The following is a 57,671-nucleotide window of genomic DNA, read 5'->3' as shown; positions in this document are numbered from 1 at the left end:
TTTCCAGCGCTTCAAGCCCTATATACGGCGCGAACAGAATCTCGTCATGCTGATGGTCGCGCCGCAGTCGATCGACGCATTCGAAACCTTTACCAAACGCGTTGCGAGTGCGGAGATCATCTACCGCTCGGACGACAATGACTGGGCGCGTAATCCTGGTCATATCTTCGAGTACGCCTGGAACCATACGACCCTGCGCGGTCTCAAATTCGATCCGACCATCACCTATCTGCAGGTTCGCTACGGCTTTCCCGATCACCTGGAGAAGGTTGCAGAAATCAGGAAGATCTTCGGCGACGAGGTCCCGCAACATCTTGAGGCCATTCGCGGCAACGGCAAGATCCATTTCGCCGGACTGCCCATCGTGCGTTTCACCACCGAGGAACGCCTGGAAGAGATCATCCGCATTCATGAAGACCTGGGCTGCATGATCTTCAATCCGCATCGCTACACGCTCGAGGAAGGCGGCCGCCAGATGGCCGATGCGCGCCAGCTTGACTTCAAGAGGGAAGCAGACCCGAAGGGCTTGCTCAACCCGGGAAAAATGATCGCCTGGGACAAGCCCGACTGGAGCTACGAGACGATGTACGACTATTCCGGAATGCGGAAGGCCGGCTGAATGCGCACCCTGGTCCTGTTCGCACACCCCGTCCCGGAGAGCTTTTCATCGTCGCTTCACAAGACTGTCGTCGACACGCTCCAAGCGCGTGGATGGGAGATCGATGATTGCGACCTGAACGCCGAAGGCTTTTCACCGGTCCTGACGACCGAAGAGCGGCGCAACTACCATGAGGAAGACATCAACACCGGTCCGGTGGCCGAATATGTCGAACGGCTGCAGGCGGCGGAAGCGCTGGTGCTTGTCTTTCCCGTGTGGAACTTTGGCTACCCCGCCATTCTCAAGGGATTCTTCGACCGGGTATTCCTGCCCGGGATTTCCTTCAAACTTGTCGACGAGAAGGTGGCGCCCAATCTGACCAATATCCGCAAGCTTGCGGCCGTCACCACCTATGGCGGCAGCAGGATGCGCGCCTTCCTTTCCGGCGACCCGCCGCGAAAGGTCGTAACCCGACCATTGCGCTTTGTCATGCACCCGCAGGTCAAGACGCGTTATCTTGCTCTCTATGACATGAACCGCGCCGACGAAAAGAAGCGGGCCGGCTTCGTGGAGCGCGTGAAGACCGAAATGGAGCGGTTTTAGTTCGATGAACGCACTGGTGGTCTATTGCCACCCGCACGAGGGCAGTTTCACGTCCGCCGTGCGCGATGTCGTGACCGGTCATCTCCGGAAGATCGGTGCGGAATTGCGCGTGATCGACCTTTACGGGGAAGCCTTCCAGCCTGTGCTGTCCGAAAGCGAGTGGCGCAGTTATGAAGCAACAGAGGACAGAAGCGACGATATCGCGCGACACGCCGAAGCGCTCGCATGGTGCGACACGCTGATCTTTGTCTATCCGACTTGGTGGTACGGGCATCCCGCCATCCTGAAGGGCTGGATGGAGCGGATTCTGCTGCCTGGAGTAGCGTTCGAAATGCCGGACGGCGGCGACATAAAGCCTCTCCTGCGCAACGTTCGACGGCTCGCCGTCTACACGACCTGCGGCGCGTCATGGTGGCTGACATTTTTCATCGGGTCGCTGGGCCGTAAGACCATATTGCGCGGCATCGGCCTGCTTTGCCATCCACGCGCCCGCAAATCTTTCGCAGCCCACTACAGCATGGACAGTTCGACTGCGGAAAGCCGCGCGCGGCATCTTGAAAAAGTTGAAAAAGCAATTGCAAAACTGACGGCAAGCCGGGGAGACCAAGCATGAAGGATCAGCACATTTGGGCCGCCTACAAGACGACTGAATACCAGGATATCGATCCTCAGAAAACGATCGCGATCCTGCCGACGGCGGCGATCGAGCAGCATGGTCCGCACCTTCCGGTCGGCGTCGACACGATGATCAACCAGGGCATGCTGGAGACGATGAGCGAACGCGCTCCGGAAGCGCTCGACATCCGTGTTCTGCCGGTTCAGGCGGTTGGCAAGTCGAACGAGCATCTGCATGCGCCTGGAACGCTTACCCTGCCGGCGGAGCTTGTGATCGGCATGTGGACGGAGATCGGACTTTCCGTTGCGCGGGCCGGCGTGCGCAAGATGGTGATCGTCAACTCCCACGGCGGCAATCTGGACATTATCGGCATCGTCGCGCGAGAACTGCGCGTGCGCGCCGGCATGCTGGTCGCCAAGTGCCAATGGGGGGGCCTGGGCCATCCGGAAGGTATGTATTCGGACCACGAGCGCGCCTACGGTATTCACGGCGGCGACGTCGAAACGTCGCTGATGCTCCATTTCCAGCCTGACCTCGTCGATATGACGAAGGCGGAAAACTTTCGCTCGACGGCCGAAGACATAGCGCCCGATGACCGGCTGGCGCCAACAGGCCCGACCTCCTACGGATGGATCGCATCGGACCTGAGTTCCGCCGGCGTCGTCGGCGACGCGTCGGCCGCCACCGCCGAAAAAGGCAAGGCCACCGCCATACACCAGGCAGACGGCTTCATCGAATATCTCCAGGAAATCGAACGGTTCGACATCAACCGTTTTCCGCTCCCATCTGCAAACAGGCAGTGACTAAGCCACGGTAACGCCCTGTTTATCAGAACGGGACAAAATCACCATATGTGATAATCTTGCGGGACTTTCGGGAGCGCGCCCACGCAATGCTGCATCTTCTGGTCGATTTTCTTTCGGGCATCATCCGCATTCTGGCGGCGGCCTGTATCGTCGCCGGCACAGTCTACGGTTATGTGCAGGCGCCGGTCATGCAGGTGGAGCCATGGGTTGGCGGCCTGATCGGTTTCTCGGCCGGTTTCCTTGTTGCATCTCTGGGAGGCGGCCTCCTCGCCTGCCTTATCCTGATCGAAAATCATCTGCGCGTACTGGCGGACGCCCAGCGCCGCATCGACAGGGCAAAGCCAGCTCCAAGGGCGCGCCGCGTGGAGGAAAAACCGGCTGAAAAACCGGAGCCGGATCCGGAACCTGAATCTGAGCCCAAGACGACCGACTACGCCGCCTATCGCAAACAATACGCTTTCCAGCCACGGCCGCCGGACGACGCGGCGTCAGAGACGGCAAAGGCGGAATCCGGGAAAAACGGAAAAACTGACACGAAATAGGGATCGCCTGTCTGGTTGCGCATTTCATATTGCGCGGCGCAAGAGGCGACCCGGCCCTACCGCGCCTGATCCAATATTCGCTTGCATTCCAGCAATTCGTAGAGCGTTTCCTGCAGCAACGCCTTGTCATCCGCCGCAAGATCAGGTTCGCCGTCGCTCTCGCCTTCCTTGCCGCCGCCGAAGCCGAACAGTCTCTTGCCCTTCGGAACCTTGGCCTGGCCGACCAACCGGTCATCCTCGAAGCCCGTATCCTCCCGCGTCTTCGGCGTCTGTTCGGGCTCGGGCGCCTGCGTCTTGTCGAAGGCTGAAAGAGCCTCAGCCGCTGTAACCTCTCCGGCGCCGATGGAAATTGCGAAGCGAGATCCGTTCTGCTTGAGCAGTTTCTGCACGCCCTTGATTGTGAAGCCCTGATCATAGAGGAGATGGCGGATGCCCTTCAGAAGCTCCACGTCGTCCGGACGATAATAACGACGACCACCGCCGCGCTTCATGGGCTTTATCTGATTGAAACGGGTCTCCCAAAAACGGAGAACATGCTGCGGCAGATCCAGTTCGTCAGCGACTTCGCTGATGGTTCGGAAAGCGTCAGGGCTCTTGTCCATTTCACCGACCTCCTGTTGGGTCCGAGACGCCGGTCGGAGCATTGCGACAACCGGCGTGACGCCCGAAGCGCGGACCGACTCGGCTTGCGCTGATTGCACCGCTAAATTGTGGATTTTTCAAGTAAAAAGAACGTACTCGGCTGCGGGCCCTGACCCTAACCGTTCTTCTTGCGTTTCAGATGCGCATCAAGAACGCGCTGCTTGAGCACGTTGGAGGCCTTGAACGTCATGACCCGGCGCGGCGAAATCGGCACTTCCTCGCCCGTCTTCGGATTGCGGCCGATCCGCTCGTTCTTGTCCCTGATCTGGAATGTGGCGAAGGAAGAGAGCTTGACGCTTTCGCCCCTGACGATGGCGTTGCAGATCTCGTCGATTACCATTTCGACGAGAGACGCGGATTCTGTACGCGACAGTCCAACCTTTCGGAACACTGCTTCCGCAAGATCCGCCCTGGTGACCGTTTTCCCGCTCATTTATATTTCGCCGTCCCCGAATGCTTATCAAATATTTATTTTGCAGCGCTTAGACACTATTGACGTATTTTGGACCGGTCAAGCCGTGATTTTTCCGGCCAGCAACCGAAAAAGGTTGCAAAACATCAAATTACGGTGGCCGCCTACCAACGAACCAGGACGGCCCCCCAGGTGAATCCACCGCCCATCGCCTCCAGGAGCACGACGTCGCCCTGCTTGATCCGACCCGCGTCCAGCGCATCGCAAAGCGCCAGTGGAATGGACGCCGCCGACGTGTTTCCATAACTATCGACAGTTATGACGACCTTGTCGGGGTCGATGCCGAGCTTGCGCGCAGACGCGTCGATAATGCGCTTGTTGGCCTGATGCGGCACGAACCAGTCGATATCGTCGGCGTTCATGCCTGTCGCGTCGAAGACGGATTCGATCACATCGGTAATCATTCCGACAGCATGTTTGAAGACTTCACGCCCCTGCATCCGCAGATGCCCGACCGTTTGTGTCGACGACGGACCGCCGTCGACATAGAGCTTGTTCTTGTGACAACCGTCGGATCGCAGCTTGCTTGCAAGCACGCCACGATCGTCCAGCGTTCCGGTGGATTCGACCGCCTCTACAACCAAGGCTCCGGCGCCGTCCCCGAACAACACGCAGGTTGTGCGGTCTGTCCAGTCGAGAAGCCGCGAGAATGTTTCGGCGCCAATCACCAGCGCGCGTTTGGCAAGCCCCGTGCGCAGATAGGCGTCGGCCGTCGTCAAGGCGAAAACGAAGCCCGAGCACACGGCCTGCACGTCGAAGGCTGCGCCCTGCGTAATCCCGAGGCGATTCTGAATATCGACGGCTGCGGCCGGAAAGGTATTGTCAGGCGTCGACGTCGCCACAATGATCAGGTCAATGTCCTGAGGCTCGAAACCGGCGTTTTCCAGCGCGGCCCTCCCTGCGCCGGCGCCCAGCGAACAGGTCGTCTCGCCCTCGCCCGCAACATAACGCTGGCGGATGCCCGTGCGCTGGACAATCCATTCGTCCGAGGTCTCGACGAGGCTTTCCAGATCCTTGTTGGTCACTGCCTTTTCGGGAAGGCACGACCCGTAACCCCGCACCACTGTTCGGATCATTGTTACCCCTGACTCACTGCCGCCTGCACGCTGCCAATCGTTTGTTTCGCGTGGTAGAGTTTAAGATCGTTTTCGATCTTCGATATCAGATCATTTCGCGCCATATCGTGCGCAACATCGACAGCTGCTGCGAAGCCGTCTGCGTCCGTCCCGCCGTGACTCTTGATGACGATGCCGTTCAAGCCCAAAAAGACGCCGCCATTGACCCTGCGCGGGTCCATCTTCTCACGAAGCCTGTCGAAAGCGCTTTTCGCCAGAATATAGCCGAGACGGGCAAGGATTGTGCGGCCCATGGCGGCGCGCAGATATTCTGCGATCTGCCGCGCCGTGCCTTCCGCGGTCTTCAGCGCGATATTGCCCGCAAAGCCTTCTGTCACGACGACATCGACCGTTCCCTTGCCAAGATCGTCGCCTTCCACGAAACCGTGATAGTTCATGCCCGGTAGTTCGCTCGCCTTGAGGATGCGACCCGCTTCCTTGACTTCTTCCAGCCCCTTGACCTCCTCGACGCCGACGTTGAGCAGCCCCACGGACGGCCTGTCGATCTCGAAGAGCGCGCGCGCCATGGCGGCGCCCATCATGGAATAGTCGGTGAGTTGCTGGGCGTCCGCGCCCACCGTCGCGCCGACGTCGAGCACGATGCTCTCACCGCGCAAGGTTGGCCAGATGGCGGCAATTGCCGGACGTTCGATATTCGCCATGGTTCTGAGGCAAAACCTGGACATCGCCATAAGCGCGCCGGTGTTTCCCGCAGACACGCAGACATTCGCCTCGCCGTTCTTGACAGCCTCAATGCTGCGCCACATGGACGAGCGCCAGCGACCCTGACGCAACGCCTTGCTAGGCTTGTCGTCCATGCGCACCGAGATATCGCAGTGATGAAACGTGCTTGCCGCCGCAAGCTTCGGGTGTTCGGCGATCAAAGCCGTGCACTTGTCCTCCTCGCCATAGAGGAGGAATTTCAGTTCGGGATGCCGGTCCAGTGACTTCGCCAGACCCGGTATGGCTACCTCCGGCCCGAAATCACCGCCCATCACGTCCACGGAAATGGTGATCAAACTAGATTTTCCCTCTTATTCTTTTTCTGGTTGCGGCAATCCAGTTCTGACGCCATATCCGGACAGTATTGGGGTCTCGATACGCATGATCTGTTACTGAAGCTTTTCACAGGGCGCCATAAATAGACTCTTTCCAAGTTGATACAACCGGTTTGTCGTGTTTTTCCGGCATTTCCGCCGCCTGTCGCGGGAAATTACACTGAGACCAAACGCTCTACTGTTTCGTTCCGCTCCAGCCCTTCAATCCTGCAAAGGGCGAAACCTTCTCACTCTCATCGGAGGCGTCATCAGAAGGAGGCGTAAAAGCCGCGCCCTCTTTACGCGGATAAGGATTGATTGCCAACACTATAAACTCCTCGCATATGGCGGCGATGTCGATGCTGTCGCCAGTGAAAGTCTCGGGAATGTCCGGTCCCTCCGCATCGACCACCATCTCTCCGGTCTCGTCCGTGTCAACACGCGCGAGCCTCGAGCCCTCCGGCACGAACAGCGCCTCCACCTCCTCGTCTATGGTCTCATGCACCGGCTCCAGCGTCACGACGCAGTTCTGAACAAGCGACGCCTTCACCCGGCCCTTCACGCGCACGCCGTCGCGCTTCCAGCGCGACAGGTCGAAGTCGCCCTCGACCGATTCCACCGCGGGAACATTCCAGCGCCGCGCCAGCGCCTCACGCTGACGTTCATCGGCCTCGACGTGAACCGTCACCGGATTCTTGGAGATATGGCCGACATTGACCGGCCAGGAGAATGTTTCGGACTTCTTCTCAGACATTTGCGACCGTTTCCTGTTATACTGATTCAGCCGGCCGCTGCAGAATATCGCCGGACAGGATGCCAGCCTCCTCGCAACCGGAGAACTCTTCGTCGAGACGCAGCACCGCTTCCGCGAGCGCGCTCATGTCCACGCCTGGCTCCGCCGCGGCGTCGCCGGCTAGGCCAGGGTGAATATTGCGCTTCAAAGCCTCAGCCAGCGCGGCGGCGTCTCCTGCATCGAGAGCCGCGCGATAGGCTTCCGCGCGCCCATAGAACATGCGGGCGAGCTTCTTCATGCGTTTCGGCACGCTGTTGTCGCCAACGCCAAGCTCCCTGATCGAATGGTCGATCTCGGCGAAGAAGCTGTCGACGACATCCTGCGCCAGTTCCTGAACGGTCGAGGAAGCCTGACCCGTGCGGCGCAGGAAGAGAATCATCATGATGCTGATCATCTCGTACCGACCCATCACAGTATCCGGGACGTTCATGTGCATATAGTAGGACGGTTTGCGCGCCGCTCCGGTCAGTTGACCGTAGATTGAACGAACGATTTCCCGATTTTTCCGGTTTCTGCTAAAATAGCCGAATATCATGTGTTTGCCTTTGCGCGCCTTAATTTCGGCGCTGGATTGCTGCAAAGCATGAGGCGCATTCATATTGGCCTGTTGCATCGCTTGCGATCGTGGTTTACCGAAGCATTCGGGAAAAGCAACTCAGCCAGACTGTCAGATGGAGATGCTGTTGACACGGCGTGTTTTCAACCGAACGAAAGAATATTTTTACGGCACGACCGTCGCCGTCGGACTTTCGGCCATGGCCCTCTCGGGCTGCTCGATGACCGAAGAGCTGACGCATGGTTACGTTCTGGAAGAACAGACGCTGGAACTCGTCCCTCCTGGCTCCAGCAAGGAGCAGGTTCTTCTGTCGCTGGGCACTCCGACCGTCGAGGGCGACTATGGCGGCGAGGCCTACTACTATATTTCGCAGAAAAAGGTTAAACGGGCCGAATTCCTAAAGCCGCGTCTGGTGGACCAGTCCATCCTTGCGGTCTATTTCAACGAGGAAGACGAGACCGTGACACGGCTTGCCAACTATACGCTTGAAGACGGCAAAGTGTTCGACACGATCAGCCGCACGACGCCGACAGGCGGCAAGGAAGAAACCTTCCTGACGCGCGTCCTGTCTTCTGTCGGAGGCGGCGGCAAGGCGGCTGCGACAAGCGGGCTGTTCGGCGGATAAGTCTAAAAAGTTCCGGAACAGTCCGATCGGCGATCGCCGGACATCCAGGACAACAAAACCCGCGGCTCTTTCGAACCGCGGGTTTTTCTTTGGCGTGAAACTCCTGTGTTTGATCACATGCCCGAGTGGGCGAGGATCGCAAGCAGCAGCAGCGCCATGATGTTGGTGATCTTGATCGCCGGATTGACGGCCGGACCAGCGGTGTCCTTGTAGGGATCGCCGACCGTATCGCCCGTGACCGACGCCTTGTGGGCTTCACTGCCCTTTTCGTGACGAACGCCGTCTGCGTCGACGAAGCCGTCCTCGAAGGACTTCTTGGCGTTGTCCCAGGCGCCGCCGCCGGATGTCATCGAAATAGCGACGAACAGACCGTTGACGATCACGCCGAGCAGCGACGCGCCGAGCGCCGCAAAGGCCGACGCTTTCGAGCCTGAAATCAGCAACACGCCGAAATAGACCACGAGCGGCGCCAACACCGGCAGCAGCGAAGGAATGATCATTTCCTTGATCGCCGCCTTGGTCAGTATGTCGACCGCCCGCGCATAGTCGGGACGTTCGGTGCCTTCCAGGATTCCGGGCTTCTCACGAAACTGACGACGCACTTCCTGCACGACTGTGCCGCCTGCGCGACCGACCGCCGTCATGGCAATGCCGCCGAACAGATACGGGATCAGGCCGCCGAAGATCAGACCGGCCACAACATAAGGGTTGGACAGGCTGAAAGAGATTGTCCCGACATCCGCGAAATACGGAAAAGACTCCGAATTGTTTACGAAGAACTCGAGATCGTTCGAATAGGCTGCGAACAGCACCAGCGCGCCAAGTCCGGCTGAACCGATGGCATAGCCCTTTGTCACGGCTTTCGTCGTGTTGCCGACCGCGTCGAGCGCATCCGTCGATTTACGCACCTCGGACGGCAACCCGGCCATTTCCGCGATGCCGCCAGCGTTGTCGGTCACCGGCCCGAAGGCGTCGAGCGCAACGATCATGCCGGCGATGCCGAGCATGGCGGTGACCGCGATGCCAGTGCCGAAAAGCCCGCCAAGCTGATAAGTGGCGATGATGCCGGCGATGATCACGATGGCCGGAAGCGCCGTTGCTTCCAGCGAGACCGCGAGGCCCTGGATGACGTTGGTGCCGTGACCGGTGACGGAAGCCTGGGAAATCGAATTCACCGGACGCTTGTTCGTTCCGGTGTAGTATTCGGTTATCCAGACGATCAGACCGGTGACGATGAGGCCAACAATGCCGCAGACGAAAAGATCGAATCCGGTGAACGTCGCCTCGCCGACCTGGCCCCAGCCGATGGTGAGCTGGGTTGCGACAGCAAGTCCGACGATTGAAAGGGCGCCGGTCACGAACAGCCCTTTATAAAGAGCTCCCATGATCGAACCGTTCGATCCCAGACGAACGAAGAAAACGCCGACAATCGAGGTTATGATGCAGGTGCCGCAGATCGCCAGCGGATAGATCATGATGTCCGCGAGCACCGCCGAGCCGGCGAAGAAGATCGCGCCGAGCACCATGGTCGCCACGACCGAAACCGCATAGGTCTCGAAGAGGTCTGCGGCCATACCGGCACAGTCCCCGACATTGTCTCCGACATTGTCGGCGATGGTGGCTGGATTGCGGGGATCGTCTTCCGGAATTCCCGCTTCGACCTTGCCGACGAGGTCGCCGCCGACGTCGGCGCCCTTGGTGAAGATGCCGCCGCCCAGTCGCGCGAAAATCGAAATCAGGGACGCGCCGAAACCGAGCGCCACCAGTGCATCGATCACTGTGCGGTCGCCAATGGCGAATCCGGCGATGTAGGTCAGATAATAATAGTAGATCGCCACGCCCAGCAGGGCGAGACCAGCCACGAGCATGCCCGTGATGGCGCCCGACTTGAAGGCGATATCAAGACCTTCGGCAAGGCTGTTGGACGCCGCCTGCGCCGTGCGCACGTTGGCGCGGACGGAGACATGCATACCGATGAAGCCCGCTGCTCCGGACAGAACTGCGCCGATCAGAAAGCCGATCGCCGCATATCCCGACAGCAGTATCCACGCAATGATGAAGACGACGACCCCCACGATCGCTATCGTTGTATACTGACGAGCGAGATAGGCTTGCGCGCCTTCCCTGATTGCGCCAGCGATTTCCTGCATGCGCGCGTTGCCCTGATCCGCAGCCAAAACCGACCGCGTCGCCCAAATGGCGAATACGATCGAAAGCAGGCCACAGGCGATGACGGCCAATAATAGTGTCAATGCCAATTCCTCCAGTTTGCCGGCTCACACTCCCTCCGGCAGTTGAAACAAACGGCCGTATGACAATTGGTCGCGGGCCGCTCCATCGGGCGGATGTTTGGCGACAGCGCGGGCGGTCGTCAAGCTTTCAGTGGCGATTCTCTCGTGCTTTCCGACGAAAGACACATATATCAGCCCGCAATCTCGCGGTTTTTTCGATCGCTTCTAACCTGCAGGGCCAGCAGTAGCAGGCAGAGAAGCGCCGCTGGCCACAGGACCTGGCTGATTGCATGCCAGCCGAAGGAGTTCAGGACGCGGCCCGACATAAGCGAGGCGAATGCTACAGTACCGAAAAGAATGACGTCATGAACGCCTTGCACCTTGTTCTTCTCCGCAGGCCGGTATGTGGTGCTGACCATGGTCGTTGCGCCGATGAAGCCGAAGTTCCAGCCGACGCCCAGCAGGACGAGCGCGCCCCAGAAATTCCAGAGTTCGATGCCCATACCTGCGACGACGGCGCAGGCGATCAGAATCACAAGGCCGCTGGCGATGATCGGCGCATATCCGAAGCGGGCGATGAGCTTGCCAGTAAAGAAGCTTGGCGCGAACATGGCGAGCACGTGCCACTGGATGCCGAGCGCCGCCATGTCCGTTGAAAACCCGCAACCCACCATGGCGAGGGGCGCGCCGGTCATCATGAAGGACATCAGCGCATAGGAGCAGACGCCGCAGGCGAGCGCCGTCAGGAACTTTTGCTGGAGCAAGATCTGCACAAGCGGCCGCTCAGGGGTCTCCGAGCGGTGTTCCAGCAGGACCGTATTCTCCTTGATCCGAAGCATTGAGAGGATAACGACGCCAATCGCGGCGAGCCCCAATATGGAAGCATAGGCGCCGGCGAACATCACCGGAGCGAAGAAGTCGCGGGTGAAAATCACCAGTTGCGGCCCGATGACGGCGGAAATTACGCCGCCCATGAGAACCCAGGAGATCGCCTGCCCCTTGAAATTGTCCGGCGCATTGTCGGTTGCGGCAAAGCGATATTGCTGGATGAAGGAGTTGCCCATCCCGATGATCAGGAGACCGAAGGCGAACAACCAGAAACTGGACTGGAACAGCGCAATGGTCGCGACAGCTCCGCCAAGGCCGTTAAGGCAGGCCCCGCCCATGAAGCCCAGCCGACGCCCGATCAGCCGCATCAGCCACGCCGCCGGCAGAGCGCCGACCGCCACGCCGAGCGTAAAGCCGGTGACCGGAGCGGTCGCCAACGACTTGTCTTCGCCCAGCATGTAATCGCCGGCCAAACCTCCGAGCGACACGGCGATGGGCGCGCCGGCGCCGAGGAAGGCGTTCGAGGCAGCAAGAATCAGTGCATTGCGCTTTGCCAGAGCGAGATCGACGTCTGACCCCGGCACGGTTTGATTTACATTCATCAATGTGTCCCGGCCGCCGTATGTCGGTTCAGCGCGCCTTGCTCATAATCAATGGTCCGCCGCAAACGGCAAATTTACCGGGCGATGAATATATCAGCGATTGGTAATAGGCAATCGCGCTGTGGCGCGGTCTGGCTTCATTTACCCGCGCATGCGTTCGCCCTGCGGGTCGAATGGCGGTTCGGTCAGGATCCGGGCGGAGCGTCGTTTGCCGAGAATCTCGATTTCGAAAACGCCTTCTTCCTCGATATCGGCCATGGCGGCCGGCACGTAGCCCTGAGCAAGCGACATGTCGACATAGTGCCCATAGCCACCCGAGGTGACCCAGCCTACGACGCGCCATTCGCCGTCCCTTTGGGGATGGATTTTGGGCATCTCCGCGCCTGACGCATCAAATCGGGGCGCGCCATAGCCGTGCGGCGGACTGACCAGACCATGATCGACGTCGCCGACCGTGGCCCAGACGGGTTCGTCGCCCATCACATCCGTGTCGTCCGCCTGGATTGCAAAACTGACGCGTCGCGCCTTTGGGCCCTTTTCGTGTTCCTCCGCCGCCTTGCTCATTCCAATGAAATCGTTTTTGGACAGTTTCACAAAACGCTCCATCGCGCCTTCATACGGGCCGTAGATCGGCCTGAGTTCTGCGAACCATGTCGGGAAATTCTTCTCCAACCGCATCGACAACAACGCCCGCATGCCGAAATCGGCGATGCCGAATTCCGAGCCAGCGTCCTTGATCGCCAGGTAAACCGTCCGTTCATAGGCCGGCTCCATCCAGATCTCGTAGCCGAGATCGCCGGTATAGCTGATTCGGTTGACCTTGCAGGGGCAGCCTGCGACGTCCATTTCGCGATAATCCATGAACCGAAACGCTTCGTTCGAGACATCGATGTCAGCCAGTTTTTCCAGCACGGCGCGCGACTGAGGTCCGGCGATGGACAGACCGACAAGTTCCTGCCCGAAGCGCCTCAGACGCACGGTTCCGTCAGTCGGCAGATGGCGCTCGAACCAGCGCATGTGATAGATCTGCGCGGCCGTGGATCCCCAGACCATGAAACGCTCGTCGCCGGCGTTGGCGATCGTGAAATCCCCGATCAACTTGCCTTCATGATTGAGCATCGGCGTCAACACGATGCGGCCGGGCTTCGGCATCGTGTTGGTCATCAGCCTGGACAGCCATCCGCCCGCACCCGGGCCCGATACTTCGTATTTGGCGAAGTTGGCGATCTCCGTGACGCCGACGCGTTCCCTGACAGCGCGCACCTCGGCGCCGACATGGGCGAAATCGTTGGACCGATGGAACGACAGGTCGTCCTTTGCCTCCCCGGCGCTCGGCGCAAACCACAGAGGCGTCTCCAGACCCCAGCTGTTGCCCATGACGGCGTGGTTGTCCCGCACCATGATATCGTAGAGCGGCGTCGTCTGCTGCGGTCTTGCCGCCGGCAGTTCCTCGTTGGGGAACCGGATCGAGAAGCGCCGGGAATAGTTTTCCCTTACCTTGGCGTTGGTGTAGCGCAGCGACGTGAAATCTCCGAAGCGGGCGACATCCATGCCGAAAATGTCGTGCCCCGGATCGCCCTCGGTCATCCAGTTCGCCAAAGCGAGGCCGACGCCGCCACCTTGCGAGAATCCCGCCATCACCGCGCAGGCGCACCAGAAATTCGTCAGTCCCTGAACCGGTCCGACGAGCGGATTGCCATCCGGCGCGAACGTGAATGGTCCATTGACTATCTGCTTTATTCCCGCCCTTCCAAAGGCCGGGAAATGCTCGAACCCGACCTCCAGGGACGGCGTGATACGATCGAGATCCGGCTGCAGCAATTCATGCCCGAAATCCCAGGGCGTCTCCTTCGCAGACCACGGCACGCAGGCCTTCTCGTAGGTGCCGAGCAGCAGGCCTTCGCGCTCCTGCCTGGTGTAGATCTCACCCTTGAAGTCGATGACCCCGACGAGTTCACGGCCCGAAACCTCGTTGAACTCACGGACTTCCTGCATCGATTCTGTCAACAGATACATGTGTTCCATGGCGAGCAATGGCAGTTCGAGCCCGACCATGCGTCCGACCTCGCGCGCCCACAGGCCGCCCGCATTGACAACATGTTCCGCCCTGACGGTTCCCTTTTCCGTCGTCACGGTCCAGGCGCCATCCGGGCTCTGGGAGAGATCGGTCACGCGGTTGCGCAATTCTATCTTCGCGCCAAGCTTGCGCGCCGCCATGGCGTAGGCGTGCGTCGTTCCGGACGGATCGAGATGGCCTTCCACCGGATCCCACAACGCGCCGACGAAACGGCTTTCATCCATCAGCGGGAACATCGCCTTGGCCTCGGAAGGCGTGATGATCTCAGTATCCATCCCGAGCGCCCTGCCCGTCGCCTGCGTGTAGCGCAGGAAATTCAGTCGTTCCTCGCTGTCGGCCAACATCACGCCGCCAGTCAGGTGGAGCCCACAGGACTGGCCAGACAGTTCTTCCAGTTCACTGTAGAGGGAGACGGTGTAGGCCTGCAGGCGCGCGACGTTCGGATCACCGTTGAGCGTGTGAAAACCGCCGGCCGCATGCCAGGATGAGCCCGATGTCAGTTCCGACCGCTCAATCAAAAGCACGTCCTTCCAGCCGGCCTTCGCCAGATGATAAAGCACCGAACACCCGACGACCCCGCCGCCGATCACCACTGCGCTTGCATGTTCCTGCATTAATATCGCCTTTCGTTCCGCAATCAGGTGAAGCCTAGTCCATTGGCTGTAGCATCAATGGACTAGCGGCACGATACACACTAACAATCAAAGTGGACCAGTCAGATTAGGTTATGCAATGGGCCAGACATCCACGGATTTGAACGAAAGCACTCCGCGCAACGCGACGCCAGGCAGGCGCCGGCGATTTTCCGTGCCGCTGAAGGCGACCATCCTTCTGGTCTTCGTCCTGACCACAGTGCCGGTGCTCCTAGCCATCATCGAGATCGACCAGCGCACCGGCAGCAAGGTCGTACGCACTCACGCGGCCGAGATGGTGGAACGCTTCCGGAACGAGACTATTCGTGAGATCGTGACCGAATTCAACGCACTCAAGGTGTTGATTTCGACCGCAGCCGAGCTCGGCCGTCAAGCGCCTGACGTCTTCGAAGACGACCGCGCGCTCCGGTATCTCTTCAGCCTGCTTCAACACGGCGAGACGATGCTGAACGTCTACGTAGGGCTCGAGGACGGGTCCTTCCGGCAAGCGCGGCGAATCAATGATCCGAACATGGATATCCACGGCGCCCGTCCGCCCGCAGGCACGGGATATGCCTATCGTCTGCTGGAACCGAATCGCGGACCGTCGACACTCGACCGCTACATCTTCCTCGACAACGAACAGAATACCCTTGGCGAAGTCTCGGCCGAAAGCGGCTACGACCCGCGCCGTCGCGCCTGGTACAACGTGGCGGTGGACGCCGGTACGACGACGATTACGGATCCAGAACTGTTCTGGGCCTTTGGACTGGTTGGTTTCACGGTGGCCGAACTCTACGAGGTCGACGGCAAGCTCGCCGGTGTGGTCGCCGCGGATGTGACTCTCGACAGCTTTTCGTCCTATCTCGCGCAGAAGCCAGTGAGCCCGAACAGCCTGAGCTACCTGCTGGACGACCACGGGATGGTACTGGCAGCCTCGGACGGCGCCACGACCTATGGTAGCGACAACGATCAGGTGTCCCTGCCGCATGTCGCGGACGTCGAGAACCGGCTAGTCTCGCTGGCCTATTCGCAGCGGCCCGAGACGGCGGGCACGGAAGTCTACAGGTTCAGCCACGAGGGAAGTGACTTCATTGTCGGACTGTCTTCCCTGGAAGAGGATCTGGACAAGCCATGGCGGCTGATGGTGCTGACGCCGCTCAGCGATTTCACAGCCGAGTTCACGCGCAACAGCCAGCGGATGCTAATCATCGGCCTCGTGGCCATTGCCGTTCAGCTGACGATCATCTACGTGATCGCCGGCCTGATCGCCTCGCCCCTGCAGCGGCTGACTCGCAAGGTGGCGCGGATCCAGTCGCTGGAAATCAGCGCCGACCTTCCGATGCAGCGGTCACGGATACGCGAGGTGGACGTTCTGTCCCAGGCCATCGACACGCTCGATACGGTGGTCCAGGCCTTTGCCCGCTTCGTACCCGTAGGCCTGGTGCGCGAGCTGCTGAAATCGGACCGCCAGCTGGAACTGGGCGGGCAGAGCCGTTTTCTGACGATTCTCTTCTGCGATGTCGAGGCGTTCTCTACCCTCGCCGAACGGATCGCTGCGCGCGACCTGCTGGCCCGGGTTTCGGTGCTTCTGGGCGATATCACGAATAGGGTCCACGATCAGAAGGGAACGATCGACAAGTTCATGGGCGACGGCGTGATGGCCTTCTGGGGCGCCCCGGTGGCGCTTGACGACCATGCCTGGCACGGCTGTGTTGCGGCGCTGGCTATCCAGCGCGATCTCGAACGGCTGAACGCCGAATGGCGCGGCAACGATGAACCCGAGATGCGGCTTAGGGTCGGCATTCATTCCGACGTGGTGCTCGTAGGCAATATCGGCTCAAAGGATCGGATGAGCTACACCGTCCTGGGCGACGGTGTGAACATCGCGTCGCGACTGGAAGGCTGCAACAAGATCTACGGCACACTCGTCTGCATCAGCCACGACACGTTTAGCGAGGCGGGCGACCGGATTTGCGTGCGTCCCATCGACGAGGTGCAAGTGAAAGGTCGGCGCGCCACGGTCACCATTTACGAGCTGCTCGGGGCCTATGGCGCTGGCGAGATCTTCGAGCCCGATACCGAGACGCTGGAAATTGCACGGATCACCCGCACCGCCTTTGATGCGCTCGTCGGCGGCGACCGGCCCGCTGCGCTTGCCGCCTATCGCGAGGTACTGGCGATTCGGCCGGACGATCCTGTGGCAAAGCTGCACGTCAGCCGGCTGGAAGCGGGCGAGGCTCTTCCGCGAGCACAGGTAAAAATGATTGAGGCCAATGATGGCAAGTTTTCCTGAAGCTTCCGACACGGACAAATTTCGCCCGAGTGATTACTCCGCAGCGCTCGTCAACTGCCTCCTTCAACACGGAACCTGGGCGCACGGTGCGCGAGTGCTCGATGTCGGCTGCGGCAGCGGCGTTCTCCTTGCGGCGGCCGGCTCGGCCGGGGCGGTTCGTCTTTGCGGCGTCGATATCGAGGCCGACGCCGTCGCGGCGACGAGCGCGCTACTGGACAGGCTCGGCCACTCGGGTGAGCGCGAAGTCCACCTCGGCGAAATGTTCGAGCCAGTCGCGGGACTCCGCTTCGACCTTGTACTGGCCAATCTACCCCACTTTCCCATGGATGGGGCGGCGGTCGACGGACGACATATGTCGTGGAGCAACGGCGGCGCAGACGGGCGCAGACTGATAGACCGTTTCCTCGACGGCCTTGCCGCGCACCTGGAACCAGAAGGGCATGCGCTTGTAATGCACAACGATTTCATCGGTCTCGACCGTACGCGGGAGTTGGCCGGTCAGCACGGACTGGCAGTCGAGATCGCCGACAAGATCATGGTTCCGATACCGGACGCCAAGCTTGCCGTCATGTCCGATGACGTTCTGAAACGCGAGTCGGGGCTGTCGATTCGCCGCTTCGGCAACTATACCTTTGGCGCGATCTCGGTCCTGGTGATCAAACATGCGAGAGAGGAGAAGGAGCCGTCATGATCGGTGCGTTACGGGGCACACTGGCACTGCTTGTACTTGTCCTTCTAGTGGCGCTTTCACCTGCCCGCGCCGAAACACCGGACGAGGCGCTGGACGCCCTGCTTGCCAAGGTTCGGTCCGAGATGCCCGAGGCCTGCGACAAGGAGGACGCCGACACCCTGGTCCGCATTCTGTGTACGGGCACGATGCGGGTCGGGGTCCGCTGGAACTATCCGATGTTCTCGACCCTGGTCGGCGACACCGACGAGCGGATCGGCTACGACACCGCCGTGGCCGGCGCGATTGCCGCGCGGCTGGGGGTGACGCCGGAATGGGTCCATGTCCGCGCTGCCACCCGGATCTCGACCCTGGCCGAGGGCGGAGCCGATGTCGTCATCGCCACAATGGGGCATACCAAGCAGCGCGATGGGCAGACCCGATACATCCGCCCCCACTACTACAGCTCGGAAACCATCGTCGTCGGCCCGCGCGAACTGGACGTCTCCGGCTGGGACGATATCAAAGGCTGGCGCGTCTGCAGCACGATCGGCAACCACGCGAACAGCTATCTCGTCACGAAGGACGTCCGGCTGATGTTGTTCGAGAGCGCCGTCCGCCTGCCGGAGGCGCTCGAAGACGGGACCTGCAGGCTCGCCTCCCAGGACGACAGCTTTTTTGCTTCCTTTATAGCCGTACCGGAGTTCGGAGCCCGGTTCGAGCGCAAGTTCGGCTTCCACGCGGTGCCGTGGGGCATGGCGGTGGCGCAAACCGGCAGCGACGAGTTCGCCACCGCGCTGGAACTCATCAGCGCGATCATGCATCGCGATGGCGAATTCCTAGAACTCGGTATCGAGAACAGCGTCTTCACCGGATTTCTCGAAGAACAACACGACAAGTGGCAAACCCCTACCTGCGCCGATGCCTCGGCCATCGCCGATGCGGGCTGCGTCCTGCCTGCACTCGACAACACACCGCTGCCGACCCGCTTCGCGGACGAGGTGAACGCAACCGTGGAATGGATAAAAGCCAATCTCGGCCTCTCCCTGGAACTGCCGATGCTGACCAGCGTCCCGGCCTTTGAACTCTTCACCGCCGGGATCGTCAATTCGTTGATCCTGGTGATGGGCGCCCTAGGTGCGACGCTTGGTTTCTCGCTCATATTCGGGTTCTTCTCGATAATTCCCCTGCGGGTGTCGCGTTTCGTGACCTGGGGAATCGTCACAACTATTCAGTCCTCGCCCGTTATCCTGACGCTGGTGGTCGCCGGCACGGTGGCCACCACAATCTTCACCTATTCGCCCGCCGTGGCGCTCGGTTCGGCCATCGTTGCGCTCGGGCTCATGAACGGGGCCAACGCGGGCCAGGCAATCGGTGAGGCCGCAGAGAGCCTGCAGCGGGACGGCCGGTACGGATCCGGCTTTAGCGGGGCCCTATACTGGGCTGCGGTAAGGCGGTCGTTGACGCAGCTCCTGTCCTTCCTGATCAACGCCGCAAAGGGCACGCCAATCGCGAGCTTCACCGGCGCCCCGGAGCTGCTGAGCGCACTGACCGACATCACCTCCTTTTCCGCGGGCCGCGGGACCATGTACACGATGGTGCTGATATTCTACATTGCCGTTGTCTTCCTTGTCGTCTGGGCCTGCGAACGGGTCCGGACCCGGCTGAACAAGCGAGAGGAGGCGCAGGCATGACCAGTCTGACCGATCTTCTCGCAGGCAACTATCCCCGGGACCTGGCGACCGGGATGGTCGTCAATTTCCAGATTGCGGCCATCGCGCTGGGGCTGGGTCTCGCACTCGGGGCGCCCTTCGTTCTCCTGATGCTCGGAGGCAAGCTGACGCGCCGGCTGGCGAGCCCGCTGATCGGACTGATGCGAGCGGCGCCCACCTTCGTGGTGATGTTCTTCCTTCTGAACATCATTCCCCGTCCCTTCCTCTTCTTCGAGATCGAAGTGTGGATGCCCCCTTCGCTGATCGTCGCCCTGTCGCTGACGCCCTATGCCGCAGCCTATGTCGCCGACAATGGCCGCGCCGCGCTCGTCGGGTTACGGGCCGGATCGCAGACCGAGGCGCTGTTGTTCCTGCCGAACCTGATCCGGGCCTTTACCGTTCTGGTCATGTCGTCGAGCGCGGGCGTCGCCATCGGTGTGAACGAAGGCGTCGCCGTCGTCCTGCGAGAGGCCGAGCGCTTGCCGACACTGGGCGAGCAGATGCTGTGCTTCGCCCTCGGTGTCTTCGCCTTCGGCGCGGTGTTCCAGGTCGGCTTTGCCATTGTCCGCGTGATGATGCGCCACCTGTCCCGACGCAAGGACGCCGACGCGATCCATGCTGGTGAATAGCGGCTACCGCAAAAGAAAAGGCCCATGTAGTTCAGGAGACGTGCAAATGCGTTGTCGCTAAAGCGGCGTGTCATAGATCGAATGCGCCTCCTGCTTCATTGCAGTAGTGCGAGCATTCCGTCCTGCTAAACAGATCGCAGATATTCCCAACTGCCTGCCATGGCAGATCATGGAACCGGACATATTATTGTCGGTCGGGACAAGGCTTTTCTCTCGGCAAGACCGATTTTCGCGACCGCTCCGCTAATCGGAGACCTTTTTCGGGGGCCGCAACTTCTTCGCCAGACGATCGAGGACGGCGTTGACCATTTTTGGTTCGTCCTCGTCGAAGAACGCGCCGGCGACGTCCACATATTCAGTCACTATGACGGCGACAGGAACGTCGCGTCGATTGACAAGTTCATAGGTCCCGGCTCTCAGGATCGCGCGCAGCGTCGAGTCGATCCGCGACAGCGGCCAGTCTTCGAGAAGCGCCGAACGGATCATGGGATCAAGTTGTTTCTGCTGCTCGACCACGCCTGAAACGATGGCGCGAAACCATGCGGCGTCGGCCTCGCGATACTGGTCGCCGTCGATTTCCTTGCCGAGCCGGTGAAGTTCGTATTCCCTGACTACCTCGAGGACGCCGGTTCCGCCAACATCCATCTGGTATAGCGCCTGGACTGCAGAAAGACGCGCGGCGCCGCGTTTATTGGCCGGCCGAAAAGGCCGGTTTCGTCCGTCTTCGGTCACGCGCCGAGCCTTTTCTTGATATCGATCATCGTCAAAGCCGCCTTCGCTGCAAAGCCGCCCTTGTCTTTCTCACCGACGCCGTCGTGCTGGCTGGCGCGTTTCCAGGCCTGCTCCCAGTTTTCGACCGTCAGTATGCCGTTGCCGATCGCCAGCGATTCGCTGACCGCAAGATCCATCAGCGCCCGGCTTGACTCGTTCGAAACGATGTCGAAATGGTAGGTTTCGCCGCGGATGACCGTGCCTAGCGCCACGAAACCATCATACTCCTTGCCGCCCTCATCCGCTCCATCGAGAGCCATCGCGATCACGGCCGGAATTTCCAGCGCGCCCGGAACGGTGACGACATCGTAGGTCGCATTCGCTTCCTTGAGAGCAGCGGTCGCGCCTTCAAGCAGCGTGTCGGCGAGATCATCATAGAAACGCGCTTCGACGATCAGAAGATGCGGATTCGATTTCGCGCCCATGGGTTCTGTCCTTTGGAAAAGTGTGCCGCGGTAATTACAGCAACGCGGCACAGAGGCAAGCACAAACCGACCAACCGCATCATAATTGCGTCGCGGCTGAAATCAGTCGGCAGCCGCGCGGAAACCGATCAGCCGGTCGGCGTATCGCGCCATCTGGTCAATCTCCAGATTGACCCTGTCTCCGGCGCTACGCTCCGACCATGTGGTCACTCCGAGCGAATGCCGGATCAAAAGCACATCGAATATCTCCGCCTCGACGCTGTTGACGGTAAGGGACGTTCCGTCCAGCGCGACCGAGCCCTTGGGCGCTATGTATTTCGCCAGATGGCATGGCGCGCGCAGTCGAAAGCGGCGGGCCTCGCCCTCATCAACCACTGAAACAATGTCCGCCTGCCCGTCGACATGGCCCGAAACAAGATGCCCGCCGAGCTCGTCGCCCATCCGTAGAGACCGTTCGAGATTGATCCTCGAGCCCTCCCTCCAGTCGCCGATTGTGGTCAACCGCAGCGCCTCTTCCCAGGCTTCAACCTCGAACCATTTCGCATTGTCTCCCGGCCCCGGGAGCCCGGTGACCGTAAGGCAGACGCCTGAGCAGGCAATCGATGCGCCAATATCGATCGTCGCCGGATCATATTGTGTGGCGATGCGAAGCCGCACGCCTTCATCCATTTCCGAAATCTTGTCGATTCTTCCGATATCCGTGACGATCCCGGTGAACACAATCATATCCTCTCGTAAATTCGACACACATCCCGGCCGTAGAAAAGCGTATCCGCAAGCCTGAAACCATCTGGAATATCGTCAGCGTCAAGCGGCGCATCCACGCCGTGCAGTCCTATGGCGTCAGGACCGGTGTAAAGCACAATCCTGTCGACGAGACCCGCTTTCAGAAAGGACTGCGCAACCCGTGCGCCGCCCTCGACCATTACGGTGAAATACCCCCGCCCAGCCAGATCATCCAGCAATTCTTCGAGAGCGATGCCGCCATCGGCCGATTCACTCGCCATCAATTGGCATCCGGCGTCCGACAGGGCGCGGTATTGAGCAGAGTCTGGCGACGCTGTGGTGGCCACGATCACCGGCGTGGTCGCGGCTGATTGCACCAGCCTCGACGAAAGAGGCAGCCTCAGGCGACTGTCGAGCACGAGCCTGACGGGAGAACGTGACTCCAGCCCAGGCAGCCTGCATGTCAGCTCGGGATCGTCTGCAAGCGCGGTCTCGACGCCGATCAGAATGACATCGCTGACGGCGCGCAAAATATGGGTCGCCGCACGGCTCTCCTCACCGGTGATGGCAACCTGCCCCGCCCCTTTCCTTCCAATTTTCCCATCGGCGGAAAGCGCCATCTTGAGAGTCACATGCGCACGGTTCTTGTTGCGTTGCATGAGGTATCCCGCCATCGCGAAATCGGCGTCCGCCTTGTAAACGTCCGTCAACACCTCGACGCCGGCCTCCCTCAGGATCGCATAGCCCTTGCCGGAAACCCTGTGATCGGGATCGGTGGTGGCGGCCACGACTCTTTTAATGCCGGCTGCGACCAGCGCATTAGCGCAGGGCGGCGTGCTGCCGTGGTGGGCGCATGGCTCCAGCGTGACATAGGCGGTGGCGCCTTTCGCCAGTTCTCCGGCTTCTGCAAGCGCCTCGGTTTCAGCGTGCGGTCGACCGCCGATTGCGGTGACACCCCGTCCGACGATCACCGGACCCGCCTCCGTGTCGCGGACGATCAGCGTGGCGACCGACGGATTGGTGCCCGTTCGACCAAGATGCCGAAAGGAATAGCGGATAGCGGCGGCCATCATCCGACGGTCGAATTCACTTACCTTTGACGAAGATGCAGGCATGTTCATGGAATTCTTCTAACCGTCCGGATCCACTTCGCCGTCGATCTTCGCGGTCAGTTCATTGATGACGTTCTCGAAATCCTTGGGATCGCTGAAATCCCGATAGACGGAGGCGTAGCGCACAAAGGCGACATCGTCGATCGCTCGCAACGCCTCGATAACCATCAGTCCAATCTTGTCGGAAGGAATGTCGGTTTCACCTGAGCTTTCGAGGCGTCTAACGATGCCCGAAACGGCCCGCTCGACCCGGTCGCGCTCGACCGGGCGCTTTCTCAACGCAATCTCGAAGGAGCGTATCAGCTTGTCTCGGTCGAAAGGCACTCGCCTGCCGGTTTTCTTTATGACCTGCAGATCGCGTAGCTGCACGCGCTCGAAGGTGGTGAAACGACCGCCGCAATCCGGGCAAACCCTGCGCCTGCGAATGGCGGTCCCGTCTTCCGCAGGTCGCGAATCCTTGACCTGTGTGTCTTCCGAACCGCAGAAGGGACAGCGCATGGCCTAGACCGCGATCTGGTTGGATTGAACCATTTGACAGAAGTTTCTCCGCTTGCTTGACGAGCGATACGCGCGTCGTAGCGCATCCCGGCCATGCCCGGGGTTCAACGCAGTCTGGAGCCGGAACCGCCCGGTCCGTTCGCGGATTTTTCCAATCATCTTGCTCTATGCTTTGCCTGTAAGCCTGCGCGCTCGCTCGACGACCCCGCCGGCGAATCTGCGAACGTACTTAACAGAACTGCTCCATGCATGGAAATAGGCGCCGGGAAAGCTGCCCGCCGCATCGGACCAGATGCCGGCGACCGTAAACTCCCGCCGATGGCGATTAATGTCGAACAGGCGATAAAGAAGAACGCAAATCAGGGTGCAGAACAGAATTGCAAAGATCGTGTCGCTGGTGAAGTGCCGTCCGAGCATGATCCGCAGCATTGCCGCAACGCCCGCTGCCGCGACGATAAGCCAGGACAACGGTTTCCAGGTGAAGACCCTGTCGTTTTTTCCCATGAGGATGATGAGAACAGCCGCAAACGTCGCCGCCGCCGAGCCTTCGCCGGAGACAAACGAACAATTCTGCATACACTGGTCGCTTATGGAGAAGGCAGACGAGAAATTCGCGTTGCCGCCGAATTCCAGCACCTGTTGCGGTCGCGCCCTGCCCCAATACTCCTTCAGGATCCCGTTGACCAGGAGTCCCGGCCCAAGCAGGAAGGATGAGCAGACAAAGGCCCAGACGTTTCTGTGAACCTTCAGCCGTCCGGGCTCATAGAAGCTCGTGAGATACATCAGCAGACTAAAGATGATGCCGGCTGTAATAATCCAGATGAAGGCGGAGCGAAGAAAGCGAACATAGGGATTCCAGGTGAGGAAAAACCGTCCGCTGTCATTCGTAAACAGCGAGCTGATCCAGATGTCGATTCCGGGTAAACCGACGAACAGGACAGTCGTGAACAGGCAAACGGAGAGCAAGACAGCCAGTGTTTTCCAGAACTCCAGCTCGCTGTTCATCCCCATCTGTTCCCGTGCATTATCCGAATGAAGCAACGCCCGCGACCGTCAGAGGTCCTGATAAATCGGGAAACGGTCCGTCAGGGCGATAACCTTTTGCTTGACGGCCTGCTCGACGGATGCGTTGCCTTCTTCCGAATTCGCCGTGCGCAGTCCATCCATCACCTCGAGAATCAGCAAACCAATTTCGCGGAATTCGGCAGGTCCGAACCCACGGGTCGTGCCGGCTGGCGTTCCGAGCCGTATGCCGGACGTGATGGTCGGCTTTTCCGGATCGTTTGGCACGCCGTTCTTGTTGCAGGTGATGAAGGCCCGGCCGAGCGCCTGTTCGGAAGCCTTTCCGGTCAGGTTTTTAGGTCGCAGATCAACCAGCATCAGATGCGTGTCGGTTCCGCCCGAAACGATGTCGAGCCCGCCCTCGACCAGCGTTGACGCAAGCACCTTGGCGTTTTCAACGACCTGTCTCGCATAGTCGGAGAATTCCGGCGTCAAAGCCTCGCCGAACGCGACCGCCTTGGCGGCGATTACGTGCATCAGCGGGCCGCCCTGCAGACCGGGAAAGACCGCCGAATTGATTTTCTTCGCGATGTCTTCGTCATTTGTCAGCACGAGGCCGCCGCGCGGTCCGCGCAGGGTCTTGTGGGTGGTCGAGGTTGCGACATGGGCGTGCGGAAACGGGCTGGGATGAACGCCGCCGGCGACCAGGCCAGCGAAATGCGCCATATCGACCCAGAACCACGCGCCGACGCTGTCGGCGATGGCGCGGAACCGCGCAAAGTCTATTTCGCGGGAATAGGCTGAACCGCCGGCGATAATGATGGCAGGACGGTGCTCCCGCGCCAGCGCTTCGACCTGGTCGAAATCTATCAGGCCAGTCTCCGGCACGACGCCGTACTGGACAGCGTTGAACCACTTTCCGGACATATTCGGACGCGCGCCGTGCGTCAGGTGTCCGCCGGCGTCGAGACTCAAGCCGAGGATCGTGTCGCCCGGCTTCGCCAGCGCCATCATGACCGCCTGGTTCGCCTGACTGCCGGAATTCGGCTGCACATTGGCGAAAGCGCAGTCGAACAGCTTGGTGACCCGCTCGATCGCAAGGTTTTCCGCAATGTCGACATACTGGCAGCCGCCATAGTATCGCCTGCCCGGATACCCTTCCGCGTATTTGTTGGTCATTACCGAACCCTGCGCCTCCAGCACGGCGCGGGAGACGATGTTCTCGGAAGCGATCAATTCGATTTCGTGACGCTGGCGATCGAGTTCATCCCCGATCGCCCCGAACAAAGCCGGATCAGCCTCCTGCAGGGACCGCGTGAAAAACGTGTCGGTGGAAGTTGCCGGAGATATGGCTGCATCTGACATTCGGAGGTTTCCCTTCAGCTGTTCGGTTCGATCTTGCTGATTCTGCAGGTCTGCGCAGGCCGGAATTCCGACCATCTCTCGCGCTCGTCTGGCGACTCAATAATGCGATGCGGCAAAATACTCAAGAACGGCGGCGCAATCCTGTGCCGCTAGCGAATTGCGGCGACAGGTTTTGCGACATGGGAAACGTTTTCGCAGCTTTCGAGGCGAAGTTCGAATGACGCAAGGCGCCTCGAAAACGCCCGGCCTTATTGGAGAGCGAGTTCTTCCACGCCGTCACGATGGTAAATATCGTCACGGAACTGGACCACGCCATCGGATGTCGACCAGGCGGTTATGTAGGTGAAATACACCGGAACCGGATCAGCGAGCGCAATTTCCGTATTCTCGCCGGTAGCGATTACGGTTTCCATGGTCTGGCGATCCCAGCCGGCCGTGTTTTCCAGCAGCCAGGTCGTAAGGTCTCGCACGTTCTGGACGCGAACGCATCCGGAAGACTCGAAGCGCATCAACTGACCGAACTTCGACTGCTGCGGCGTATCGTGCATGTATACGGCATGCGGATTGTGGAAGTTGATCTTGGTCGACGCCATGGCGTTGATCTTGCCGGGATCCTGCCTGAACATCAGTTTCGGCGCCTCTTCCACGCTCCAGTCGATCGTCTGCGGGGAAACCTCGTTTCCGTGATAGTCGAAGAGCCGGATGTTGTTGCGGGTCAGATAGGTCGGATCCTCCCGCATCAGCGGCATGATGTCCTTCTCGACGATCGAGCGCGGCGCCGTCCAGTACGGATTGAGAATGATCTCGTGTATCTTGGAGTTCAGGATCGGCGTCTGGCGACTGATCTTGCCGACGATAGCCGTATGGCGCTGCACGACGCGATTTCCCTCAACCGCCTCGATCTGAGCCGCGGGAATATTGACGACGACGTAACGATCTCCAAGGAAACCGGACATCGATTTCAGCCGCACCAGATTGGTTTCAAGCTGGCCAAGACGGATATTGGCGGGAACGTTTAGCGCCGCGAAGCTGTATTGACCGAGAACGCCGTCCGCCGGCAGGCCGTGACGCGCCTGGAAACGCTTGACGGCTCCCTCGACATAGGTGTCGAAGGCGTTGGAGGCGCCGGCCGCGCGCGGCAGGTCGCCGGAAATAAAGAGACGCTGACGCAACACCGACACGGCAGGATCGTTGTCGCCAAGCTGAAGCTTGTTGGAGGCGGGCACCATTGGCCAGCCGCCCTGCATCACGATATTGTTGTAGGTGCGAATGGCGTCTTCGACGTAAAGCACCGTCTCGGGGCTCAACATCGGCACGCGGGAACTGACTTCCTGACCACCGCGGGACCCTTGCGCGTCGAACTGATCGTCCCACGAACCGCGCTGAGGCGCATTGATAATGCTCTGGATCGCGGACTGCGACAGTGTCTGGGCGGACGCGCCGGAGGCTGCCAACCCTAGTCCAGTCATCGCCGCGCCTCTGACGAAAGCGCGTCGCGACAGATGTTTACCGATCTTCATTTTCGACATTTGCATTTACCGTCCGGCGAAGAAAACTGTCATCCATCGTTCATAACAGCCATATGCTTAACAAAACGCGATCATAGGCGCTACGATCCGCCTGCGCTCTTCACGATATTGCGAGTGCGCGGCTCTGGATCACAGGATCGCGACGCCACCCAGGAGCAACGATCGGGTCTCGAGTTTCACAGCAATATGGCCAATTCAAGGACTATTACTAACCGATCCCCTGCAAGGTCGCAAATCCGGTCAGACCGAATATGTTTGCTCCCCCGTGATCATTTTGTCACATAGGTCGACGCCACTCATATTGCCAGGAGGCCACCGTGAAAATTCACCTGAGGGACGAGGATCGGCCTACCGAGCGCCGTGCGCCGGTGACCCCGCAGCATGCGCGGACACTGATCGAGGCGGGATGGGACGTCGATGTTGAAACAAGCGCCAAGCGGATCTTCCCCGACAGCGACTATAATGCGGCCGGTTGTCATATGAAGCCCGCCGGAAGCTGGATCGATGCGCCCGGCGATACGGTGATCCTCGGCCTGAAGGAACTGCCTTCCCTTCCCGAGACATTGCCTCACAGGATGATCCACTTCGCCCATATCTACAAGGACCAACATGGCTGGCGGGAGGAACTGCGCCGCTTTGCGCGCGGAGGCGGCCGACTCTACGACCTTGAATTTCTGGTGGATTCGGAAGGCCGCAGGAAAGCCGCTTTCGGATACTGGGCCGGCTGGGTCGGGGCCGCCCTTGCGCTTTGGCGTCACCTGGCGCGCGATCTCGGCGCCGCCGGCCCCTCGAAAGGCTTGAGCAGTTTCGAAAACAGGGACGCGCTGCGCTCGGAAATAGAAACGCTTGCGCAAGGTGGAAAACGCCTTCCCCGCGCGATCGTCATCGGGGCGAAGGGTCGTTCCGGACAGGGCGCGGTCGATGCGCTCAGCATCGCCTGCGGCGAGATTACCGAGTGGGACAAGGAAGAGACCGCCGATCTCGATCGGAGGGCGCTGACCAATCATGACGTTCTGGTGAATTGTGTGCTGGTATCCGGCCCCGGATTGCTTCTGCTTACTCCGGAAAACCTTGGAGGGCCAGACCAGAAAATCAGAACGATTTCAGATGTATCGTGCGATCCCTTAAGCGACTACAACCCGCTGCCCATCTACCGCGAACCGACAAGCTGGAAGCGACCGTTCATCACGGTGGGCATGAACGGCGACGGCGAAGAAATTGAACTGACCGCCGTCGATAATTTGCCGTCATTGCTGCCTAAAGAAGCCTCCGAGGACTTCTCCAGGCAATTGCTTCCCTCCCTTCTCTCCTTCGATCACGGAGAGGAGTGGCGGGCGGCGCTTGATTTATTCGAAAGCAAGATCAGAAAACTGGAGATGGCCGGATAACCAGGTGAGCGGTATTGCCAACAGACGCAGCATCGCCTTAAGGACTTCCCCAATCTATTCAAACACTGGAACCGGAGAGTGACGATGACGGATTTTCGCAACGAATCAGACAGTCTCGGAACGGTTCAGGTGCCAGCCGACAGGCTTTGGGGCGCCCAGACCCAGCGATCGCTGCACTATTTCAGCATTGGCGACGACCTCATGCCCGAGGACATGATCACCGCCTATGCGACTGTGAAAAGGGCTGCTGCGACCGTCAACCATCGCGGCGGCAGGCTGGAAAAGAAACAGTACGATCTCATCGTGCAGGTGTGCGATGAAATTCTGGCTGGCGAGCATCGCCAGGAATTTCCGCTTCACGTCTGGATGACAGGCAGCGGCACCCAGTTCAACATGAACGTGAATGAAGTCATCTCCAATCGCGCCTGCCGGATCGCAGGCACGGAAGTCGGCAGCAAGTCCCCGGTTCACCCCAATGACCACGTCAATATGGGACAGTCGACGAACGATTCATTTCCTACCGCCATGTGTATCGCCGCCGCCGAAGGTTCCGCCAAGCGGCTCCTGCCAGCCGTTCGCGCGCTACGGGATTCGCTCGACGCAAAGGCGAAGGCGTGGGACGAGATCGTGAAAATCGGCCGCACCCACATGCAGGACGCGACGCCGCTTACGCTGGGCCAGGAGTTTTCCGGCTATGTCGGGATGCTTGACGATGCTGCGCGTCATGTGGAGCAGTCGCTCGAAAGCGTTTTCAGGCTGGCGCTTGGCGGCACTGCGGTTGGCACCGGAATCAACACAGCGGCCGGTTTCGACGTGGAAACCGCAGGCGAGATCGCTTTTCTTACCGGCCTGCCCTTCGTGACGGCGCCCAACAAGTTCACGGTGCAGGGTTCCCATGACGCTCTGGTTAACCTGCATGGCGCGCTGAAGGTGCTCGCCACCGCGCTCTTCAAGATCGCAAATGATATTCGACTTCTGTCCTGCGGACCGCGCTGCGGATTTCAGGAGCTGATCATTCCCGAAAACGAGCCGGGTTCGTCAATCATGCCCGGCAAGGTCAATCCGACGCAGTGCGAAGCGCTTGCCATGCTGGCGGCGCAGGTGATGGGCAACGACGTTGCTGTGACGATCGGGGGCGGCGCAGGATACCTGGAAATGAATGTCTACAAGCCGCTGATCATATTCAATCTGTCGAAATCCATCCGGCTGATGACCGATGGCTGCGACAATTTCCGTCAGTTCCTGGTCGAGGGCATGGAGCCCAACCGCAAACAGATCGACGCCTATGTCGAGCGCTCGCTTATGCTGGTGACCGCTCTCAGCCCCGTCATCGGCTACGACAAGGCCTCGAAGGTGGCGCATCACGCGCATCACCACGACTTGTCGCTGCGCGAGGCGGCGCTTGCTCTCGGCTTCGTCGATGCGGAAGAGTTCGACCGTATCGTCGACCCGGCCGCGATGGTGCGGCCGGCCAAGGCCGAATAGGTCTCCGCCTACAGCCGGTAGAGGATCTGGTCGTTCCAGAAACGATCCAGTCGCTGCAACGCCTTGTTCATCGTCTGGAATTCTTCGGCGCTGATGCCTCCGACCTGTTCGATTGAACCGATATGGCGGTCATAAAGGGCGGCCACGACGTCGGCGACTTCCCTGCCCTTGTCCGTCAGACTGATGCGGACGGAACGACGATCGACGCGCGAACGGCTGTGATTAATGAAATCGAGATCGACCAGCTTTTTCAGATTGTATGAAACGTTCGATCCGAGATAGTAGCCGCGGCTACGCAGTTCGCCGGCCGTCAATTCCGAATTGCCGATATTGAACAGCAGCAACGCCTGAATAGCGTTGATGTCGTTACGGCCATTGCGGTCGAATTCGTCCTTGATTACGTCGAGCAACCGGCGATGCAAGCGCTCTACGAGTTGAAGGGATTCCATGTAAAGCGAACGCAAAGCATCGCGTTCGACCTTCGGCGGAGACTGCTCCGCGCGCTGTCTGTTTTCCATTGTCATGCCTCACTGTTTTTTGCCGGTTGTTTTTTCCGGCTTGAGGCAACACTATCGAATACGTCTAAAATTCACCTTAAAATGCAGCATTAACAGGAGGTTACCTGAACGAATGCAAATTGAGGGTGAATCAAATATTACTTCCGCCCATTTCACCGCGTGGATTGAAGTAGATGATGAGCCGTAAAATCACATAGGTAGCGGCGACCACGCAGTGGATGGCGAGCAGGTACCAATAGTTTCCATAAAGGGATGAAAACCCGCCATACATCAGGGATTCCGCCGCCGCCGCCACGATCCATACGACCGGTCCCCAGGACACCAGCATCCACAGGCCGATGCCGGCGACCGGCCACAGCACGGCGAGGATAGCCACCGCGGCTTTCCAGTGAGACGGCAGAACGTCGAACCGCCAGGCGCCGCCGCCGTAGACGCCTATGAGCAGCGACCAATACCACAGGCCGGCCCCAAGACAGTAGAAAGCCACGATCCTCTGGAAGATATCGAAGACTGTTTCCGCCGCAGTAGGACGCGGCGGCATCGGCTCCTGGACATCGGTCACGCGTCGGGCACTCCTTCAAGATCGCCGTTTTCCAATGACGTGAAATAGGCGTCCACCATGTCTTTTGTAACCTTGTCGAGACTGTCCGGATCCCATTGCGGCGTCGCGTCCTTGTCGATGATGACGGCGCGAATGCCCTCGTAGAAATCATGTCCCTGCAACATTCTCACGAGGATCCGATACTCCATACGCATACATTCTGCCAGACTGCGCCCGCGGCCTTCGGCCAGCTGACGGAACGTCACGGCCATACTCACCGGACATTTGGAAGACATCTTTTCCTGACAGATCGCAGCAACCGGATCGGACTCCGTTCGAGACCTGAGATTGCTTATGACGTCCGTAAGCGTGTCGCCCGTAAAAATATGTCTGATATGTTTGTGGTCGTGGCTGGCCGGCGCCGCCTTCGCCGGATCGCACAGATCTGACAAGACCTTCTCCGGATCTCCGGTCTCGGAAAGCAGACGTAGAATATTGTCCAGATCATCAGACCGGGCGCTATGGGTGGCGATCCCGCACTTCAACGCATCGCCGGATTTGACGCGGTCGCCCGTCAGCGCAAGATAGAGGCCAAAATTCTCTTCCAGGCGCGGCAGGAAATGGCTTCCGCCGACATCGGGGAAGAAGCCGATGCCGACCTCCGGCATGGCGAAAACCGCATTCTCGGTCATGACGCGATATCGGCCGTGGACCGATATGCCAACGCCGCCGCCCATCACGATGCCGTCTATCAGGGACACGATCGGCTTGGGATAAACGCCCAGCCATGCATTGAGACGATATTCATCCGCGAAGAACCCATAAGGTGGATCGCCCGCCATGCCGCGTGTATGAACCTCCAGCAGATCTCCGCCGGCGCTGAAGGCGCGACCTGCCGCCTTGATTACGACTACCTGGACCCGTTCATCTGACTGCCATTCGCCGAGCGCGGCAGACATCGCCTTGATCATGCCATGGTTGAGCGCGTTCAGCGCCCTTTCACGAACAAGCGTGACGACGCCGGCCCGTCCGCTTATTTCAAACTCGATCTGGCCGGCTATGTCGAACTGCATTGCAGGCCCTCCCTGTCAGAAACAACCCTTCGTCTATGCAAAGCCCTGCGCGTGGCGTCAATGGCCGTGACGGAAATGTTGTCGCATGGCTCCGGTTAGCGGTTTGGCGCAACAGCAACGACATGATAAGGAAGCGGCAAGGCAACCACTTTATCTACAGCGGAGCAAGCATGAACCGCCAATTCACCCGGGACACACTCGGCCGCAGCGTTGACGACATTACCGGCAGCCGGCGCATGCGTCGCAACAGAAAGGCGGACTGGACCCGCCGAATGGTGCAGGAAAACCGGCTCACCGCCGACGACCTGATCCTGCCGATCTTTGTCGTGGCCGGCGAAAACCGCAGCGAACCGATCGAAGCAATGCCCGGTCTGTTTCGGTTATCGCCGGATCTTGCGGCGCGCAAAGCCGAAAGAGCAGCCGAACTCGGAATCCCGGCTATCGCCACCTTCCCGGCCATCGACGCCGAACTGAAAGACAATTCCGGTTCGCATATCCTGAATCCGGACAACGTCATCAATCAGGCGTCGGCGGCTATAAAGAAGGCGGTTCCCAAAATCGGAGTGATCACCGATGTCGCTCTCGACCCGTTCACCGACCACGGCCATGACGGCGTCCTGCGGGACGGCGAGATCCTGAACGACGAAACCGTCGCGCAATTGACGGAAGCCGCGCTTCTGCAGGCGGAAGCCGGCGCCGATATCATCGCGCCTTCCGACATGATGGACGGCCGCATCGGCGCGATTCGCGAGGCGCTGGATCGAAACGGCCACCAGAATGTCGGCATCATGTCCTACGCGACGAAATTCGCTTCCGCCTTCTACGGCCCCTATCGCGAGGCGATCGGCACGCAGGGCCTTCTGAAGGGCGACAAGCGCACCTACTATATCGATCCAGCCAATAGCGACGAGGCTGTGCGCGAGGCGGCGCTCGACGTCGAGGAAGGCGCGGACATGATCATGGTCAAGCCGGGCCTGCCCTATCTCGACATCATCTTTCGACTGAAGCAGACCTTCGAAATGCCGACCTTCGCCTATCAGGTGTCAGGCGAGTATTCGATGATCAAGGCCGCCGCGCAAAACGGCTGGATCGACGGCGAAAAGGTGATGATGGAAACCCTGCTCGCCTTCAAGCGCGCCGGTTGCGATGGAATTCTCAGCTATTTCGCAGAGGAAGCGGCGGAACTTCTCCAGAAGACCTGACCGCGGGCGCGGCCAGCGCCAACTTGATATCAGAGGTCGCAATACCCACTTGCTGGGTGTTCGCGCGCGGCCATGCAACCGTGCGAGAGAGCAAAAAGCACTGGAGATGAAGTTATGTCGCTTGCGGAAGCAGATGTCATTGTGGACAGAAACCCCGATCTGGACAGCTGGAAAAGTTTCAGCGGCGTGCGGTCGCGACGGGTTTTCGCGTTCCTGATCGACTACGCTTTGATCCTGGCGCTTTGTGTGCCGGCCGCGGTGCTGGTTTTCTTTATCGGCGTTTTCAGCCTTGGCCTTGGCTGGATGCTCTATTCCATCCTCTTCTTCCTGGTCGCTGTGCCCTATATCGGCCTGACGCTGGGCGGCCTGAATCAGGCGACGCCTGGAATGCGCCTCAATGGCATCAAAATGGTGCGGCTCGACGGCGCGCCGGTCGACTCCATGCTCGCGATCGCCCATGGCGCGCTGTTCTGGATCGCCAACGCTGTGCTGACGCCGCTGATTTTGCTCGTCAGCCTGTTTTCCGGCAGGAAACGCCTGCTGCACGACATGCTTCTGGGCGTCGTCGTCATCCGCGACGAAGCTGCATAGTCGGCAAAACAACCTATACGGTCATATTGAGGCCTTGGTTCCCATAAAGATGGCGTGGCGAATTTTTTCATTCGCTTCTCATTTCCTGAGGGATAATCCGAGTGTCATTTCTGAACGGCATTGCGACCCGCGCGCCTTCGATTTCAAAGACATTCGCACGATTTCCATTGCCCGTGCTGGCGAGCGTCATTGCGGCGGTGATCGCCAATCTCGACATTGCCAAACTCTACAAGCTCGCTGACTACGATAATGAAATTCCTGGATACAGCCAGTTTTCCTCTACTCAGATATATGCGGCTCTGACAGCCGCCTTCTTCGCATCCGGCGCGGCCCACCTGTTCGCGGAAAGCGCGCGTTGGAAAACAGGCGCAAATTATGCTCTTGCCGGAGTGGTCGCTCTGATTGCCGCTGCACCCTTCTGGCTCGTCAGCGGCCTCGGGATGAGTGTTCTGCTCACCTTCTGGCTGCCGGGAATTCTTTTACTCCTGATGGTTTCCGGTTTTCTACACGGGCGCAACGACGATCTAGCTCTGTGGACTTTCAATTACCGTCTCGGCCTTGCTGTCATCCTGGCCGGACTCGCCGCGCTTGCGTTCATTCTTGGAGCCTACGCAGTTCTTGCAAGTATCGACTATCTTTTTGAGCTCGATCTCAAATACGACATCTATGATCATGTCTATATGACCGGGTTGCTACTGATCGCGCCGCTCTTCGGATTGGAGATGGTCCCGTCAGATTTGCACGGTTCAGGCGAATTAGAAAAGAAGGGGCTCACATATCGGGTTCCTCTTCTCCTTCTCACCTATCTCCTGCTTCCACTTCTGCTCATCTACACGATTGTTATATACGCCTACGCCGCGAAGACCGCCCTTGCATGGGAACTCCCGCGTGGACAGGTGGGAGTGATGGTTCTGTCCTTTGCCGCCGGTTGCGTCTCGATCTGGATGCTGGCGATCCCCTATCGCGACAGCAGTTCTCTCTTGCTACGGCTGTTCCGGAGAAACTGGTATTGGCTCCTGATCGTCCCGCTTGTTCTCTTCGTCATAGGGACCTACCGTCGCGTGTCCGAATACGGGATCACCCCGGAACGTTACGGTCTTATCCTCGTTGGAATCTGGATCGTCGGCATGATCTGTCTCTTTGCGATACGCAGACAAAAGGTCCAGCCGCGCGTCGTCATCGCCACACTCGCCATCATGCTGATGTTGGCGTCCTTCGGACCGTGGGGCGCGGCTGACGTTTCCGTTCGCGACCAGTTCAGGCGACTGGTCGCCTTGCTGGAAGAAAATCAGATTTTGGTCGACGGCAAAATCGCGCCGCCTCAGACGACCGACACCAATACGAGAGAGAGCATAAAATCCCTGCTTACATTCCTGTCCAAGTCAGGACATCTGAGCGATCTGAAAGTCTATTTCGAGGACAGCGAAGATGAAGAAAAATGGTTCGATCGAATTGACAGTATAAGACGCCTTACGGCCAGGCTTTCTGGCGATGAATCCGAAACGAGAAGAATGCAGGACGTAGAGTTTCGCAGCCGCAAACCGGGGCACGTAGAAGCTGATGGCTCCACGCTAGTATCCGGCCCCTATAAGCTCGGCAACAAATGGGGTCGCGCTATCGATACGTTGGCTGGTCAGTTAAAAGTTGAGATGCAAGAAGGTCATCTGCGTGTCGACTATAAAGAGCGGCATTGGACCATATCCGCCAGACACATTTTGGACGAAGTGCAAAACCGGCACCCGGCAACAATGGACGAGGCGATACCCTTTGAAATGGATGGACCTGAAGGCCGGGCATGGCTCATCGTTAACTCGCTCACTGGCGAACTCCATACAAAGATGGGCGATGGGTCGGATTCGTCTGATATTTCAAGCTTGAATGCTACTTTCGTCATAAGCACAGACTGAGTTGCACAAATTCGGGAACCATTTCCCGCAAACATCTCCTTCCCGGCAATGAAATCCTGAATCGGGACTGATAATCGCAACAAGCCGCTTTGATGGCGCCAATTCCATCGCTAAGATCGCGCACCGTGCAACAAAATACTCAGGGCGGCGCATGCACGAATTTCATCTCTACGCGACATACGCGATCATATTCTGGACGATTGTGGCCTTTGTCAGTGAGCGGTTCTCCATCGAAACCGTTTCACTGGGCTGTCTGTCGGCAATCCTTCTGCTGTTCGGCGTTTTTCCTTATGAACAGGCCAACGGCGACATTCTGGATATGCGCAGCATTCTCGCGGGCTTCTCCGATCCGGCGCTCGCAACTGTCATTGCGCTGCTGATCGTCGGCCAGGGGTTGTTCGCCACAGACGCAATCGACGGACCGGCAAGGTTCATCAGCAGGCTTGGTGGATCGAGCAAGAACCTGACGATCTTCATCGTCATCATCGCCGCCGGTCTTCTGAGCGCCTTTCTCAACAACACGCCGGTGGTGGTGATCTTCATCCCGATCCTCACGGTGATTGCGGCGCAGCGGCGATATCCCGGATACAAGGTGTTCATGCCACTGTCCTTCATGAGCATCCTCGGCGGGATGACAACGCTGATCGGTTCGTCCACCAACCTGATCGCGGCGGGCGTTGCAGACGATTTCGGCGTTTTCATCTCGTTCTTCGACCTGACCGGCATGGGGTTGATGCTCGCCGTCATTGGCGGCCTCTACGTCATCTTCCTGATGCCCCGCATGCTCACCGAGCGCACTTCGACAATAGACCGCGCCAAGACCGACCGCGGAACCCAGTTCATCGGCGAAATTCCAATCACCGCAGGACACCCCTTTGTGGGCATTGCTTCCAAATCCGGCATATTTCCGGGCATCAAGGATCTGACGCCGCGGATTCTTCTGCGTCGCGATGTTCCGTTTCTGCCGCCATTCGAAGACATCACATTGTCGCCGGGAGACACGTTGGTGGTGACCGGTACGCGCAAGGCGTTCTCTCGGTCGCTCGCTCATGGCAATGCGATCGCCGACACGGATGAAAAAAGCGAGGATCGTGAAGCAGCGGAAGACGCGCAAGAGTCTGCGCGACCCGGGCCCGGCTATCACCTGGCTGAGGCAGTCGTTGCGCCGGGCTCGCGTTTCGCCGGCCGCACAATCCAGCTGTCCGGCATTCGCGCCCGCTTCGGGATCTCCGTGCTTGGCGTGCAGCGAAAGAGCAGGATGGCGCGAACGCCGTTATCCGAGATCCGGCTTGAGCCCGGAGACACGCTGCTTCTTGGCGGCAATTACGAGCAGATCACGCAGTTGCGCGGCGACCACGACCTTTTGCTATTGGAACATTCCGCGGAGGCGGTGCCGCAGAGCCGAAAGGCGAAGATCGCCTTCGCCATCTTCTTTGCAATTGTCGTTCTGGCGGCTTTCGAGATCGTTCCGATCGTTGTGAGCGCGATTACCGGCGCAGCGCTGATGATGGCGACAGGCTGTCTGACCATGTACCAGGCGGTGCGCGCATTCGATCGCCAAATCTATCTGCTTGTCGGCTCGTCCATCGCCATGGCGACTGCGCTCGACAGCACCGGAGGCGCGGCGCTGATCGCCCAGGGTTCGGTCGATCTCCTGAAAGGCGCGCCGGTGCCGGTCATCCTGTCGGTCCTGTATCTGGTCATGGCCGGCGTCACAAATGTATTGAGCAACAACGCGACGGCGGTTCTGTTCATGCCAATCGCGCTGAACATGGCGCATGGACTCGGCGCTTCGCCGGTCGCGTTCGCTTCCGCGGTCATCTTCGCGGCGAACACCTGTTTCGCCACCCCGATCGCCTATCAGACCAACCTGCTGATCATGGGACCTGGTCATTACAGCTTCAGAGACTATCTTAAAGCAGGACTGCCTCTGGTTTTTATTGTCTGGTTGGCCTTTTCACTTCTTGCGCCATGGTATTATGCGTTGTAATTTTTTTGAGGTCGATATCAGGTGAAATAATTTACGATCGATGACCAACCAACCCGTCCATTCTCCCCAGTTCTTTCTGACGGCGCCGTCTCCGTGCCCGTATCTCGACGGGCAATTCGAACGCAAGGTGTTCACGCATCTCGTTGGCGAGAAGGCGGCGGAACTCAACGACCTGCTGACGCAGGGCGGGTTCAGACGATCGCAGAACATCGCCTACCGGCCGGCCTGCGAATCCTGCAGGGCCTGTGTGTCCGTGCGCATCGTGGCCAGCGAATTCGAACCGAATAAATCCATGCGGCGCAATCTGGCGCGCAATTCTGACATTACGGCGCGTGAGTTCCAGGCGGAGCCTTCAAGCGAGCAATACGCCTTGTTTCGGGACTATCTCGACGCCCGCCACCAGCGAGGCGGCATGTCGGACATGACGGTGCTCGACTATGCGATGATGGTGGAAGACACCTATGTGCCGACCAAGATCATCGAGTATCGCATCGAGGGCGAGCCGGATCCGGACGGGAGCATTGCAGAACAGGGTCGGCTTATCGCCGTCGCGCTAAGCGATATCATGGGCGACGGCCTGTCGATGGTCTATTCGTTCTTCGATCCGGATTACGCATCGCGTTCGCTCGGCAGCTATATGATCCTTGATCATATCCAGCGCGCCAAGGATCGCGGTCTACCGCACGTCTATCTCGGCTATTGGGTCGAGGGATCGCGGAAGATGGAATACAAGACCCGGTTTCGCCCGCAAGATCACCTGGGCCCAAGCGGCTGGGACCGCTACGAAGACTGAAAGCTATTTTGCCGCCCGATGGTGCATGATCCGGCCAATCGCATTCATCAAAATTTGCGCCGCCAAAATTGAAGTGGAGCCGGTCGGATCGTAATCGGGCGCGACTTCCACGCAGTCCATGCCGATGATGTCGCCTTGCCGGGCAAGGCCGTCGATCAGTTCCAGAACTTCGTAATATAGAAAGCCGCCATGGCTGGGCGTTCCTGTGCCTGCGGCGATCGAGGGATCGAAACCGTCGATGTCGATCGAAACGTAGTAGCGCCGCCCAACTGGAATTCTGGCCAGGACGCCGTCGACGCCGAGCTTGCGGAACTGTCTTACCGACAGGATATCCGAGCCCATTTTGCGGGCATCCTCATAGCCTTCGCGCGCAGTGGAGGAGACGTTGCGGATTCCGATCTGCGAAAGTCCCGTCACGTAATCCTTTTCCGCCGCGCGGCGCATCGGATTGCCATGACCGTAGCGCACGCCGTGGCGTTCATCGACGAAATCCAGATGCGCGTCGATCTGGACCAGGTGAAAGGGCTTCTGGTCATCAAAAGCGTTGATGCAGGGAATATTGACTGAATGATCGCCGCCCAGCACGACGGGAACAGCGCCGCTCTTCAGGATCTTGCGCACGCCGAATTCGATGTTGCTGTGGCTGGTCATCATGTCGGTGTGGACGATATCCGCGTCGCCAACATCGACGATCCGAACCGTTTCCGGATCAAGATAGGTGACGTCGTCCTCATGGTCGTATGCGCCGGCGTGACCAAAGGAGAACAGCGTCGAAGCCTCTCGAATGCTGCGGGGGCCGAAGCGCGCGCCGGCGCGCCATTGCGTGCCCATGTCAAGCGGCGCACCCAGCACTGCGACGTCCGCGTCTATCGCATCCCAGTCCTCGACGTAAGGATTTTTGCCGAAGGTGCAAAGACCGACGAAGGGCAGGTTCAACCGGCCGCTGTCATAATTGTTTCCCGTGCTCATCGCGCGTCTATCGCTCCTGCATTCGTGCGTCCGGAGACAATGATTCAGGATGTGCCGACAGGCCCCTGATTTAATTCACTATCCGGAGAACCTGCCGGAGCGTGGAAAGCCTTTCGGGACGGTGCGGCCGGCCTGCGCGCGGTCGCCGTACCACTCGCGCAATTCTTCCATGGTCTTGGTATGGGTGCGGCCGGCGGAATCCTGCCAGCTCAGCCCTTCCGCCTTGTTGAACGTTCTGACGTCGGCGACCCCGCCATCCTTGTAGCGTTGCAGACGCACGCCCTTGCCGCGACTCATCTCGGCCAGTTGTTCGAGCGGGAAGATCAGCATCTTGCGGTTCTCGCCCAGCACCGCGACCGTGTCTCCCTCGACCGCAATGCACAGCTTCGCCTCGTCAGGCATCTTTACATTCATGACCTGCTTGCCCTTGCGGGTATTGGCCGTGATATCCGACTGCGAGACGACGAAACCATTGCCAACGGTCGAAGCCAGAAGCAGCTTTCCGTCCGGGTTGTGCACGAAGGCGGACACGATGTCCTGATCGTTGTTCATGTCGATCATGATGCGCACCGGTTCGCCATGCCCGCGACCGCCCGGCAAGCGGTCGCCGCCGACAGTGTAGAACTTGCCGCCGGTGGTAAACAGGATGATCCGGTCCGTCGTATAGGCCGGAAACGCCAGCTTGAGGCCATCGCCTTCCTTGAAAGTGAGGCCGGATGTATCGGACATGTGGCCGCGCATCGCCCGGATCCAGCCCTTCCGCGACAGAACGACCGTAACCGGCTCTTTTTCGATCATCGCCTGCTGAATGGCTTCGAGGTCGGCTTCCGGAGCCTCGGCGAACCCTGTGCGCCGGCGTCCGAGTTCGGTGTCCTTGCCGAACTTCTTCTTCACCTGGGAGATTTCCCAGGAGATCGTCGACCACTGCTTTTCGTCCGAAGCAAGCAGCGCTTCGATCTCCGCCTTTTCCACGGTCAGCCCATCGAACTCCTTGCGGATCTCGAACTCTTCCAGCTTGCGCAGAGAGCGCAGGCGCATGTTCAGGATCGATTCAGCCTGCAGATCGGTCAGTTCGAACCGCTGCATGAGCTCGGCTTTCGGATCATCCTCTTCACGGATAATCCGGATCACCTCATCGATATTAAGATAGGCGACCAGATAGCCGCCAAGGATTTCGAGACGCCGCTCGATTGCCGCCAACCGATGCCGCGACCGCCTCTGAAGCACCTCGCGCCGGTGATCAAGCCACTCCAGGAGCACATCGCGAAGGGACATGACCTTGGGCACCCGCCCCTTCGAAAGGACATTGAGATTGAGCGGAAAGCGGGATTCGAGATCGGTCAGGCGAAACAGCGATTCCATCAGCAGATCCGGATCGACCGACCGGCTCTTGGGAACCAAGACAAGACGCACATCCTCGGCCGACTCGTCGCGAACATCCTCCAGCAGCGGCAGTTTGCGGGCGATCAGCAATTCAGCGATCTTTTCGATCAGCCGTGATTTCTGCACCTGATAAGGAATTTCGGTGACGACAATGATATAACTGCCGCGACCGGTGTCTTCCTTCTCCCAACGCGCGCGCGTGCGAAATCCGCCGCGACCAGTCTTGTAGGCCTCGACGATCGAATCACGGCTGTCGACGATCACGCCTCCAGTGGGCATGTCGGGACCGGGCACGTAATCGACCAGTTTTTCAATCGTCGCATTGGGGTGCTTGATCAGATGCAGGGCGGCGTCACAAAGCTCCGCGGCGTTGTGCGGCGGGATCGACGTCGCCATGCCGACCGCAATGCCGGTCGCGCCATTGGCGAGAAGGTTTGGAAAGGCGCCGGGCAGAACCACCGGCTCCTGGTTTTCCTCGTCATAGGTCGTTCTAAAGTCGACAGCGTCCTGGTCGATGCCCTCCAGCAGCAATTCCGCAACCGGCGTCATCTTCGACTCGGTGTAGCGCATTGCGGCAGCGTTATCGCCGTCAATGTTACCGAAATTGCCCTGCCCGTTTACCAGCGGGTATCGCACAGCGAAGTCCTGCGCGAGACGAACCAAAGCGTCATAGATCGCCTGGTCGCCATGCGGATGGAAATTACCCATCACTTCGCCGACGATCTTGGCGGATTTCTTGAAGCCGCCATTCGCGCGCAGACCCATATCGCTCATCGAATAGACGATGCGGCGATGTACCGGCTTCAACCCGTCGCGAACGTCGGGCAGCGCCCTATGCATGATCGTCGACAGCGCGTAAGCGAGGTAGCGTTCTTCAAGAGCGGTTTTCAGATCGACGGGCTCTGACCCGCCGTCGCCGCCGCCCGGCGGAATAAGGCTTTTTCCCATGGTTCGGGCTTAAACGAAGCACCGATTCGCGGCAAGTCTCGATTGATTCGATCCACGCCTATGCGTCTGAGCCGGCGTCCTCCTCCTGATCGTCCGACAGAGCGAGCGACACCGTTTCCGGCGTCGTCGTCCTCGTCGGAGCGGAAGGTACGAATTCGACCTTATGTTCGGGCTTGACAGGAGCGCGTCGGCTGATGCGCCAGATCGTGTAGATGACAATCAGGATATGCACGGCGATAGTCGTCATGAACAAAGCCGACGTTCCGATCGCCGACATCCCGAAACCGGCGAACAGCGGTCCCACGATGCACCCGACGCCGAACACAAGCAGCAATCCGCCGGATGTCTGGATATAGCTGTCAGGTTCCGCGTGGTCGTGCGCATGGGCGACGATCACCGGATACATGGCGTAGGCTGCTGCGCCGAAAAGGAAGACCAGGATAAAATTCACCCAGGCCAACTCCGGCTGCAGAATAATGAACGCCAGGTCGCCGATAACCCCGACAATCGTAATGCCTATCAGCACCTTGCGGCGATCCATCCGGTCAGACAATTGCCCGACCGGGAGCTGCGCCAGGGCGCCAGCGAGTATCGGAATACTTGTAAAGAGCGCGATCGCAGAGAGCCGAAGGCCGATCTGGTCGGCATAGACGGCGGCAAGCGTGCCGAAAGCGCTGTTGGAAATGCCCACCATCAAAACGGCGTAAACGGCGACCGGCGAATTGCGCCAGAGAGCGCCAAGATCGAGCCGCACCTTGACGAGCGGTTTTGGCGTTGCAGTGGACGAAATCGCTGTCGGTATCAGCGCCAGCGAATAGAACATCGCGCCGATGACAAAGAAGGTGTACCCGCCCGTTTCACCGAGCGTCAGGGTCAGCTGACCCGTCGTGGTCGCCATCAGATTGACCATGGTGTAGACACCGAAGACGCGACCTCTGGAACTCGCATCCACCCGCTCGGACAACCAGCTTTCGACGATCATGGCGGCGCCGGCGAAGCAGAAGCCGGAAATGGCGCGCAGCGGTATCCACGCCCAGGGCGTTATGAACAGCAACGATGCGAGAATGGCGAGCGCTGCAAGCGAGGCCATAACGCTGAACGAGCGAATGTGGCCGACCCGTCCGACGAGGCCCGGCGTCATGATGCACCCGAGCACGTAGCCGATCGCCCAGCCGGTGCCGAGCAGACCCAGAGAAAAGGCTGAAAAGCCTTCCTGGGACCCCCTGACCGGCAGGATCAGACCGTTCATGCCACCGGCGTAAAGCAGAAAGGCCGATCCCAGCAAGAGCGCGCTGATGGGAATTAAATGACGTACCATGCCAGCTAGCGCCCCGCGCCATCCTTGCGTTTAATTATTTCGAGATTACCAAGCCGGAACCGGCTCGAACTCCGGCGCTCAACCACCCTCTCGCTCGAAACGATAGCGAGATCAGGCGCGGCTTTCAATTCTTGATGATTGTGGAAATTCCATGGTCAGATCGCGCGAAAGCGACGCCGGTTTGACCGAACATATTCCGGTAATATCTTCGAAACCCTGTAGAAATTCTTATGTGAAGTCCGGTTGCAATCGTATGTCTGCGTAAATACTGACATAAAACCGGCTTATTCGGATGAGACCAAAACGACTGGCGGTTGTAAAGCGCCCAAAGATGGAAGGATTTTATATGCTTGCTCAACATCTTCGTACAGGACTTCTTGCGGGACTGGTCGTTTTCGCGCCAATCACAGTCGCGGGCGCCGTCGAAGCAGACCAGTTCGCCGAGAAGCTGTTCGGATATTATGATCAGAACGGCTACGAGATCACTTACTCCGGCGCGGAAAGCACGGGCGACAGCGTTACGATCAGCGACATCGCGTTCAAGCTGCCCGAAACGGACGAGACCATCGATCTCGGAGACCTGACATTCAGGGGTGTCTCCGAAGACGGCAAGGGCGGATATAACGTGTCGGAAGTCGAGCCGTTCGACTTTTCCGTCAGCATCAAGGAAGCCGGCGAAAATCCGATAGATATCGACGTATCGATCGACGATATTAAAACCACCGGCCTGCATGTTCCGGCAAACCCCGATATGTCGTCGGCCGAAAACCTGATGACCTATGACAAGTCGTCGACAGGCGCGATCGATGTCAAAGCAGCTGGGGCCACAGTGTTTTCTGCGCAGACCTCCAGCGCCTCCAACCCCGCACCCGGACCGGATAACACAATCAACTTCACGTTCGACCTCGACGGCATGATGATCGACCTCAGCGGCGTTGAGGATCAGGATGCCCGCAAGACGCTGGACGCGCTCGGTTATACGAAGCTGACGGGCGGCCTTTCTGCGAACGGCTCCTGGAACCTGGACGACGGGACGCTGAGCATCGACCAGTATGTCACGGATGTCGACGGGGCCGGCAAGCTGGACCTTAAGGCGTCTGTTTCGGGCGTGACACTGGAATTCGTACAAGGTCTGCAGGAAATGCAGGCGCAGATGGCCCAAATGGGCGACGATGCGAAGGCAGAGCAGGCCATGGGCATGGCGATGATGGGCATGATGCAACAGCTCACATTCAACGACCTGACGCTGCGTTTCGATGACCAATCCCTGACAGGCAAGATCCTCGAAATGGCCGCCGCACAGCAGGGCATGAGCGCCGACCAACTTGTCCAGAGTATCAGCGGCATGCTGCCGATCATGCTGGCGCAAATCAAAAATCCGGACTTTCAACAGAATGTCAGCACTGCGGTCAGCGCCTATCTCGCCAATCCGGAGAACATCGAGATCAGCGCCACGCCGCCGAGCCCACTGCCTTTCGCGTCCATCATGGGCGCCGGCATTGGCTCCCCGGAGTCGCTGCCGACGCTCTTGAATGTGCAGGTAAAGGCGAACCAGTAAGGTACAGGTCTGGGCCCGTTATCAGCGGGCCCAAACTTTTCCCGGATCAGTTTGTCTTGGCGGCCGGTGCGATGCGCAGGCTCAGCTCCTTGAGCTGCGTCTGATCGGCGATGCTCGGCGCGCCCATCAACAGGTCTTCGGCCTGCTGGTTCATCGGGAACATGGTCACTTCTCGCAGGTTCTTCGCGCCGACGAGCAGCATAACGATGCGGTCGATTCCGGCTGCCATGCCGCCATGCGGCGGCGCGCCATAGTGGAAAGCCCGGTAGAGGCCGCCGAACCGCTCTTCCACCACCTTCGCGTCAAGTCCCACCTTGCCAAACGCCTCGACCATCACTTCGGGTATGTGATTGCGGATTCCGCCGGAGGCAATCTCGTAGCCATTGCAGACCATGTCGTACTGCCAGGCCTTGATGGCAAGCGGGTCTTCTCCTGACAGCGCCTCTTTGCCGCCCTGCGGCATGGTGAAGGGGTTATGCGAGAAATCCAGCCGGTTTTCCGTCTCGTCCCATTCGTAATAGGGAAAGTCGACGATCCAGCACAGGGCGAACCGGTCGGCGTCGATCAGACCCAGTTCCTCACCGACGCGCGTTCGGGCGTCGCCGGCGAAGGCGGCGAATTTCGCCGGAACGCCGGCCACGAAGAAGCAGGCGTCGCCGGATTCCAGACCAAGCTGGTTGCGGATCGCCTCCGTGCGCTCCGGGCCGATATTCTTTGCGAGCGGCCCCGCGCCGGCGACGGCGTCGTTCTCCTCACGCCAGAAAATATAGCCGAGACCAGGCTGACCTTCGCTCTGCGCCCAGGAATTCATCCGGTCGCAGAAGGCCCGACTGCCGCCGGTCTTTGCCGGAATGGCCCAGACCTCGACCTTCGGATCACGCTCGATCATGCCGGCGAAAACCTTGAAGCCGGAGCCGGCGAAATGTTCGGTCACCGCTTCCATTACGATCGGGTTCCGCAGATCCGGCTTGTCGGACCCGTATTTGCGGATCGCCTCGTCATAGGGAATCCGCGGAAATTCCGCTGTCACCGCCTTGCCGTCGGCGAATTCCTCGAAGACCTTTCGCACCACCGGCTCCATCGTCTGGAAGACATCTTCCTGTTCGACGAAGCTCATTTCCATGTCGAGCTGGTAGAACTCGCCCGGCAGTCGGTCGGCGCGCGGATCCTCGTCGCGGAAACACGGCGCGATCTGGAAGTAACGATCGAAGCCCGACGCCATGATGAGCTGCTTGTATTGCTGCGGCGCCTGGGGCAACGCATAGAAATTGCCCGGATGGATGCGGCTCGGCACCAGAAAGTCGCGTGCGCCTTCCGGCGATGACGCAGTCAGGATCGGCGTCGAATATTCCGCGAAACCCGCCTCGCCCATCAGACGCCGCATGGCGGCGATGATCTTCGTACGGCGGACGATGTTGGCGTGCAGCGTCTCGCGGCGCAGATCGAGGAAACGGTATTTCAGACGCACGTCTTCCGGATAGTCCGGCTCTCCGAAGACCGGCAGCGGCAGTTCACCGGCCGCCGACAGCACTTCGATGTCGCGGGCATAGACCTCGACCTCGCCGGTCGGCAGTTTCGGGTTGACAGTTTCGTCCGAACGCGCCCTGACGTCGCCATCGACGCGGATCACCCATTCGCCGCGCAGAGTCTCTGCGAGATTATAGCTGTCGGAATCCGGATCGACGACAATTTGCGTGATGCCATAGTGGTCGCGCAGGTCGATGAACAGCAGTCCGCCATGATCGCGAACGCGATTGACCCAGCCCGACAGGCGGACGGATGAATCAACGTCTGTTTTGCGCAGAGCGGCGCAAGTATGGGAGCGATAGCGGTGCATCGGTTTGTCCTGCTTTTTCTTTCCGTGAGACTGCGGTGACGCGAAGGGTCGCCTTCTGTCAAAACCGGGCGGACAAGCGCACGACGCACGCGATTTGTCAAGCAGCCAAGCCAGCTTTAATCGAATGCTGTCGCTTCCGGCGCATCGTGATATCATCTGCACAAGTCTCAGTAGCCCGCCGAGTCGCCCCGTCCATGTCCTCTCTCCGTCCCCTTGCGCCGCTGTTTTTTGCAGCGGCGATCCTGCTAGCCGGAAACGGCATGCAAAGCACGCTCATCGCGCTTCGCGGGGCTGATGAGGGCTTCACGACATCAGCCATCGGCCTGATTGGCGCCAGCTATTCGATCGGCTTCATGGCCGGAAGCTTCCTGATCTCTCCGATCCTGCGGGCCGTTGGCCACATCCGCGCCTTTTCGGCGCTGGCGGCGATGGGCGCCAGCGGATGCCTGCTCCTGGTGATTCTGGTCGATCCGCTTGCCTGGGCCATAATCCGGTTTCTGTCTGGCCTCTGCTTTGCAGGGCTTTTCGCCACGGTGGACAGCTGGCTGAACTCCGGCATCACCAACCAAACGCGCGCGCGGGTGCTTTCGATCTACCGGCTTATCGACATGGTCTGCGTAACCGGGTCGCAGTTCCTCATCCCGTTTTTCGACATATCAAACTTTGTGGTGTTCTCGACGCTAGCCATCATGATCAGCCTCTCGCTGGTTCCGATCTCACTCGCCGACAGATCGAATCCCAAGCCGCCGGGCAGATTTTCCTTCAATCCGGCCGCTATCTGGCGACTGTCGCCTATCGCATGCATTGGCTGCATCGCCATTGGCCTGACATCTGCGACATTCCGCATGATCGGTCCCATCTACGCACAATCCATCGGGCTTCCGGTGTCATCCATTGCGACTTTCATGGGCGCTGGAATCCTTGGCGGAACAATCCTGCAATATCCACTTGGAGTCTTGTCGGATCGGCACGACCGGCGCGTCATCCTCATCATCGCGACAGCAGGCGCTGCTCTTTCAGGCCTCTTCATCAACACGTTCGCCGGCTCTGACCCACTGTTGAACTATATCGGAATCTTCTTCTTTGGCGCCTTTTCGCTTCCGCTTTATTCCCTGTCGGCCGCTCATGCCAATGACCACGCTGAACACGGTCAGTATGTCCAGGTCGCCGCCGGACTGCTCTTCTACTGGTCGATCGGAGCCACTATCGGCCCCTACATCGCATCGCTGCTGATGCAGAATTCCGCGCCCGGCGTCATGTTCACCTACACCAGCATCGTGCATGCGAGCCTGATCGTCGTCACCCTTTGGCGGATGCGCGTTCGAGCAGCAGTTCCAGCAAGCCACAGGGGCCGCTTCAGCGCGCTGTTGCGCACGTCCCTCTCGTTTTCCCGGATGGCCAACCGTGTTACGTCCAGGGACTATGACAGGGAGCAGTTTCGTACCGGGAAAAAATGATCTAAACAAATTCCATGAAAATTATAACGACGACCTCCGAACTTGCAGCAACCTGCGAGCGACTTTCACAATCCGACCACATCACAATCGACACGGAATTTATCCGTGAGACGACATTCTGGCCGGAACTCTGTCTGATACAGATGGCCTCGCCAGACGAAGCCATGATTGTCGACCCTCTTTCAGACGATCTCGATCTCGCACCGTTCTTCTCACTGATGGCCGACAGTTCGGTGATGAAAGTCTTTCACGCAGCGCGTCAGGATCTGGAGATCATCTATCACCTCGGAAGCCTGATACCGCATCCTATTTTCGACACTCAGGTCGCCGCCATGGTTTGCGGCTTCGGCGATTCGATTTCCTACGATCAGCTTGTGCAGAGAACGACGGGCGCCCGAATCGACAAGTCATCGCGTTTCACGGATTGGCGCAGACGCCCCTTGAGCGAAAAGCAGCTCGACTATGCGCTGGCCGACGTCACGCATCTGCGTGATGTCTACGCCATGCTAAGGCAGCGCCTTGAAGAAGACGGGCGCGCCCACTGGGTGAAGGAGGAAATGGATATTCTCGAATCCCCTTCGACCTACGATCTGCATCCGGAAGACGCGTGGAAGCGATTGCGCATGCGGTTGCGCAAACCGCATGAACTGTCCGTGATGAAGCATATCGCCGCCTGGCGTGAACGCGAGGCGCGCGAACGAAACGTGCCGCGTTCCCGCGTTCTGAAGGACGACTCGATCTACGAGATCGCCCAGCAGCAGCCGAAGGATCCGGAAGCGCTTGGACGGCTGCGGACAATCTCCAAAGGCTGGGAGCGCTCCCAATCCGGACGAGCGGTGGTCGACGCCGTCAACGAAGCGCTCGCCCTCCCCAAGCACGAGATGCCGCGTCTTCAGCGGCCTGCTCAATCGCCCGAAGGCGCCGCCGCCGCGACGGAGCTTCTCAAGGTTCTGCTCAAGATGACGACAGAAAAATACGGCGTGGCGCCCAAGGTGATCGCCAATTCCGAAGACCTTGAGCGGATCGCCGCCGATGGCGAAGACGCCGAGGTGGAGGCGCTGAAAGGCTGGCGTCGCGAACTCTTTGGCGAAGAGGCCCTGAAACTGTTGCGCGGAAAAACGGCCTTGCGGTTCGTCGACCGAAAGGTCGAGGCTGTCGAACTCTAGTTCAGATAATCATAAAGCCGAAACTTCCCCGGACGACGGAAGGCCGGTTTTTCCGCAAATATCGTGCGTGCAGACGCTTTTTCCTTTCCAGGCGAGGATATGGAGCGCTGCGAATGAAACGTAATTGTAGCCCAGCAGCACCAGCGGCGTTGAAAGAAAATGCAGCAGATTTCGCGCCATGCCGACCTTTCCGTCCGTTGTCTCGATATTCCGAACGAAGATAGCGTCCATGAGGAAGCATCAGGTGATGAATAGCCATGGAATGACGCTGACAGCATACCAAATGAGATGGTCGTTGCCTGCGTGCCACTGGGTGTAGTGCCAGATAGGCGAAGCCACGATTGTCGACGCGAACATGATTGTCTGAAACAGGCCGTAGAGCAACAGGATCGTCGCGCATAACCTCAAAGTGCTCAGATAGCCAAGATTGCGTCTTTCACTGACCACATAGTGGAATATCTCGAAGGCCCCAATGCTCCAGCGCCTCGCCTGGCGCGCCCACTCCCGCAGTTCCTCGGAGAAACTGTTTCCACTGGTGGGGCCACAGATCACCGGCAGATAGATCGGTTTCAACCAGACCTTGCCTCGCCTTGTAACCATTGACTTCACGAAAAAATGCATGTCGTCCATTTGGTAGGTCGGGTCGAAAAGATTGTTGTCGCAACACAATTTCAGCGAATAGGAACTCACGCTCATCGAATGCGACTGTAGCGGGATGTTGAACCCGATCATCCATATGGTGCGCAGCAAGCCTGTGACGCGGGTGAAAAACAATGAACGGTCGAGACCGAAGTTGTAGAAGAGCCCGCCCTGCCAGACAGTTGAGTATACCCGGTCGTCACCGGCGCGCAGAAACTTGTCGCCCAGCACCTCAAAATAACGACGATGGAGGATCGTGTCCGAATCCATCGATGTCAGTGTCGTCGTAGCCATGTCGAGCTGGATATTCTCCGACCTCGTCCACTCCAGAGCGCTCTTGACCGTCCAACGGGCATTGCTGCACTTGCCGCGGATCTCGCCGGGAATTCCAGCCGGATGGATCGTGATGTGGAAAGCACGAAAGCTCTCCCGGTGTTTCGCCTCGAGCGTCCTGCGCGTCTCATCAAGATCTGGACTGCTTTCCTCGAAACTCATCACCACAATCAGCCGGTCCGCAACCGATTGGGCGACAAGCGCGTCGAGTGTCGCCATCAGGACGCTGGGAGGCTCGTTGTAGCAAGGCAGCAGAACCACGTGGGTCAGACTGTCGAACTTCGGGTGGATGTCATCGAGCTCACTCCGGCTTTCCCGTATCATGCGGCGCATGAAGATCGCGCTCAAAACGATCATAAGCACCATGATGATGTCCTGCGCAATCCAAAGTGTCAGGGCGAACCGGTCGCCGAAATCGAACCCTATTCTCCACGAGTAATAGGAAAAGAACAGCACGATCCAAAGGATCGGAATAATTATCAGATAATAGCGCAATATCTGCTTCGATCTGGCCTCGTTTACCAGCCGGGACAGAAAGGAGTGCGGTATCGTGTCTTCGATATGCATGGGTGGAAATTTCTTCTGAGACTAGACTTTCAACATTGACGCAAGCCTTCGCCGCTTTCGCGGAACCTCCGTCGCGAAACGACCAAATCACCAGAATCGGGTATCGCTTCCCGCCAGAGCAATATTTTTTATAGTATTCTCGTTGAAGACTATGGCACTTACCGGATTTGACACCATTCCTGACCCTTTGTCACCCCGTACGGCTATCAATGGTTCGTGGACAATTTCTACATGCCGGCATTGGCATATTGGACGCCAACTGCGCCGGAAGGATTGACATAAACATCCTATCAGTCCTGTTTATAATCATTTAGGCGGCTAACGGGGGGCGCTACACTGATTTCGACTTTGGCCAAACGCCTGAATATCGGTTTCCTTACGGGCGTCTTGCCGCTCGACAAAGCAAGGATACCGACAGAGATCGCCGCCGGCGTAACGCTCGCCACACTCGCTGTTCCAACAGTGATGGGCTACACCAAGATAGCCGGGACGCCAGTCATAACCGGTCTCTACACAATGCTCATACCGGCGCTTCTCTTTGCGCTGTTCTGCTCATCAAAACATCTCGTCGTCAGCGCCGATTCGGCGACCGCTGCAATCCTCGCCAGTTCCCTTGCAGGTCTGGCGGCGCCTGGCGGCATGGAATATCTCGCGCTAGCCGGTCTGCTTGCGATTATGGTCGGCGTCATGCTGCTGCTCGCGAGTTGGATCGGTCTGGGTTTCATGGCGGACTTTCTGTCGCGCACCGTCCTAATCGGGTTTCTGACGGGCGTTGGCATTCAGATTTCACTCCGCGCAATAACGGAACTCTACGGCCTGCCTGCGCCCGATCTCGACACGATCACAACGCTTTGGACAAAACGCGACCAATTCGAACATCCCAATCCGGCCGTCCTGATCGTCGCGGGCGTCGTCGTCGTCGCCATCCTTGCAGGACGTTATCTGGAAAAAAGAACCGGACGGGCCATACCTGTTGCCCTCGTCGCCATTGTCGGCGCAATAGCGGGAAGCTGGTGGTTCGACCTCAAGGACATTCTGCCTGTGGTCGGCGATGTTCCGGCAGGATTGCCGCAACCGGTACTGGATCAGGTGAAATGGCGCATCCATCCTATCAGGGATCTTCTGCCGACGGCCTTCGCCATGGTCATCGTGATCCTTGCGCAAAGCGCCGCGACGGCGAGGGCCTACGCCGCCTTGCACACAGAGGGCGTGAACCTCAAACAGGATCTCGCTGCACTTGGATTCGCCAACATCGGCGCCGGCTTGACCGGAACGTTCGTTGTCAATGGAAGTCCGACACAAACCGAGATGGTTCACAGCGCGGGTGGTCGAAGCCAATTGGCGTTGATCGTCGCGTGCGTTGTGGTGCTGCTGATCCTGCTATTCCTGACTGAGCCGTTGGGCCTGTTGCCGGACGCCGTGCTCTCGGCAGTCGTATTCCTGATCGGTCTGAGGCTGATCAACATCAAGGGTATGTTGCAGATACGACGAGAGAGGCGCGCCGAATTCCGGATTGCGCTTCTGACAACAGCCATAGTTGTCGTTCTCGGTGTTGAGCAGGGCATCATTATCGCTGTCGTTCTCTCGCTGATCCTGCACACGCGGCACGGCTACCATCCTGACAATCAACTGCTGGTCAAAAACGAGAAAGGCAACTGGCGCGCCAAGGATCTGGAATCGGGCGCACAGGCGGCGCCAGGTCTGCTTATCTACCACTTCAATCACACCATGTATTACGCCAACGCCGGCCTGATGAAACAGCAGATCGAAAGCATCTCCAAACATGCCGAGCCTGAACTGCGCTGGCTTTGTATCGACGTGACAGCGGTCGACGATATCGACTTCACGGCGTCCGAAACGCTCGTCGATCTGGTCGCCGAGCTTGAAAAGAAAAACGTCCAGGTGGTGTTCGTTCAAAACGTCCGCCACATCAATTCCAGAGCTCGTCGACAGTTGGAGGAACGCATGCCGGATCAGGCAGTCTTCAAGTCGCTGAAAAAGGTACTCTCGGCCTACGCCGACAGCCAGCAGCCCTCGCCGCCGGAGACAACTACGGATACTCAATCGGCCTGAACAAGCTGGAAATACATGGCGCAGCACCGATAACCGCTTCAGCCTGCATTCTGTGCCCGGCTGATCGGCGCCCCACTTTTTTGATCTCAGAGGGTCTCTGAGCCATAATAGCAGTCAGACGTCGGCGTTTGTCGCGAAGCATGCATATCCATGAGAGATTCGCGCCAGACGGGGTCGGTTGACCGCGTAGATAGCCAAGGGGGACGCGACATGCTGAATGGATTTCAACAACGATCATTTGCGGCAGAAATATCCGGCGGCCAAACGGTGGAGCACGATGTCTATGAAAAAGGCGAAGGGCCTGTCATCGTCATTCTGCACGAGCTTCCCGGGATTGAAAAGGAGACGATCCGGTTTGCGGACAAGATGGTCGCCGCCGGATTCCGGGTGGTCCTGCCGCATCTTTTCGGGCCGCTTGGCAAATTCGCGATCGTGCGAAACATGGCGCGCTTTTTCTGTGTCCGGCGCGAAATTGATATCTTCGCGCGCAACCGATCAAGCCCCATCGTCGACTGGCTGAAAGCGCTCTGCCGCGACCTTCAACAGCGCCACGCTGTCTCAGGCGTCGGCGTAATCGGCATGTGCCTGACCGGGAATTTCGCCATATCCCTCATGGCCGACGAGAGCGTTCTCGCCTCAGTCGCCTCGCAACCCTCCCTGCCCCTCTTTGCTCAGCATGCTCTTCACATGTCGCCGGAAGACATCGAGGCGACGAAACGCAAGCTCGACACGAATGGCCCCATGCACGCCTACCGGTTCGCTGGCGACAAACTCTGCAAAGCTGAAAAATTCTCCGCCATCGAGCAGACCTTCAATTCAGGCAAGGAGCGCATCACCCTTACGCATGTTCCCGGCAATAAGCACGCCATGCTAACGGCGCATTTCATTGAGGGCGAGGACTCGCCGACCCAGGCGGCTCTGAACGAAATCATCGGATATTTTAGGGAAAAGCTCTGAATCTATCCGAAGTCGAAACTCAGAGTTTTTCCGGTGTAGCGCGCGAGCTGCTGCAACCGGCCATCCAGCCGTTCGCCGGCGAAGTCCTTTACTCGCTCAGGCAGCTTGAAGATGAGACCGTCGTCGCCATCCTGCTCGAAATCGATCAATGGCACGATTCCAGGCATCGATGCGGACAGCAGATAGCTGACACGCATCAGGCCGCCCAGAAGTTTCGCGAAGGACCGGAACCGCGGCGTCGCTATTTCGGCGATCGCGAGGTTCCGCTCGTCATGATTGTTGTCGCTCAGCCCCTCGAACCTATAGAAATTTGCGAGCGCGATATAGGCCCGGCCCGGATGGCTGATCGCGGTGAAAGTTCCGTTGGCGATGAGGTTGAACGACTGCGCGCCGCGATAATCCGGATGCGCCCGCCAGCTTATGTCGGCCAGCAGACAGGCCGCGCGCCTGTAGCGGGCTTCCTCGATCGTCTCCTCGATGCCGAAGGCGGCGAAGGCCTTCCCGGTCCATTCTGCGAGTTCGCGCGCATGTTCAGGCGAACGCGCTCTCAAGATCGCAAGTTCATTGGCCGCCGCCAAAAGCGGATCTTCAAGTTGCGTCTCGCCGTCAAGCAGGGAATAGAGATAACCTTCCCGCACGCCGAAGGCGGAAAAGCAAATCGACTCCGGTTTCATCGCGTCGATGATTTCGCGCAAGACCGCCGCGCCGTAGGGCAGCAACAGACGACGATTGCGGGAAATCGCCCGCATCGCCGGATCCTTGGCGTCGATCTTGTCAACCTTGTCCAGGAGCTGCAGCGTTTCCTCGGTAGAGATATTGTAGCCCTGCATCATGTGCAGCGGGTAATCCGTCATCTCCATATGCAGCTTTGCGAGATTTCGCCAGGTGCCGCCAACAGCGAAGAAGGTTCGGCCCTTGCCCCGTTCGAGTAGCGTCGCCATGGCCATGTTTCGACGCGCGATGGACCGCGCTTCCTGGAGAGACCCGTCAGCCGCCTCCGCCAGACGCAAGCCTCCGATCGGCAGGGTGATGCCATCGCCGATATTGCGATCCTCGATGTCGACGAGTTCGAGGGAGCCGCCGCCAAGATCGCCAACGATGCCGTCGGGATCGAAAAAGGCGCTGATAACGCCCATTGCCGAGTAATGCGCCTCCTTGCGGCCGCTGAGCACATCGATTTCCTGACCCAGTATTTTTTCCGCCTGGCTGATGAAATCGGGGCCGTTGGTTGCTTCGCGCGCGGCCGCAGTGGCGAGCACATGCATACGCGTCGCCCGCGCCTGTCTGGACAGCATGCTGAATCGGTGCAGTGCGGCGAGCGCCCTGTTTACGCCCTCGAGATCGAGCATGCCCGAGGTGGCCAGTCCCTTTCCAAGACCACACAGTACCTTTTCATTGAAGAGCACGGTCGGAACGCGGTTCAGTCCTTCGTAGATGACGATACGCACCGAATTCGATCCGATATCGATTACCGATACCGGCGCAATGCCCGGCAATCGGCCTTGAGCTTCAGATTCGACCATTCACCCTGTTCACTTTGAATTTTTACCCTTGGACAAACGTCCGGCGATCAGCTTGGGAGCGCTGGAGGCAAGCGCTCCGCCCCGGCCCGACAGGCTGGGATTGGTCATGAAATAGTGCTGGGCGTTGAAAGGCTCCTCGCCCGGTTTGACATCGATGCGGCGCGACGTCCCGTCCGACAGGATCTCGTAGCTTTGCTGATTGTCGATCAGGTTTCCGAGCATGATCTGTGACTGCACCTGCTCCTTGACCGTAGGGTTCTTCAACGGCGTCATAGTTTCGACGCGGCGATCCAGATTTCTCGGCATCATGTCGGCGGAGCCGATATAGACAATCGAATCTTCGCTGGGGAGACCATGGCCGTTGCCGAAACAGACGATGCGGCTGTGTTCGAGGAAGCGCCCGACGATCGATTTGACGCGAATATTGTCCGACAGGCCGGGCACCTGCGGCCGCAGGCAGCATATGCCGCGAATGACGAGGTCGATTTCGACGCCGGCCTGGCTGGCTTTGTAAAGCGAGTCTATGATTTCAGGATCAACCAGGGAGTTCATTTTCATCCAGATGGCGGCCCGACGGCCATTGCGGGCGTGGTCGGTTTCCGCGTCGATATGCTCCAGCATGCGCTTGCGAAGCGTAGCCGGAGACACCGCGAGATTCATGCGCTCCGTGGGTTTGCCATAGCCAGTGATGAAGTTGAAGATGTGGGCGACGTCGCTGGCGATTTCCGGATCGCAGGTAAAGAACGACAGATCTGTGTAAATCTTCGCGGTCACTGTGTGGTAGTTGCCCGTGCCGAGGTGACAATAACTTACGAGCCTGCCTTCCTCGCGGCGCACCACCAGCGACATCTTCGCATGGGTTTTCAATTCCAGAAAACCGAAGACGACCTGCACGCCCGCGCGCTCCAGGTCGCGCGCCCAGCGGATATTGGCCTCTTCGTCGAAACGCGCGCGCAGTTCAACGAGCGCCGTGACCGACTTGCCCATCTCCGCCGCATCGATCAAGGCGCGCACGATCGGGCTGTCGTTCGACGTCCGGTAAAGGGTCTGCTTGATGGCGAGAACATCCGGGTCGCGCGCCGCCTGCCGCAGGAACTGCACCACCACATCGAAGGATTCGTATGGATGGTGGATGATGATGTCCTTTTCCTCGATCGCGGCGAAGCAATCGCCTGCATGTTCGCGGATACGCTCGGGAAAACGTGCGTTGTAGGGTTCGAACTTGAGATCGTCCCGAGGGATACTGACGATCTCCGATATGGTCGAAAGCGCGAGCAATCCGGGCAGCGTGGCGACACGATCGGCTGGCACATTGAGTTCGGTCTGCACGAAGTTGCGCAAGGGATCCGGAAGTTCGGAATCAAACTCGATGCGGATCACTGAACCGCGACGTCGGCGCTTCAGCGCGCGTTCGAACAGCCGCACGAGGTCTTCAGCTTCTTCCTCCACCTCGATATCGCTGTCGCGGATGATCCGAAACGTCCCGCTTTCGGTTATGTCGTAGCCCGGAAACAGCACTTCCATGAACTGCTCGACGATATCTTCAAGCGAGATAAAGCGCATCTTGCCGTTCTCACGCTCCGGCAACAGGTAGAAGCGCTTCAGCGCGACAGGCAGCCTGACAAGGCCGGTCATCGGCTCTCTGGTCTGGCGTTCGTACAGCTGCAGGACGATCGAGAAACCCAGATTGGGAATAAATGGAAACGGATGGGCGGGATCGATCGACAAGGGCGTCAGAACTGGAAAAATCGATTCGATGAATTCATTGCGGAGCCATTCCAGGTCGGCGTCGTCGAGCGAACCCGGACGAACGATGTGAATGCTCTCCTCTGCGAGGTATTGTTGCAGGACGGCGAGCGAGGCGAGCTGCTCCAGCTGCAGCTTGCCGATTTCGCGCAGCGCCTCCTCGAGCTGTTGCAGCGGCGTGCGGCCATCCGCCGAGCGATTG

General features: G+C 59.1%; 50 protein-coding genes (2 of these 50 cut by a window edge). 22 read left to right on the top strand and 28 right to left on the bottom strand.

The genetic code is table 11. From position 1 onward, the window contains the following. The 5 genes from K1W69_RS21155 to K1W69_RS21135 all read left to right on the top strand — a co-directional run. A protein-coding gene (locus K1W69_RS21155; RefSeq protein WP_220230426.1) for an FAD-binding oxidoreductase crosses the window boundary here: on the top strand, window positions 1-619 show its final stretch. Its footprint begins 782 nt before the window's first position; 619 of the gene's 1,401 nt are visible here — the last part of the coding sequence; its start codon lies off the left edge, out of view; it ends in the stop codon at window positions 617-619. Then, window positions 620-1,201, top strand: a complete 582-nt coding sequence (locus K1W69_RS21150; RefSeq protein WP_220230425.1) for an NAD(P)H-dependent oxidoreductase — start codon at window positions 620-622, stop codon at window positions 1,199-1,201. It abuts the gene before it with no gap. Window positions 1,202-1,205: 4 nt separating this feature from the next. After that, window positions 1,206-1,814 (top strand): NAD(P)H-dependent oxidoreductase, encoded by a 609-nt coding sequence (locus tag K1W69_RS21145; protein ID WP_220230424.1) that lies wholly within the window; start codon window positions 1,206-1,208, stop codon window positions 1,812-1,814. Continuing rightward, window positions 1,811-2,620 (top strand): creatininase family protein, encoded by an 810-nt coding sequence (locus K1W69_RS21140; protein ID WP_220230423.1) that lies wholly within the window; start codon window positions 1,811-1,813, stop codon window positions 2,618-2,620. The genes K1W69_RS21145 and K1W69_RS21140 overlap by 4 nt, the downstream gene beginning before the upstream one ends. An 89-nt stretch (window positions 2,621-2,709) precedes the next feature. Continuing rightward, window positions 2,710-3,165: a hypothetical protein gene (locus K1W69_RS21135; protein WP_220230422.1), complete on the top strand. Its 456-nt coding sequence runs from the start codon at window positions 2,710-2,712 to the stop codon at window positions 3,163-3,165. 56 nt (window positions 3,166-3,221) lie between these two features. On the opposite strand, the gene K1W69_RS21130 is transcribed toward K1W69_RS21135, so the two are convergent. The 6 genes from K1W69_RS21130 to K1W69_RS21105 all read right to left on the bottom strand — a co-directional run bounded on the left by K1W69_RS21130 (window position 3,222) and on the right by K1W69_RS21105 (window position 7,837). Then, window positions 3,222-3,767: a MerR family transcriptional regulator gene (locus tag K1W69_RS21130; RefSeq protein ID WP_220230421.1), complete on the bottom strand. Its 546-nt coding sequence runs from the start codon at window positions 3,765-3,767 to the stop codon at window positions 3,222-3,224. Between the two features lie 155 nt (window positions 3,768-3,922). Next, window positions 3,923-4,240: an integration host factor subunit alpha gene (locus tag K1W69_RS21125; RefSeq protein ID WP_220230420.1), complete on the bottom strand. Its 318-nt coding sequence runs from the start codon at window positions 4,238-4,240 to the stop codon at window positions 3,923-3,925. A 143-nt stretch (window positions 4,241-4,383) separates the two neighbouring features. Continuing rightward, complete coding sequence (locus tag K1W69_RS21120; protein ID WP_220230419.1) at window positions 4,384-5,355, bottom strand: beta-ketoacyl-ACP synthase III; 972 nt, start codon at window positions 5,353-5,355, stop codon at window positions 4,384-4,386. A gap of 2 nt (window positions 5,356-5,357) precedes the next feature. Then, window positions 5,358-6,413 carry a phosphate acyltransferase PlsX gene (gene plsX / locus K1W69_RS21115; RefSeq protein WP_220230418.1) on the bottom strand — a complete coding sequence of 352 codons (1,056 nt, stop codon included), beginning with the start codon at window positions 6,411-6,413 and terminating at the stop codon, window positions 5,358-5,360. 214 nt (window positions 6,414-6,627) lie between these two features. Then, window positions 6,628-7,185, bottom strand: a complete 558-nt coding sequence (locus K1W69_RS21110) for a YceD family protein (RefSeq protein WP_220230417.1) — start codon at window positions 7,183-7,185, stop codon at window positions 6,628-6,630. 16 nt (window positions 7,186-7,201) lie between these two features. Beyond that, window positions 7,202-7,837 carry a ubiquinol-cytochrome C chaperone family protein gene (locus tag K1W69_RS21105; RefSeq protein ID WP_370688284.1) on the bottom strand — a complete coding sequence of 212 codons (636 nt, stop codon included), beginning with the start codon at window positions 7,835-7,837 and terminating at the stop codon, window positions 7,202-7,204. A gap of 64 nt (window positions 7,838-7,901) precedes the next feature. Here K1W69_RS21105 and K1W69_RS21100 point away from each other — a divergent pair, with 64 nt between their 5' ends. Then, window positions 7,902-8,405, top strand: coding sequence for an outer membrane protein assembly factor BamE (locus K1W69_RS21100; protein WP_220230601.1), 504 nt, complete (start codon window positions 7,902-7,904; stop codon window positions 8,403-8,405). A 113-nt stretch (window positions 8,406-8,518) separates the two neighbouring features. On the opposite strand, the gene K1W69_RS21095 is transcribed toward K1W69_RS21100, so the two are convergent. The 3 genes from K1W69_RS21095 to K1W69_RS21085 all read right to left on the bottom strand — a co-directional run bounded on the left by K1W69_RS21095 (window position 8,519) and on the right by K1W69_RS21085 (window position 14,757). After that, complete coding sequence (locus K1W69_RS21095; protein ID WP_220230416.1) at window positions 8,519-10,657, bottom strand: sodium-translocating pyrophosphatase; 2,139 nt, start codon at window positions 10,655-10,657, stop codon at window positions 8,519-8,521. Window positions 10,658-10,827: 170 nt separating this feature from the next. After that, entirely contained in the window at window positions 10,828-12,066 is a 1,239-nt protein-coding gene (locus K1W69_RS21090; RefSeq protein WP_220230415.1) for an MFS transporter, read from the bottom strand. Window positions 12,067-12,207: 141 nt separating this feature from the next. Further along, window positions 12,208-14,757, bottom strand: coding sequence for a GcvT family protein (locus K1W69_RS21085; protein ID WP_220230414.1), 2,550 nt, complete (start codon window positions 14,755-14,757; stop codon window positions 12,208-12,210). Between the two features lie 118 nt (window positions 14,758-14,875). On the opposite strand from K1W69_RS21085, the gene K1W69_RS21080 reads away from it, so the two are divergent. The 4 genes from K1W69_RS21080 to K1W69_RS21065 are packed head-to-tail and all read left to right on the top strand — an operon-like array spanning window position 14,876 to window position 20,079. Continuing rightward, window positions 14,876-17,071 carry an adenylate/guanylate cyclase domain-containing protein gene (locus tag K1W69_RS21080; protein ID WP_220230413.1) on the top strand — a complete coding sequence of 732 codons (2,196 nt, stop codon included), beginning with the start codon at window positions 14,876-14,878 and terminating at the stop codon, window positions 17,069-17,071. Next, entirely contained in the window at window positions 17,055-17,762 is a 708-nt protein-coding gene (locus K1W69_RS21075; protein ID WP_220230412.1) for a methyltransferase, read from the top strand. Before K1W69_RS21080 ends, K1W69_RS21075 begins: the two co-directional genes overlap by 17 nt. Then, a complete protein-coding gene (locus tag K1W69_RS21070) occupies window positions 17,759-19,432 on the top strand; it encodes a transporter substrate-binding domain-containing protein (protein ID WP_220230411.1) in 1,674 nt (557 codons plus the stop codon). The genes K1W69_RS21075 and K1W69_RS21070 overlap by 4 nt, the downstream gene beginning before the upstream one ends. Continuing rightward, window positions 19,429-20,079 carry an ABC transporter permease family protein gene (locus K1W69_RS21065; protein WP_220230410.1) on the top strand — a complete coding sequence of 217 codons (651 nt, stop codon included), beginning with the start codon at window positions 19,429-19,431 and terminating at the stop codon, window positions 20,077-20,079. The genes K1W69_RS21070 and K1W69_RS21065 overlap by 4 nt, the downstream gene beginning before the upstream one ends. Window positions 20,080-20,322: 243 nt before the next feature. Here K1W69_RS21065 and nusB read toward each other — a convergent pair whose 3' ends face one another. From nusB to K1W69_RS21025, 8 genes are all read right to left on the bottom strand, one after another. After that, complete coding sequence (nusB, locus tag K1W69_RS21060; protein ID WP_220230409.1) at window positions 20,323-20,811, bottom strand: transcription antitermination factor NusB; 489 nt, start codon at window positions 20,809-20,811, stop codon at window positions 20,323-20,325. After that, on the bottom strand, window positions 20,808-21,275 hold the full coding sequence (gene ribH, locus K1W69_RS21055; RefSeq protein WP_220230408.1) for a 6,7-dimethyl-8-ribityllumazine synthase: 468 nt from the start codon (window positions 21,273-21,275) through the stop codon (window positions 20,808-20,810). Before ribH ends, nusB begins: the two co-directional genes overlap by 4 nt. Window positions 21,276-21,377: 102 nt before the next feature. After that, window positions 21,378-21,995, bottom strand: coding sequence for a riboflavin synthase (locus K1W69_RS21050; protein WP_220230600.1), 618 nt, complete (start codon window positions 21,993-21,995; stop codon window positions 21,378-21,380). Between the two features lie 2 nt (window positions 21,996-21,997). Next, window positions 21,998-23,122, bottom strand: coding sequence for a bifunctional diaminohydroxyphosphoribosylaminopyrimidine deaminase/5-amino-6-(5-phosphoribosylamino)uracil reductase RibD (gene ribD / locus K1W69_RS21045; RefSeq protein WP_220230407.1), 1,125 nt, complete (start codon window positions 23,120-23,122; stop codon window positions 21,998-22,000). Window positions 23,123-23,131: 9 nt separating this feature from the next. Then, window positions 23,132-23,611 carry a transcriptional regulator NrdR gene (nrdR, locus tag K1W69_RS21040; RefSeq protein ID WP_220230406.1) on the bottom strand — a complete coding sequence of 160 codons (480 nt, stop codon included), beginning with the start codon at window positions 23,609-23,611 and terminating at the stop codon, window positions 23,132-23,134. A gap of 165 nt (window positions 23,612-23,776) precedes the next feature. Next, window positions 23,777-24,616 carry a phosphatase PAP2 family protein gene (locus K1W69_RS21035; protein ID WP_220230405.1) on the bottom strand — a complete coding sequence of 280 codons (840 nt, stop codon included), beginning with the start codon at window positions 24,614-24,616 and terminating at the stop codon, window positions 23,777-23,779. Window positions 24,617-24,664: 48 nt separating this feature from the next. Beyond that, entirely contained in the window at window positions 24,665-25,978 is a 1,314-nt protein-coding gene (glyA, locus tag K1W69_RS21030; protein ID WP_220230404.1) for a serine hydroxymethyltransferase, read from the bottom strand. Window positions 25,979-26,226: 248 nt separating this feature from the next. After that, the gene (locus K1W69_RS21025) at window positions 26,227-27,507 is read right to left on the bottom strand and encodes a L,D-transpeptidase family protein (RefSeq protein ID WP_220230599.1); all 1,281 of its coding nucleotides are present in this window, start codon (window positions 27,505-27,507) and stop codon (window positions 26,227-26,229) included. 317 nt (window positions 27,508-27,824) lie between these two features. Here K1W69_RS21025 and K1W69_RS21020 point away from each other — a divergent pair, with 317 nt between their 5' ends. Further along, window positions 27,825-28,895, top strand: a complete 1,071-nt coding sequence (locus K1W69_RS21020; protein WP_220230403.1) for a saccharopine dehydrogenase — start codon at window positions 27,825-27,827, stop codon at window positions 28,893-28,895. Between the two features lie 84 nt (window positions 28,896-28,979). Next, window positions 28,980-30,380, top strand: a complete 1,401-nt coding sequence (fumC, locus tag K1W69_RS21015; protein WP_220230402.1) for a class II fumarate hydratase — start codon at window positions 28,980-28,982, stop codon at window positions 30,378-30,380. An 8-nt stretch (window positions 30,381-30,388) separates the two neighbouring features. Here fumC and ldtR read toward each other — a convergent pair whose 3' ends face one another. From ldtR to K1W69_RS21000, 3 genes are all read right to left on the bottom strand, one after another. After that, the gene (gene ldtR, locus K1W69_RS21010) at window positions 30,389-30,898 is read right to left on the bottom strand and encodes a transcriptional regulator LdtR (RefSeq protein ID WP_258571246.1); all 510 of its coding nucleotides are present in this window, start codon (window positions 30,896-30,898) and stop codon (window positions 30,389-30,391) included. Window positions 30,899-31,028: 130 nt separating this feature from the next. Next, a complete protein-coding gene (locus K1W69_RS21005) occupies window positions 31,029-31,460 on the bottom strand; it encodes a DUF6163 family protein (protein ID WP_370688283.1) in 432 nt (143 codons plus the stop codon). Then, entirely contained in the window at window positions 31,457-32,512 is a 1,056-nt protein-coding gene (locus K1W69_RS21000) for an enoyl-CoA hydratase/isomerase family protein (RefSeq protein ID WP_220230400.1), read from the bottom strand. Before K1W69_RS21000 ends, K1W69_RS21005 begins: the two co-directional genes overlap by 4 nt. A 170-nt stretch (window positions 32,513-32,682) precedes the next feature. On the opposite strand from K1W69_RS21000, the gene hemB reads away from it, so the two are divergent. From hemB to K1W69_RS20975, 5 genes are all read left to right on the top strand, one after another. Continuing rightward, the gene (gene hemB, locus K1W69_RS20995; RefSeq protein WP_220230399.1) at window positions 32,683-33,714 is read left to right on the top strand and encodes a porphobilinogen synthase; all 1,032 of its coding nucleotides are present in this window, start codon (window positions 32,683-32,685) and stop codon (window positions 33,712-33,714) included. Between the two features lie 114 nt (window positions 33,715-33,828). Next, complete coding sequence (locus K1W69_RS20990; RefSeq protein WP_220230398.1) at window positions 33,829-34,305, top strand: RDD family protein; 477 nt, start codon at window positions 33,829-33,831, stop codon at window positions 34,303-34,305. 173 nt (window positions 34,306-34,478) lie between these two features. Continuing rightward, on the top strand, window positions 34,479-36,212 hold the full coding sequence (locus K1W69_RS20985; RefSeq protein WP_220230397.1) for a DUF4153 domain-containing protein: 1,734 nt from the start codon (window positions 34,479-34,481) through the stop codon (window positions 36,210-36,212). Between the two features lie 151 nt (window positions 36,213-36,363). Beyond that, on the top strand, window positions 36,364-38,202 hold the full coding sequence (locus K1W69_RS20980) for an SLC13 family permease (protein ID WP_220230396.1): 1,839 nt from the start codon (window positions 36,364-36,366) through the stop codon (window positions 38,200-38,202). A gap of 40 nt (window positions 38,203-38,242) precedes the next feature. Then, window positions 38,243-38,995: an arginyltransferase gene (locus tag K1W69_RS20975; RefSeq protein WP_220230395.1), complete on the top strand. Its 753-nt coding sequence runs from the start codon at window positions 38,243-38,245 to the stop codon at window positions 38,993-38,995. Between the two features lie 3 nt (window positions 38,996-38,998). On the opposite strand, the gene K1W69_RS20970 is transcribed toward K1W69_RS20975, so the two are convergent. From K1W69_RS20970 to K1W69_RS20960, 3 genes are all read right to left on the bottom strand, one after another. Then, on the bottom strand, window positions 38,999-39,964 hold the full coding sequence (locus tag K1W69_RS20970) for an agmatinase (RefSeq protein WP_220230394.1): 966 nt from the start codon (window positions 39,962-39,964) through the stop codon (window positions 38,999-39,001). A 78-nt stretch (window positions 39,965-40,042) separates the two neighbouring features. Next, window positions 40,043-42,295 (bottom strand): DNA topoisomerase IV subunit A, encoded by a 2,253-nt coding sequence (gene parC, locus K1W69_RS20965; protein WP_220230393.1) that lies wholly within the window; start codon window positions 42,293-42,295, stop codon window positions 40,043-40,045. 58 nt (window positions 42,296-42,353) lie between these two features. Then, window positions 42,354-43,613, bottom strand: a complete 1,260-nt coding sequence (locus K1W69_RS20960; RefSeq protein ID WP_220230392.1) for an MFS transporter — start codon at window positions 43,611-43,613, stop codon at window positions 42,354-42,356. 346 nt (window positions 43,614-43,959) lie between these two features. On the opposite strand from K1W69_RS20960, the gene K1W69_RS20955 reads away from it, so the two are divergent. After that, the gene (locus tag K1W69_RS20955) at window positions 43,960-45,171 is read left to right on the top strand and encodes an aq_1923 C-terminal domain (RefSeq protein WP_220230391.1); all 1,212 of its coding nucleotides are present in this window, start codon (window positions 43,960-43,962) and stop codon (window positions 45,169-45,171) included. A 46-nt stretch (window positions 45,172-45,217) separates the two neighbouring features. Here the strand turns inward: K1W69_RS20955 and aspS are convergent, their stop codons facing one another. After that, window positions 45,218-47,008, bottom strand: a complete 1,791-nt coding sequence (gene aspS / locus K1W69_RS20950) for an aspartate--tRNA ligase (protein WP_220230390.1) — start codon at window positions 47,006-47,008, stop codon at window positions 45,218-45,220. Window positions 47,009-47,202: 194 nt separating this feature from the next. On the opposite strand from aspS, the gene K1W69_RS20945 reads away from it, so the two are divergent. Continuing rightward, window positions 47,203-48,465, top strand: a complete 1,263-nt coding sequence (locus K1W69_RS20945) for an MFS transporter (protein ID WP_220230389.1) — start codon at window positions 47,203-47,205, stop codon at window positions 48,463-48,465. Window positions 48,466-48,485: 20 nt separating this feature from the next. After that, window positions 48,486-49,631 carry a ribonuclease D gene (gene rnd, locus K1W69_RS20940; RefSeq protein ID WP_220230597.1) on the top strand — a complete coding sequence of 382 codons (1,146 nt, stop codon included), beginning with the start codon at window positions 48,486-48,488 and terminating at the stop codon, window positions 49,629-49,631. 9 nt (window positions 49,632-49,640) lie between these two features. On the opposite strand, the gene K1W69_RS20935 is transcribed toward rnd, so the two are convergent. Next, the gene (locus K1W69_RS20935; protein ID WP_220230388.1) at window positions 49,641-49,811 is read right to left on the bottom strand and encodes a hypothetical protein; all 171 of its coding nucleotides are present in this window, start codon (window positions 49,809-49,811) and stop codon (window positions 49,641-49,643) included. A gap of 60 nt (window positions 49,812-49,871) precedes the next feature. Continuing rightward, on the bottom strand, window positions 49,872-51,170 hold the full coding sequence (locus tag K1W69_RS20930; RefSeq protein ID WP_220230387.1) for a glycosyltransferase family 2 protein: 1,299 nt from the start codon (window positions 51,168-51,170) through the stop codon (window positions 49,872-49,874). A 348-nt stretch (window positions 51,171-51,518) separates the two neighbouring features. Here K1W69_RS20930 and K1W69_RS20925 point away from each other — a divergent pair, with 348 nt between their 5' ends. Next, entirely contained in the window at window positions 51,519-53,243 is a 1,725-nt protein-coding gene (locus tag K1W69_RS20925; RefSeq protein ID WP_220230386.1) for a SulP family inorganic anion transporter, read from the top strand. 210 nt (window positions 53,244-53,453) lie between these two features. Continuing rightward, on the top strand, window positions 53,454-54,200 hold the full coding sequence (locus K1W69_RS20920) for a dienelactone hydrolase family protein (protein WP_220230385.1): 747 nt from the start codon (window positions 53,454-53,456) through the stop codon (window positions 54,198-54,200). Window positions 54,201-54,202: 2 nt separating this feature from the next. Here the strand turns inward: K1W69_RS20920 and ppx are convergent, their stop codons facing one another. Both ppx and K1W69_RS20910 read right to left on the bottom strand, forming a co-directional pair. Further along, window positions 54,203-55,723, bottom strand: coding sequence for an exopolyphosphatase (gene ppx / locus K1W69_RS20915; RefSeq protein ID WP_220230384.1), 1,521 nt, complete (start codon window positions 55,721-55,723; stop codon window positions 54,203-54,205). 9 nt (window positions 55,724-55,732) lie between these two features. Beyond that, window positions 55,733-57,671: the 3' portion of an RNA degradosome polyphosphate kinase gene (locus K1W69_RS20910; RefSeq protein WP_220230383.1), read on the bottom strand. The gene runs 260 nt beyond the window's last position; the window shows 1,939 of its 2,199 coding nt (coding positions 261-2,199); the start codon falls outside the window, past its right edge — the gene reads right to left on this strand; its stop codon occupies window positions 55,733-55,735.

Origin of the sequence: Flavimaribacter sediminis (assembly GCF_019492055.1) — a bacterium.
GTDB lineage: Bacteria > Pseudomonadota > Alphaproteobacteria > Rhizobiales > Rhizobiaceae > Flavimaribacter > Flavimaribacter sediminis.
Note: the sequence above shows the minus strand (reverse complement) of the source record. Positions and strands in the feature narration are given on the sequence as shown.

What these genes read in the sequence shown, in the direction of transcription:
- K1W69_RS21150 (WP_220230425.1), top strand. Translation starts at nt 620, where the DNA reads ATGCGCACCCTGGTCCTGTTCGCACACCCCGTCCCGGAGAGCTTTTCA.
- K1W69_RS21145 (WP_220230424.1), top strand. Translation starts at nt 1,206, where the DNA reads ATGAACGCACTGGTGGTCTATTGCCACCCGCACGAGGGCAGTTTCACG.
- K1W69_RS21140 (WP_220230423.1), top strand. Translation starts at nt 1,811, where the DNA reads ATGAAGGATCAGCACATTTGGGCCGCCTACAAGACGACTGAATACCAG.
- K1W69_RS21135 (WP_220230422.1), top strand. Translation starts at nt 2,710, where the DNA reads ATGCTGCATCTTCTGGTCGATTTTCTTTCGGGCATCATCCGCATTCTG.
- K1W69_RS21130 (WP_220230421.1), bottom strand. Translation starts at nt 3,767, where the DNA reads ATGGACAAGAGCCCTGACGCTTTCCGAACCATCAGCGAAGTCGCTGAC.
- K1W69_RS21125 (WP_220230420.1), bottom strand. Translation starts at nt 4,240, where the DNA reads ATGAGCGGGAAAACGGTCACCAGGGCGGATCTTGCGGAAGCAGTGTTC.
- K1W69_RS21120 (WP_220230419.1), bottom strand. Translation starts at nt 5,355, where the DNA reads ATGATCCGAACAGTGGTGCGGGGTTACGGGTCGTGCCTTCCCGAAAAG.
- K1W69_RS21110 (WP_220230417.1), bottom strand. Translation starts at nt 7,185, where the DNA reads ATGTCTGAGAAGAAGTCCGAAACATTCTCCTGGCCGGTCAATGTCGGC.
- K1W69_RS21105 (WP_370688284.1), bottom strand. Translation starts at nt 7,837, where the DNA reads ATGCAACAGGCCAATATGAATGCGCCTCATGCTTTGCAGCAATCCAGC.
- K1W69_RS21100 (WP_220230601.1), top strand. Translation starts at nt 7,902, where the DNA reads ATGCTGTTGACACGGCGTGTTTTCAACCGAACGAAAGAATATTTTTAC.
- K1W69_RS21090 (WP_220230415.1), bottom strand. Translation starts at nt 12,066, where the DNA reads ATGAATGTAAATCAAACCGTGCCGGGGTCAGACGTCGATCTCGCTCTG.
- K1W69_RS21085 (WP_220230414.1), bottom strand. Translation starts at nt 14,757, where the DNA reads ATGCAGGAACATGCAAGCGCAGTGGTGATCGGCGGCGGGGTCGTCGGG.
- K1W69_RS21080 (WP_220230413.1), top strand. Translation starts at nt 14,876, where the DNA reads ATGGGCCAGACATCCACGGATTTGAACGAAAGCACTCCGCGCAACGCG.
- K1W69_RS21075 (WP_220230412.1), top strand. Translation starts at nt 17,055, where the DNA reads ATGGCAAGTTTTCCTGAAGCTTCCGACACGGACAAATTTCGCCCGAGT.
- K1W69_RS21070 (WP_220230411.1), top strand. Translation starts at nt 17,759, where the DNA reads ATGATCGGTGCGTTACGGGGCACACTGGCACTGCTTGTACTTGTCCTT.
- K1W69_RS21065 (WP_220230410.1), top strand. Translation starts at nt 19,429, where the DNA reads ATGACCAGTCTGACCGATCTTCTCGCAGGCAACTATCCCCGGGACCTG.
- ribH (WP_220230408.1), bottom strand. Translation starts at nt 21,275, where the DNA reads ATGGGCGCGAAATCGAATCCGCATCTTCTGATCGTCGAAGCGCGTTTC.
- ribD (WP_220230407.1), bottom strand. Translation starts at nt 23,122, where the DNA reads ATGAACATGCCTGCATCTTCGTCAAAGGTAAGTGAATTCGACCGTCGG.
- nrdR (WP_220230406.1), bottom strand. Translation starts at nt 23,611, where the DNA reads ATGCGCTGTCCCTTCTGCGGTTCGGAAGACACACAGGTCAAGGATTCG.
- K1W69_RS21035 (WP_220230405.1), bottom strand. Translation starts at nt 24,616, where the DNA reads ATGAACAGCGAGCTGGAGTTCTGGAAAACACTGGCTGTCTTGCTCTCC.
- glyA (WP_220230404.1), bottom strand. Translation starts at nt 25,978, where the DNA reads ATGTCAGATGCAGCCATATCTCCGGCAACTTCCACCGACACGTTTTTC.
- K1W69_RS21025 (WP_220230599.1), bottom strand. Translation starts at nt 27,507, where the DNA reads ATGTCGAAAATGAAGATCGGTAAACATCTGTCGCGACGCGCTTTCGTC.
- fumC (WP_220230402.1), top strand. Translation starts at nt 28,980, where the DNA reads ATGACGGATTTTCGCAACGAATCAGACAGTCTCGGAACGGTTCAGGTG.
- ldtR (WP_258571246.1), bottom strand. Translation starts at nt 30,898, where the DNA reads ATGGAAAACAGACAGCGCGCGGAGCAGTCTCCGCCGAAGGTCGAACGC.
- K1W69_RS21000 (WP_220230400.1), bottom strand. Translation starts at nt 32,512, where the DNA reads ATGCAGTTCGACATAGCCGGCCAGATCGAGTTTGAAATAAGCGGACGG.
- hemB (WP_220230399.1), top strand. Translation starts at nt 32,683, where the DNA reads ATGAACCGCCAATTCACCCGGGACACACTCGGCCGCAGCGTTGACGAC.
- K1W69_RS20990 (WP_220230398.1), top strand. Translation starts at nt 33,829, where the DNA reads ATGTCGCTTGCGGAAGCAGATGTCATTGTGGACAGAAACCCCGATCTG.
- K1W69_RS20980 (WP_220230396.1), top strand. Translation starts at nt 36,364, where the DNA reads ATGCACGAATTTCATCTCTACGCGACATACGCGATCATATTCTGGACG.
- K1W69_RS20975 (WP_220230395.1), top strand. Translation starts at nt 38,243, where the DNA reads ATGACCAACCAACCCGTCCATTCTCCCCAGTTCTTTCTGACGGCGCCG.
- K1W69_RS20970 (WP_220230394.1), bottom strand. Translation starts at nt 39,964, where the DNA reads ATGAGCACGGGAAACAATTATGACAGCGGCCGGTTGAACCTGCCCTTC.
- parC (WP_220230393.1), bottom strand. Translation starts at nt 42,295, where the DNA reads ATGGGAAAAAGCCTTATTCCGCCGGGCGGCGGCGACGGCGGGTCAGAG.
- K1W69_RS20960 (WP_220230392.1), bottom strand. Translation starts at nt 43,613, where the DNA reads ATGGTACGTCATTTAATTCCCATCAGCGCGCTCTTGCTGGGATCGGCC.
- K1W69_RS20955 (WP_220230391.1), top strand. Translation starts at nt 43,960, where the DNA reads ATGCTTGCTCAACATCTTCGTACAGGACTTCTTGCGGGACTGGTCGTT.
- aspS (WP_220230390.1), bottom strand. Translation starts at nt 47,008, where the DNA reads ATGCACCGCTATCGCTCCCATACTTGCGCCGCTCTGCGCAAAACAGAC.
- K1W69_RS20945 (WP_220230389.1), top strand. Translation starts at nt 47,203, where the DNA reads ATGTCCTCTCTCCGTCCCCTTGCGCCGCTGTTTTTTGCAGCGGCGATC.
- K1W69_RS20935 (WP_220230388.1), bottom strand. Translation starts at nt 49,811, where the DNA reads ATGGCGCGAAATCTGCTGCATTTTCTTTCAACGCCGCTGGTGCTGCTG.
- K1W69_RS20930 (WP_220230387.1), bottom strand. Translation starts at nt 51,170, where the DNA reads ATGCATATCGAAGACACGATACCGCACTCCTTTCTGTCCCGGCTGGTA.
- K1W69_RS20920 (WP_220230385.1), top strand. Translation starts at nt 53,454, where the DNA reads ATGCTGAATGGATTTCAACAACGATCATTTGCGGCAGAAATATCCGGC.
- ppx (WP_220230384.1), bottom strand. Translation starts at nt 55,723, where the DNA reads ATGGTCGAATCTGAAGCTCAAGGCCGATTGCCGGGCATTGCGCCGGTA.